The organism is Geobacillus sp. B4113_201601 (genome assembly GCF_001587475.1).
GTDB classification, from domain to species: Bacteria; Bacillota; Bacilli; order Bacillales; family Anoxybacillaceae; genus Geobacillus; species Geobacillus icigianus.
The window spans coordinates 253,207-294,315 of sequence record NZ_LQYX01000121.1; the positions used below are offsets into that span (position 1 = coordinate 253,207).

A 41,109-nucleotide genomic window follows, 5' to 3' on the forward strand; every position below is an offset into this window, starting at 1 on the left:
GCGGTCAACGCTCTCCATGACGCCTTTTGCCTATCTGAGGCGGGGGGAGACGAAGCGATTTGGAGTGAGGAGTGAAAACCGTGATTCAGTTCGGAAACGTCGTAACGGCGATGGTCACGCCGTTTGACCGAAAAGGGAATCTTGATTTGCCGAAAACGACGGAGCTGGTCAACTATTTGCTCGACCATGGCACGGATGCGCTCGTCGTCGCCGGCACGACCGGCGAATCGCCAACATTGACGACCGAAGAAAAACTGGCGCTCTTTCGCCATGTCGTCGCCGTCGTCAACGGCCGCGTGCCGGTCATTGCTGGGACGGGGACGAACAATACGCGCGCTTCGATCGAGCTGACCAAGCGGGCGGAAGAGGCGGGCGTCGACGCCGTCATGCTCGTTTCGCCGTATTACAATAAACCGAACCAAGAAGGGTTGTACCAGCATTTCAAAGCGATTGCCGAAAGCACATCGCTGTCGGTGATGCTCTATAACGTCCCGGGCCGCACAGCGGTCAGCCTCGCTCCGGAAACCGTCATCCGGCTGGCGGAAATCCCAAACATCGTTGCGGTCAAAGAGGCGAGCGGCAATTTGGACGCTATGGCCGAAATCATTGAACGGACCCCGGACGATTTTTTGCTTTATAGCGGCGATGACAGCTTGACGCTTCCGGTGCTCGCCATCGGGGGGGCCGGCGTGGTCTCGGTTGCTTCGCACATCATCGGCGATGAAATGCAGCGAATGATTCGCGCCTTCCAAGCTGGAGATCACCAGCAGGCGGCGGCGCTGCACCGAAGATGGCTGCCGCTCATGAAAGGGCTGTTTGCCGCTCCAAGCCCGGTTCCGGTGAAAACGGCGCTGCAGCTTTGTGGGCTGGATGTCGGCGCCGTTCGTCTTCCGCTCGTCCCGCTCACGGAACAGGAACGGAACGAGCTTCAGCGCCTGCTTTCTGCTCTGTCGTAACCGAGCGCCCTCAACGTCTCCTTGGCGGGCGTTGAGGGCGCTTTTCGCTGGTGAGAAATCCAGCGGTTGGCGCATTAGCCATCTTGTGTTTCTCAACATCGATTCGTTATAATAAAAGCAAGTGACTTTGAGCGGGTTAGCATCATGATTGGGAGGACGCAGCCTTGAAATCAAAAATAAAGCCGGTAGAGAAAATACGCCTTTTTGCCCTAGGGGGAGTAGGGGAAATCGGCAAGAACATGTATGTCGTCGAATTGGACGAGGACATTTTTGTCATCGATGCCGGGGTGATGTTCCCAGAAGATGAAATGCTCGGCATCGACAAGGTGATCCCCGACATCACCTATTTGGTTGAACGGCAGCACCGCATTCAAGCGATTTTCCTCACCCATGGGCATGAGGAGCACATGGGTGCGATCGCCTACGTGCTCAAGCAGCTGTCCGTTCCGGTTTACGGAACGAAGCTGACGATCGGATTGGCAGAGGCGTTGCTGAAGGAACAAGGAGTGTCGGGCGCCAAGCTGAACGAAATCCACCCGGATGTCGAGCTCGTGTTTGACAAAGCCAAGGTCACCTTTTTCCGCACGATTCACAGCATTCCCGATTCGGTCGGCATCAGCTTGCAAACATCGCAAGGCGCGATCGTGTACACGAGCGATTTTAAGTTTGACCAGACGCCCTACGGCAACAGCCGCACCGATTTGGGCAAAATCGCGCAAATCGGCGAACAAGGGGTGCTCTGCTTGCTGTCGGACAGCACAAACGCCGAGCGTCCGGGCTACAGCGGTTCCGACACGGCCGTTGCCTATGAAATCGCCGACGTGATCGGCCATGCGCCAGGGCGGGTATTCGTCGCCTGCTACGCCTCAAACATTACCCGCATCCAACAGGTGCTTTATGCATCGCACGAGTCCGGGCGCAAAGTGGCGGTGATCGGCAAAACGCTGCACAAAGTGATGGACATCGCCGTGCGCCTTGGCTATTTGCACGTTCCAGACAAGGTGACGATCTCGGCCCACGATCTCGATCGCTACCATGACCGCGAGCTCGTCATTTTGACCACCGGAGGGCATGGTGAGCCGATGAGCGCGCTATGGCGGATGGCGCGCCAAACGAACAAGCACGTGAACATCAAGGAAGGCGATACCGTCATCGTCGCCGCGTCCGTCATGCCGGGCTATGAACTCGGGTTTGCGAAAACGATTGACGCCTTGTACCGCGCCGGGGCGAACGTCATTTACCGCGATCGGCAAGTGCACGTATCGGGGCATGGCTGCCAAGAAGAATTAAAGCTGATGCTCAACTTCATGCGCCCGAAGTACTTCATCCCCGTCCACGGGGAATACCGGATGCAAAAGGCGCACGCTCGGCTGGCGAAAGCGGTCGGCATCTCGGAAGAGCGGACGTTTTTGATCGACAAAGGCGAAGTGATCGAGTTTCGCGGCGGCGTCGCCCGTTCCGGCGGCAAAGTGCCGTACGGCAACATTTTAATTGACGGGCTTGGCATCGGCGATGTCGGCAACATCGTCCTGCGCGATCGGCGCTTATTGTCGCAAGACGGCATTTTAATCGCCGTCGTCACGCTGAATAAAGAAGCGAAAACGATCGCGGCGGGACCGGAAATCATTTCGCGCGGATTTGTTTATATGCGCGAGTCGGAGACGTTGCTTGAGGAAGCGGAGAAGATGGTGGCTTCGATCATCGAGCGCTGCCTTGAATCCTACATGCTCGAATGGTCGTCGCTGAAAGCGAACATCCGTGAAGCGCTCAGCCAATTTTTATTTGAAAAAACAAAGCGGAGGCCAATGATTTTACCGATTATTATGGAAGTGTAATTCTTCTTGCCACACTTGAGTCGCAAAACCTTGATATGTCAAGGTTTTCGGCTCTTTTTTTACTTTTTAAATCGTCCTTTGATCACATATTGACCACCTTTACGATGCTAAAGCGATTTGCTTCTAACCTGTTTGACAGCCAAGTCAAAGTTTCTGGCAAAGCTCTTTTGCATCGATGTAACATGAGCGTAGGTATTCAGTGTGATCGTAATATCAGCATATATCCCAGCGATTCGGGAGGCCAGATCCGCACGCAATCTTTTCTTTCCGCGTTCAATTTCACAAAACGTAGGGGTAATGTTTAACATTTTAGCGATGTGCGTCCCGTGTATGCCACGTTCTTTTCGGAGTTTTCGAATGTTATTATTCATTTCACATCTATTCTAATGGCCGAGAAAAAGCTGATGCAAAAGTTGCGAATCTACGGTAATCTGGTATTGAGCCATTTCAAAATCCCCTCTTCCTAGAATGGTGTGGGTAACTTCATTCTTATTGACTTAACTCTATAAATATAGTAAACTTACAATTGAGGAAAAATTTGAAATAAAGGAGTTGTTTGGGGATGACGTCTATTCGCAGCCAACCGGCCACGTTCCAACTGGTTTCCTATCAAGCCAATCAACGTACGCTCCAGACCGAGCGCGTACTTTCCAGCAAAGAAGCGGGACTGGCAACAGGGGGAAGCGCAAAGGATTCGGCCGATGCCGTGCAGATCAGCAGACAGGCGCAAGCGCTCTATCAAGCCTCGCTGCTGGCGAAGCTGGATGCGGCAGAGGCAGTCGCGACTGCGACAGCCAAAGAAAACAAAGGAGATGAACTTCGCGGCAAAATTCTGAGTCAGGCCAAGCGCTGGGTGGGGAAAATCCCGTATGCTCAACCCGGTGCGGGTACAGTCAACCTAAACAAGGTGACACCCAAATCGATGGATTGCTCCGGTTTTACTTCGTCTGTATATTTGACGGAATTGAATATAAACATCGGCCGGACCACATCTGACCAGATCAAACGGGGCAGCGAAGTGACAAAAGGCAAAACACCTGATGAAACCAATTTGAAAATCGGGGATCTGATCTTCTTTGACTGGGATCAGGACAAAAAAGTGGATCATGTGGCGATATACGCAGGAAAAGATACCAACGGCAATCATTTGTACATCCACGAAGGGGGAACCGGGTCATCCGCCAATGTCAGAATTGACAAGCTGGATTATATCTGGAGTAAAAACGTGATGAAAATCAAACGGATCATTCAGGATGATGGCAGCCTGACAAACTAGGGAGGTCAACTCATATGAAACGCAAACAATGGATCGGGGTCATGGCATGGTGCCTAGCGATAGGAGGGAGCAATCTGCTGACATATGTCTGGAGTCACACCCCGTCTCCCGTCGTACATGCGGATGCTCCGACTCCCTATGCGTCCAAGGAAAATATTCTGAAAATGAATGAATACATGGATGAGTCTGAACAGTATTATCGGCGTCTGTACCATTTCTACCAACAAAATGCTCCTGCACCTTTGGCAAAAAATGAAAAAATCCGGGTCGTTTACGAATTTGTCGAAAGCTACTTTCACCGTGACCCGAAGGAACTGCTGAAGTGGATCGAGGGAGACAAGGCAATGCAAAAGTGGAAACAACATCCTCGTCTGCAGAATACAAGCAATGACATCAGGCAAATCGTGTGTTACGATCCGGTACAACCACTGAAGGAATGCAGTCCGACCCAGGTTGAGGTCACCATCATTCGCAACAAGTTGCCCGAATTTGACCGGTTCAACGACTACGCCGACCGGATGGAACGATTTGATACCTATCGGGAGAAGTGGGTTATTCAACTGAAAAAGAAGGGGAACACCTATAAAGTCATCGACTGGTCGATCCAAGCCAAATAGACACAGCGACCGGATGCCGGTGATTTTGTGGCCAGAGGATGAAGACCTATGGCTCGATCGGGAGAAATACGATCCCGACTTGTTCCAATCGCTGCTTATTCCATTTGACCCCGGACGGATGCGAGCGTACCCAGTACCTAAGATTGTTGGAAGCCCGAAAAATGATTTTCCTGAGTGCATTGAGGGGTTGCGTGGCAGTAGCCGCAACCTCCTGTCTTTTTGTCGAAGACCGATTCTCGTACAAGCCTTTTTCAACATCCGAGGGGCGGTTTGATGTTAATGAAAGATAGCTAAAGAATGTATCAAGACGCTTCATATATTTTTCAGAAGGCCGGTACTCATCATATTATCCTCGTGCTCAACCCAAAAATCTCTCCAAATTCTCTTTTGTTATATCCATGATACAGTCGAGCCTTCTTGATCCGCTGGCCTAGTGTATGTTCCGGAAGGTTCTCAAAACAACCAAGGTAAGCGATTGATACCCCCAAAGCTTTAGATCATCTTCTAAGATTAGGCGGGTTTACTGTTGACTTGTTGTGTTCGGCCAGACGAAGAGAACGGACATTGAGACCGGTTGCAGCAGCAGATCGACAAGCAACATGTTTTTCACTAAACGAGCACGTCTTATGCGCCCACTGGGTGTACCATCTTCTGGCAATGCAGGTGACGTTGAAGTTTCCCTGTAAATCGCCAGTTCTAGGTGGTTATCTTCACGCGTGCCTCTGCGGATTTTTCGGCTCGCGGGAACAGCGGCAGTGTGCCTGCATGCCGCCGCAAATCCAGCGATACCGCGCCCGTTTGTCAGAGCCGCTGTTGGATCGGATCGACATCCACCTTGAGGTGCCGGGCGTAACCTTTGCGCTTTTACCACATTGACCACAATTTTTCCCACTAGCTTATTTTATTTCGTTTACCGGCCTTTTGCTAAATTACGTTTTAATACTTATTTTATTTTGTTTTCGTGTGCTATCCCGAGTTACTTACTGAAATAAAAATGGAAGTATAATGCAATCATGCTCAAAGTCCAACGAAAAATGCTGGGAACGGTCGGTTGTTGCCGGCATTTTTCTTTCTTTTTTCGGCCATACTAAACGTATGACCGACAAGAAAGGAGACGAAACAATGGAGAAGGAGCGTTATTTCCAAGCGGAAGCCGAGGGCGAACAGCCGGAGACAAAGACCGAGGAAGCAACCGCCGCCATCACCCAACTCGGGCAGACGAACGTTCCGCAAATGGAACTCGATACGAACATTCATTGCTTGACGATCGTCGGCCAAATTGAAGGCCATATTCAGCTGCCGCCGCAAAACAAAGCGACGAAATACGAGCATGTCATTCCGCAGATCGTCGCCATTGAGCAAAATCCGAAAATCGAAGGGCTGCTTGTCATTTTGAACACTGTTGGCGGCGATGTCGAAGCCGGGCTCGCCATCGCCGAAATGCTTGCGTCGCTGTCGAAACCGACCGTTTCCATCGTGCTTGGCGGCGGCCATTCGATCGGCGTGCCGATTGCCGTTTCGTGCGACCATTCGTTCATCACCGAGACGGCGACGATGACGATCCACCCGATCCGTCTGACCGGGCTTGTGATCGGGGTGCCGCAGACGTTTGAGTATTTGGATAAAATGCAGGAGCGCGTCGTCCGTTTCGTGACGAAACATTCGAAGATCAGTGAGGAAAAATTTAAAGAGCTCATGTTTTCCAAAGGCAATTTGACGCGCGACATCGGCACGAACGTCGTCGGACCCGACGCCGTCCGGTACGGGCTGATCGACGAGGTGGGCGGCGTGTCGCAAGCGATGGCGAAGCTGCGCGAGCTGATTGAGATGAAAAAAAGCGGCGAAGGGAAGATCGTTCAATGATTTTGTATACGATGATGCCCGAGCATTTAGTGTTCCCCACCGATAGGGCGGCGTACGAAAAGCAGAAATTGGTGTATTATGACGGCATCCCGTTTCTTGTGCAAGCCACGGAAACCGGCGAGTATGAAATCGTGCAAAATTTAAGCACCAACCCTTACCACTTTTTAGAGGCGAAATACGCTCCGGGGGCCCGGTTTCCCGCTTCAGCGGCAACATCGTAATGAATTGTTTCGCCATTCATGGTATAATAGTAGACAAACAGAAAAAGCAGCCATTGTTGGCTGCTTTTTTCCGGCTTTGCCACTGAAAAGATGTTGGAGTGAACGAAACATGGCGAAACGAAAGCGACGAAAAAAAGGAAAACGGCCAAAAGGGCAGTCATGGGTGGAAACCGTTCGCTTTGAATTGATCGGCCTTAGCTTGCTCGCCGTGGCCGTGGTGGCGATGGCCCGCCTTGGGCTCGTTGGGGAAACGCTCGTGCTCATCAGCCGCTTTTTTTTCGGCGAATGGTACATGCTATTGTTGATCGGCCTTTTGGCGTTATCAGCGGCGCTTATCTGGCAGCGGCAGTGGCCGTCATGGACGAGCCGCCCGTTTGTCGGCGTGGCGGTCATCGCGGCGGCGCTCCTGCTTTTAAGCCATGACAGGCTGTTTGCGCTGATGTCGCGTCGCGGACAGTGGGATCCGAGCGTCATACGGACGACGTGGGCCTTGTTTTGGAATGAAGCGAGCGGCAAGACGGCCGATGCCGATTTAGGCGGGGGGATGGTAGGCGCTCTGCTGTTTGCCGCCAGTTATCAGCTGTTTGATTCAACTGGGACGAAATGGATTTGTTTCCTCTTGTTTCTCGTTGGCTTGATCATCCTCACCGGAAAGCCGCTGCGTGACACAGCCGGCCGATGGATCGGACTTGCCGCATCGGTTGTTCGTCAAGAATGGCGGGCGTTTCTTGAGGATGTGAAGCAATGGCGAGCGGGAAGGAAGGGTAAAGCGAACCGCAGCCAAAGCCGGCGGACGCGGCGCGCGGCCCGGCCTGAGGAGGAGTCGGCGGAAGCGGCGGAGCTGGAAGAGGAAATGCTGTCTCCGCCCCCGATCATCTCCGATTTTGCCGCTGTCCGTTCGGCGGCTGAGCCGGAAGAGGAGAGCGAACGGGCGGAAGATGGTGGGGACAGAGGGAAGCCGACGCCGCCGTTGGCCTTTTCCGCCCATGAAAATACGAACTACGACTTGCCGCCGCTCGATTTGCTCCGCTTGCCGAAACCGGCCGGGCAGTCGGCCGACCATGCCAACATTTACGCCAACGCCCGCAAACTGGAAAAAACGTTCCAAAGCTTTGGCGTCAAGGCGAAAGTGACGCAAGTGCATCTCGGTCCGGCGGTGACGAAGTACGAAGTGTATCCGGACGTCGGGGTGAAAGTGAGCAAAATCGTCAGCTTAAGCGACGATTTGGCGCTCGCGTTGGCGGCAAAAGACATCCGCATCGAGGCGCCGATTCCCGGCAAATCGGCGATCGGCATTGAAGTGCCGAACGAAGAAATCGCGACCGTCTCGCTGCGCGAGGTGCTGGAAGCCGTTGAGCATACCAAGGCGGAAGCGAAGCTTTTAATTCCGCTTGGCCGCGACATCTCCGGAGAAGTCGTGGCGGCGGAACTGAACAAAATGCCACATTTATTAATCGCCGGCGCGACCGGCAGCGGCAAGAGCGTCTGCATCAACGGCATCATCGTCAGCCTGCTTATGCGCACGAAGCCGCATGAAGTCAAGCTGATGATGATCGACCCGAAAATGGTCGAGCTGAGCGTGTATAACGGCATTCCTCATTTGCTGACGCCGGTCGTCACCGATGCGAAAAAAGCGGCCCAAGCGCTGAAAAAAGTCGTCCAAGAAATGGAGCGCCGCTACGAGCTGTTCTCCCACACCGGCACGCGCAACATTGAAGGGTATAACGAACAGATCCGCCAGCAGAACGAAACGGTGCCGGAACAGCAGCCGCTCTTGCCGTACATCGTCGTGATCATCGACGAGCTAGCGGATTTAATGATGGTGGCGTCATCGGATGTTGAGGAAGCCATCACCCGCTTGGCGCAAATGGCACGGGCGGCCGGCATCCATTTGATTATCGCCACCCAGCGGCCATCGGTTGATGTCATCACCGGTGTCATTAAGGCGAACATCCCGTCGCGCATCGCCTTTAGCGTCTCGTCGCAAATCGATTCGCGCACGATTTTGGACATGGGCGGAGCGGAAAAGCTGCTCGGGCGCGGCGACATGCTGTTTTTGCCGATGGGAGCTTCCAAACCGGTGCGCGTGCAAGGGGCGTTCGTTTCCGATCAAGAGGTCGAAGACGTTGTTCAGTACGTCATCGGCCAGCAGCGAGCGCAATACTATGAAGAAATGATGGTCGAGGACGGCGAGCCATCGGCCGGCGACCTTGATGACGACTTGTACGACGAGGCCGTCCGCTTGGTGGTCGAAATGCAGAGCGCGTCCGTTTCGATGCTGCAGCGCCGCTTCCGCATCGGCTACAACCGCGCCGCCCGCTTGATCGACGCCATGGAAGAGCGCGGCGTCGTCGGGCCGTATGAAGGAAGCAAACCGCGCGCGGTGCTGTGGTCGAAAGAGGACATCAAAAAGACATCCTAAACCGAATAAGGCGGGCAAAAATCAGCGCCGCCCGCCTTATGATGCATCTTATTGGAAGCGTTATCAAACCTGTTTCTTTTTCTTCGACAAAATTTGATATCGCCTATTTATTTGCCCAAGAAAACGTGATATAGTATTTTCGAAAAGGTTATATGTCTAATGTCAGAGGTCTGATCTTTAGCGGAAACGTGGAGGACATTGTCATGTCAATCAAAGCAGACAGCCGCCATCTGTATTTGCAAGTGATCGATCGCTTAAAACGGGATATCGAAACAGGCGTGTACAAAGAAAAGCAAAAACTGCCGTCTGAGTTTGAACTGGCCAAGCAGCTCGGAGTCAGCCGGGCGACGCTGCGCGAGGCGCTTCGGGTGCTCGAAGAAGAAAACGTCATCATTCGCCGCCATGGCGTCGGAACGTTTGTCAATGCTCGTCCGCTGTTTACGTCCGGCATCGAGCAGCTCTCAAGCGTGACCGATATGATCCGCCAAGCCGGACGCAAACCGGGGACGATTTTTTTATCCTCTTCGATTCAGCATCCGACCGAGGACGACATGCGCCGCTTTCAATGCGGGCCGGACGAGGGGTTATTGCTGATCGAGCGGGTGCGTACGGCCGATGGCGAACCGGTCGTTTACTGCATCGACAAAATTCTGTGCAAATATTTGCCAAGGGGCATTTCGTATGAGCAGGAATCGCTGTTTGAAAGCCTGCACAACCAAGCGCACCGCGACATCGCCTATGCGGTCGCGCGCATCGAGCCGCTCGGCTATCACGAAAAAGTGTCGCCGATTTTGCAATGCGATCCGGAAACGGCTTTGCTTGTTTTGAAACAAATGCATTTCGATAAAAACGACGAAGCCATCTTTTATTCGATCAACTATTTTCGCTCCGACAAATTCAGCTTCCATGTCATGCGGAAGCGGTTTGGCTTTTAAGGAGGTGAAAACGGGTACATAGAAGCAGAAAGGCAGTTCCATACTAAGTGAAGAAACCAATTTTTATGTAGGGGGTAAATGGATGATGAAAAAGCGGCTTGGTTTTCTAGTGTCAACGTTGTTTGCCGCCAGCACGATGCTCGCCGCCTGTGGCGGTCAAGGGGGAAATAATGCCGGGGGCAACGGAAAAGATACGTTCAGCGTCGCCATGGTCACCGACGTTGGCGGGATCGACGACAAATCGTTCAACCAGTCGGCTTGGGAAGGATTGCAAAAATTCGGCAAAGACAATGGGCTTGAAAAAGGCCGCGGCGGCTATGACTACTTGCAGTCATCGAGCGATTCCGACTACGCCACGAACTTAAACAAACTCGTGCGCAGCGATTTTGATTTGATTTACGGCATCGGCTACTTGATGGGCGACGCGGTGAAAGAAGTCGCCAAGCAAAACCCGAAAAACCATTTCGCCATCGTCGACACGGTGGTGAACGAGCCGAACGTCGCCAGCATCACGTTCAAAGAACATGAAGGTTCGTTCCTCGTCGGCGTGGTCGCCGGGTTGATGACGAAAACAAACAAAATCGGGTTTGTGGGCGGCATGGAAATTCCGCTGATCGAGAAATTTGAAAGCGGGTTCCGCGCCGGCGTCAAAGCCGTCAACCCGAAAGCGAAGGTGGAAGTGCAATACGCCGGGGGGTTCGACCAAGCGGACAAAGGGAAAGCGATCGCCTCGAGCATGTACGCGTCTGGCATCGATATCATCTACCATGCCTCTGGAGCGACCGGAAACGGCGTCTTCTCAGAAGCGAAAGACTTGAAGAAAAAAGATCCGAACCGTAAAATTTGGGTCATCGGCGTCGACAAAGACCAAGCGCCGGAAGGGGAAGTGAAAGTGGGCGACAAAACGTACAACGTCACGCTCACTTCGATGGTAAAACGCGTCGATGTGGCGGTGTATGACTTGGCGAAACAGGCGAAAGCCGGAAACTTCCCGGGCGGCAAAACGATCGAGTACGGATTGCCCGAAAACGGAATTCGCGTCGCTACGACTGGCGGCAACGTTCCGGAAAACGTTTTGAAAGCTGTTGATGAGTGGAAACAAAAAATAATTAAAGGTGAAGTGAAAGTCCCGACCAACCGGAAAGAGTATGAACAATTCGCTGCGACGATCAAGTGACGAACAACGGTAAAGAAGGCTAGTGCGTGCGCTAGCCTTTTTCAAAATCATGAAATGAAGGGCGGCCGTTCCGCTGCCGCCTCTCATTTTGTGATTTTGACCTTGCCGAAATGGGGAGTGAAGCGTTTGGAATACGTGATTGAAATGCTCAACATCCGCAAAGTGTTTGGCGCGTTTGTCGCCAACGACAACATTACGCTGCAAGTGAAAAAAGGGGAGATCCACGCCCTCCTTGGCGAAAACGGGGCCGGCAAGTCGACGCTCATGAACGTGCTGTTTGGCCTTTATCAGCCCGATGGCGGCGAAATCCGCGTCAAAGGGAAGCCGGTGCGCATCACCGACCCGAACGTCGCCAACGATCTCGGTATCGGCATGGTGCATCAACATTTTATGTTGGTCGATACGTTCACCGTCACCGAAAACATTATTTTAGGCAGCGAGCCGACGCGGGCGGGAACGATCGATATCAAGCGGGCCGAGCAGGAGGTGCGCGAGCTGTCGGAACGATACGGGCTTGCTGTTGATCCGACGGCGAAAGTCGCTGACATTTCGGTCGGCATGCAGCAGCGCGTGGAAATTTTAAAGACGCTCTATCGGGGCGCCGACATTTTGATTTTTGACGAACCGACAGCGGTGTTGACGCCGCAGGAAATTCGCGAGCTGATGGACATTATGCGCACCCTTGTCCGCGAGGGGAAATCGATTATTTTGATCACCCATAAGCTCAAGGAAATTATGGAAGTGTGCGACCGCGTCACCATCATCCGCCGCGGCAAAGGGATTGCGACGCTCAATGTAGCGGAGACGAACCCGAACGAACTGGCGGCGCTCATGGTCGGCCGCGAGGTGCAATTCACGACGGAAAAACGGCCGGCCGAACCGGGAACGCCGGTGCTTGAAATTGAAGGGTTGGTCGTCAAAGACGCCCGCGGGCTCGCCGCGGTCAATGGGTTGAATTTGACGGTGCACGGCGGTGAAATCGTCGGCATTGCCGGAGTCGACGGCAATGGGCAGACCGAGCTGATCGAAGCGATAACCGGCTTGATCAAAGCAGAATCCGGGACGATTCGGCTCAACGGCCGAGACATTACGAACTTGCCGCCGCGCCAAATCATCGAAGCCGGCGTCGGCCATATTCCGCAAGACCGGCATAAGCATGGGCTGGTGCTCGATTTTCCGATCGGCGAGAACATGGTGCTGCAGACGTATTACAAGCCGCCATACTCCAAGCGGGGCTTGTTGAACTTCACGGCGATTTATGAAAAAGCGCGCCAGCTCATCCGCGAGTTTGACGTGCGCACGCCGGATGAGTATACGAAAGCAAGGGCGTTGTCGGGTGGCAACCAGCAAAAAGCGATCATCGGCCGCGAAGTCGACCGCGATCCGGACTTGTTGATCGCCGCCCAGCCGACGAGGGGGCTTGACGTCGGAGCGATCGAGTTTATTCATAAACGGCTCATCGAACAGCGCGACCGCGGGAAAGCGGTGCTGCTCGTTTCGTTTGAGCTCGATGAAGTCATGAACGTCAGCGATCGGATCGCCGTCATTTACGGAGGAAAAATCGTCGCCATCGTCGATCCGAAAGCGACGACGGAGCAAGAGCTTGGGCTGTTGATGGCCGGAAGCAAACGGAAGGAAGCGGGTGTGTCGTCATGAAATCCAATCGCCTTCAACAACTTTTCATTCCCGTGCTGGCGGTCTTGCTTGGCATGATTGCCGGCTCGATCGTGATGCTCGCAAGCGGCTACAATCCGATCGCTGGCTTTTCCGCTCTCGTATACGGAGCGTTTGGCGATACGTACTATATCGGCGAAACGATCCGGCAGACGACGCCGTATATTTTGACCGGCTTGGCGGTCGCGTTCGCGTTTCGCACCGGCTTGTTTAATATCGGGGTCGAAGGGCAGCTGATCGTCGGCTGGCTCGCCGCCGTTTGGGTCGGGGTGTCGTTTGATTTGCCCAAAATCGTCCATTTGCCGCTCGCCATTTTGGCAGCCGCTGCGGCTGGGGCGTTGTGGGGCTTGCTTCCCGGCGTGTTAAAGGCCTATTTGAAAGTCCATGAAGTCATTATTACGATCATGATGAACTATATCGCCTTGCACGTCACGAACGCCATCATCCGCTCGGTGCTGTCGGATGAAGGATTCAAATCGGATCCGGTCAAGCCGAGCGCCTCGCTCCAGTCCGAGTTTTTCGGGGCGATCACGCACCACTCGACGATGCATTACGGCATTTTCATCGCCATCGCCGCGGCGTTCATCATGTGGTTTTTGTTGGAGCGGACAACGAAAGGGTTTGAGCTGCGCGCGGTCGGCTTCAATCAGCACGCGTCACAGTACGCCGGCATGAACGTGCGCGCCAACATCATTTTAGCCATGGTCATCTCCGGTGCTTTTGCCGGTGTCGCCGGGGCGATGGAAGGGCTTGGGACGTTTGGAAACATCTCTACGAAAGCCGGATTCACCGGCCTTGGGTTTGACGGCATTGCCGTCGCCTTAATCGGCGGCAACAACGCGTTTGGCATTTTGCTCTCTGCCTTGTTGTTTGGCGCCTTGAAAGTCGGGGCGCTGGAAATGCCGTCAAGCGCCGGCGTGCCGACTGAGCTCGTCGATATCATTATCGCGCTCATTATTTTCTTTGTCGCATCCAGCTACATGATCCGCTGGCTGTTATCTCGTGGACAAAAGGGGGCGGAGTAAGTGAGCGTGTACGATGTCTTGCAGACGATTATCCCGACGGCCATTTTCTTTGCGGCCCCCCTTATTTTCACCGCGCTTGGCGGCGTGTTCAGCGAACGGTCCGGCGTTGTGAACATCGGGCTGGAAGGGCTTATGACCATCGGCGCGTTTGTCGGGATTGTGTTTAATTTGACGTTTGCCGATCGATTGGGCGCATGGACACCATGGCTCGCCTTAGTGGCGGCCGTGATCGTCGGGGCTGTCTTTTCCTTGCTGCACGCTGTCGCGTCGGTGACGTTTCGCGCCGATCAAGTCGTCAGCGGGGTGGCGATCAACTTTTTGGCTCTCGGCTTGTCGTTGTTTTTGGTGAAAAAAATGTACGGCAAAGGACAAACCGACCAAATTCAAGTCGGATTTGACAAAATGGATGTGCCGGTATTAAGCGATATCCCGATCATTGGGCCGCTGTTGTTTTCCAACGCCTATGTGCCGTCGTACATTGCCATTGCTTTGGCGTTTGTATCATGGTATGTCATTTATAAAACGCCGTTTGGCCTGCGGCTGCGCGCGGTCGGCGAACATCCGATGGCGGCCGATACGATGGGGATTAACGTCGCCAAAATGCGCTATATCGCCGTCATGATCAGCGGGGCGCTCGGCGGGCTGGGCGGCGCGGTGTACGCGACGATCATCTCCCGCGACTTCAGCCATGCGACGATCTCGGGGCAAGGGTTTATGGCGCTCGCGGCGATGATTTTTGGCAAATGGCATCCGGTCGGGGCGATGGGGGCGGCGCTCTTTTTCGGCTTGGCGCAAAGTTTGAGCATCGTCGGCCAAACGATTCCGCTGTTGAAAAACGTGCCGACCGTTTACTTGCTTATCGCCCCTTACGTGCTTACCATTTTGGCGTTGGCCGGTTTCATCGGCCGGGCGGAAGCGCCCAAAGCGGCCGGCACGCCATACATTAAAGGAAAACGGTGACGAAAACGGCTGTCCGAACAACGGACGGCCGTTTTTGACTGGATGGAATGATTTGCATTTTTCGCTGGCCAAAAGGTATATTGTTGCTAAGGAGTTTTACAATAAAAAAGGTAGCGCACTTTGGGCAACAGTAAGGAGGAGTTGGATTGGTCGACGAAAAAGTCACAGCGGTCGGACCGGTACGCGTTCATACGATTCCGACCGATAAGTACAAAACGAACACGATCGTTTGGAAAATGAAGGCCCCTCTTGCCAAGGAGACGGTGACGATGCGCGCGCTGCTGCCGCATGTGCTGCAAAGCGGCACCGCTGACTATCCAAGCGTAAAGGCGCTGCGCACCCATCTCGATGAGCTGTACGGAGCGACGCTTCAGGTCGATTTGAGCAAAAAAGGCGAACAGCATGTGGTGACGATTCGCATCGATGTCGCCAACGAACAGTTTTTGCCGGAACGGCCGGCGCTTTTCGATAAAGCGCTCCAGCTTCTCGCCGATCTGCTGCTTCGCCCGGCGCTCGATGGCGGCCGGTTTGTCCCTGAGATCGTCGAACAAGAGAAACGGGCGCTCCGCCAGCGCATTCAGGCGGTGTACGACGACAAAATGCGTTATGCGAACATGCGCCTTGTGCAGGAAATGTGCAAAGGCGAGCCGTACGCCCTCTCGCCGAACGGCGAGCTCGAAGATGTCGATGCCATTACCGCCGAGGGGCTGTATCGCTATTATGAGCAGGCGTTGGCGGACGATGAGCTCGATTTGTATGTCATCGGCGACGTCGAAGAAGAAAAGGTGCTCGCTGCGGTCACGAACCGCTTCGCTTTGCCAACACGCTCGCCATCCGCACAGGCGCCGCTCGCTCCGACCAAAGCGCGAGGGGAAGTGAACGAAGTGATCGAGCGGCAAGATGTCAAGCAAGGGAAACTGAACATGGGCTATCGGACTGACGTGACGTACGAGGACGACGATTACTACGCCTTGCAGCTGTTTAACGGCATTTTCGGCGGGTTTTCTCACTCGAAGCTGTTCATCAACGTCCGCGAAAAAGCGAGCCTCGCCTACTATGCCGCCTCTCGGCTGGAAAGCCATAAAGGGCTGTTGATGGTGATGTCGGGCATTGAGCCGGCCCATTACGAGAAGGCGCGCCGCATCATTGATGAACAGATGCAGGCGATGAAAAACGGCGATTTCACCGATGAAGAAATGGTGCAGACGAAAGCGGTCATCCGCAATCAGCTGCTTGAGACGCTCGATACGCCGCGCGGACTCGTCGAAGTGCTGTACCATAACGTCGTTTCCACGCGGCAGCGCTCGATCGAGGAATGGCTGACCGGCACCGATCAAGTGACGCGCGAAGACGTGGTGCGCGTCGCAGGCAAAGTGGCGCTCGATACCGTCTACTTTTTGACCGGAATGGAAGGGGGGGCGGACGATGGAAAAACAGGTGTATGAAACGCTAGGCGAGACGCTGTTTTACGAAAAAATGGAAAACGGCTTGGACGTCTATATATTGCCGAAAAAAGGATTCCATAAAACGTATGCGACGTTTACGACGAATTACGGTTCGGTTGACAATCAGTTTGTGCCGCTCGGAAAAACGGAAATGAAACGCGTCCCGGATGGCATCGCCCATTTTTTGGAGCATAAGCTGTTTGAAAAAGAGGATGGCGATGTGTTTCAGCAGTTCAGCAAACAAGGCGCGTCGGCGAACGCCTTTACGACGTTCACCCGCACCGCCTATTTGTTCTCAAGCACCGATAACGTTGAGAAAAACTTGGAGACATTGATCGATTTTGTGCAAACGCCGTATTTTTCCGACAAAACGGTCGAAAAAGAAAAAGGCATCATCGGCCAAGAAATCCGCATGTACGATGACAACCCGGACTGGCGCGTTTACTTCGGCGCCATTGAAAGCATGTATCACAACCATCCGGTCAAAATCGACATCGCCGGTACGGTCGAATCGATCGCCAAGATTACAAAAGAGCTGCTGTATGAGTGCTACGAAACGTTTTATCACCCAAGCAACATGCTGTTGTTTGTCGTCGGGCCGGTCGATGAGCAAAAAATGATGCAGCAAATCCGCGACAATCAGGCGAAAAAGTCGTTTCCGCCGGCGCCGGAAGTGAAGCGGTTTGCGTACGAAGAGCCAAGCGCCGTGGCGGAAAAGAAAAAAATCATTCCGATGCACGTGCAGACGAATAAATGTTTTGTCGGCATCAAAGCGCCGTCCGTGCCGAATACCGGCGGGCAAAAGCTGCGCCATGAGCTCGCGTTTCACGTGCTGCTCGATTACTTGTTCGGCAAAAGCTCACCGCATTACGAACGGCTGTACCGCGAAGGGCTGATCGATGATACGTTCATGTACGATTATACCGAAGAGCGAGAATTCGGCTTTGCCCTCGTCGGCGGCGATACGCGCGATGCTGAGCGCCTCGCTTCAGAAATTCAAACGGTGCTGTTGTCGTTGGATGTCGACGCCATAAAGAAAGAAGAAATCGAGCGGGTGAAAAAGAAAAAGATCGGCGCTTTTTTGCGCGCGCTCAACTCGCCGGAATACATCGCCAACCAGTTTACGCGCTACGCGTTTTACGGCGCCAGCTTGTTTGACATTTTGCCGGTGCTCTCCGCGCTGACGATCGATGAGATAGCGGACGTCGCTTCGGCTTGCTTCCGCGATTCGCAGCTCGCGGTTTGCGAAGTCGTGCCCAAAGAGTCATAAAGAGGTTTGCGCTCCGGTTCGTCTGCGACATGGACGCATGTCCAAGACGATGCGGATGCGCGCCGTTGATCGGGAAGAGGGCGTTTCCTCGCTGTTTGGCGGGCCCTCTTTTTTCGTGAGCATTCCCCAAAACGGCGATGCTCACCTTGGGGCGGAGGGCGCACCACTGTTCGCGAGTCTGACGCAAGACGCTCCCGCCGGCCGTGAAAGATTTTGTGGAGGGCGCACCGCTGTTCGCGAGTCTTGGCAATATCGGCGGTCGCCGGCTTGCCGATCGCGCGGAAGTTGCGATTTGCGGGTCTTTTCAGCGAACAAGGCTCGGTCTATGGTGTTTATACGAAGCGGTGAACGCGGCTCGCTCATCAATCATTAATGGGGTGGATGGAAAAGGAGGGGAAACGTTATGCGCTACGCTTTGATTACCGGCGCTTCCGGGGGGATTGGACAAAGCATCGCCCGCGAATTGGCTAAAAGCGGCTATGGGCTGTTTCTTCATTACTATCGGCGGCGGGCTCCGGTCGCTGCGCTGCAGCGAGAATTGGCCGGCACGCATGTCGTTCCGGTGGAAGCCGACTTGTCGATGCCTTCCGAAGTCGATCGGCTGCTCGCGCAAATCGACCGGCCGATCGACGCCATCGTTTACAATAGCGGGGCCAGTTATTACGGGCTGCTGACGGATATGAATGACGAACTGATAGAGCGCATGGTGCATCTTCATGTCACGAGCCCCGCTTTGTTGATCAAACGGTTGCTCCCGCCGATGATTGCGAACAAGCGCGGTCATATTGTGTTCATTTCCTCCATTTGGGGGGTGTGCGGCGCTTCCTGTGAAGCCGTCTATTCGATGACCAAAGGCGGGCAGAACGCGTTTGCCAAAGCGCTCGCCAAAGAACTGGCCCCAAGCGGCATTCGCGTGAACGCGGTCGCCCCTGGAGCGATCGAGACCGACATGCTGCGGCCGTTAGGCGCCGAAGATCTTCAAGCGCTGGTCGATGAAATTCCCGCCGGCCGGCTCGGCACCCCGGAGGAGGTGGCGAAAACGGTGGCGTTTCTCTTATCAGACGCCGCTTCCTACATTACGGGCCAAGTCATTTCCGTCAACGGCGGCTGGCATTGCTAAATGCCTATGGGGCTGGTGTTTCGTGCAAAATACTGCTGATTCCATCCATTTCTCAATTCGAGAAACCTTGCACAATCAGCGTGAAAATGCCGCACTGGCGCAGGATTTTCATCCCCTGGGTGGAGGGCGAATCCACTGTCCATGGATCTTTTCCGTGAAAATGCCGCACTGGCGCAGGATTTTCATCCCCTGGGTGGAGGGCGAATCCACTGTCCATGGATCTTTTCTGTGAAAATGCAGGACTGACGCGGATTTTCATCCCTAGGTGGAGGGCAAACGTTGCCTATGGAACTTTTCTGAATGAAAAGGCTGCCGAGCGGTGTGTGACATCGATGTTTCACCTTCGATGTTGGTGCCCGTTTTGTTCTTGCCCAATCGGGACCGCTAAGGCGGCGAAACGTATATTTTGGCTTCGGACAGGCAAACTATCCTTGAAACGTTCATCAAGGAGGGAATAGACATGTCGGTATTGGACAACTTTGAACAATGGAAAGAATTCTTAGCTGAACGTCTGCAGCAGGCGCAGCAACAAGGGTTGAACCAGCAAGTCATCTCCGATGTCGCTTATCAAATCGGGGACTATTTGGCCAAACACGTCGATCCGAAAAACCCGGAAGAGCGGGTGCTTGCTGACCTTTGGAGCGTAGCCGATGAAAGAGAACAGCATGCGCTCGCCAATATGATGGTGAAGCTCGTTCAACATCGCCAACACTGAACAAACAAACGGGGTGTCCCAAACGAAAGAGCGGGGCACCTTTTCTGCTGGAAGCCGGCTGCGGCTTTCGCCCCGAACATGCGGCCAAGGCCGCCGCTGGAGACGATCCGGCCGGGCAGATCCCCTTGCTGTTCCCCTCGCATGGAAATGGCGTTTTTCCTCCTCCTTTTCGGTTGCTTTTCCATTTGCGGTTATAGTAGTATGAATTTAGCATAAGGCGTTTGTGCGGACACCGGCAAGGAGGAGACGGAATGGGCAAGCAGGAATGGTATTTGGAATACGAAATTCATGTCAACCGCCCAGGGCTGCTCGGCGATGTCGCTTCGCTGCTCGGCATGTTGTCCATCAACATCGTGACGATCAACGGTGTCCGGGACTCGCGCCGCGGCATGCTGCTCCTTTGCGACAGCAATGAGCAAATCGAGCGGCTGGCGACGATTTTGCGGACGATGGACAACATTACGGTGACGAAACTGCGCCAGCCGAAGCTGCTTGACCGTCTCGCCGTTCGCCACGGCCGTTATATCCAGCGCGATGCCGATGACAAAAAAACGTTCCGTTTTGTCCGCGATGAGCTCGGTTTGCTTGTCGATTTTATGGCGGAAATTTTTAAAGAAAAAGGGCACAAGCTGATCGGTATTCGCGGCATGCCGCGCGTCGGCAAGACGGAGTCGATCGTTGCCGCCAGCGTGTGCGCCAACAAGCGGTGGATGTTTGTCTCATCGACGCTCATCAAGCAAACGGTGCGCACGCAGCTCATGGAAGACGAATATAGCGTCGACAATATTTTTATCATTGACGGCATCGTCTCAGCGCGCCGCGGAAATGAGCAGCATTGGCAGCTGGTCCGCGAGCTGATGCGCCTTGAGGCGACGAAGGTCGTCGAACATCCGGATTTGTTTGTCCGCCATACGGAATACACGCTCGACGATTTTAACTACATTATTGAGCTGCGCCATGAACCGGATGAAGAGATTTCGTATGAAGCGATTGAGCGCCCGACGTTGTTAGGCGGCGACGGGTTTTCCGAGTTCGGATTGTAATAGGGCGCCCCCTATAAGGCTGGTGAACAACGGCTCATTCCCTTTATCAATGAGAGAATGAGCGAAAAGCAGGACCGATGTAACGAGATTTTAACATCGTAAAGCCGTAGCCGCGAGTAAATCACCAGCCTCCTACGCGTTTGGCAAAGGTCATCAGTGAATCGCTTTTCTTTGCTTCAAGTCTAAAAAACGGAAGGTGTTGTCCGTTGACAGAACTAGGGAAACGTTTGCGAGAAGCGCGGGAAGAAAAGAAGATGAGTTTGGATGAGCTGCAGGAGTTGACGAAAATTCAAAAGCGGTATTTGCTCGGTATTGAGGAAGGAAATTACGCCATTATGCCGGGAAATTTTTACGTGCGCGCTTTCATCCGGCAGTATGCCGAGGCGGTCGGCCTCGATCCGGACGAGCTGTTTGAGCAATACAAGCAGGATATTCCCCAATCGTATCAAGAGGACATTCCACAACCGCTCTCGCGCGTGAAAACGCGCCAACAATTGTCCGCGGAGGGAGCGAAATGGCTCGATTGGCTGCCGAAACTGCTCGGCGTTGCCGCGGTGATCGGCGCCGCGGTTCTCGTCTGGCTGCTCCTTCAGCGCAACACGGCGGAAGTGCCGCCGGCGAAGACAAGCACGAAAACGGCGGAAGTGGAAAAGTCGAACCATTCGCCGCTTGAGCAGTCGAAAAAGCCGAAAGAAGAGGAGCAAACGACCCGTGAAGGCGGTGAAGAAAACGAGCAGTCTGCTCCGGCTAAAAGCGAAGAAAAGCCGGCCGCGACGCTCAGTGTAAAGGAGAAAAGCGGCAATACGGCGACGATTGAAGTGCAACATGCCGATACCTTCACCATCGAGCTGTCATCGCGCGGGAAATCTTGGGTCGACGTGTACAACACGAAAGGCCATTCGTTTTTCCGCAACAATTTAATGAAAGGCCAGACGAAAACGTTCGATTTGTCCGCGGAAAGCGAAGTCTGGGTGAAAATCGGCAACGCGCTTGACGTTGATGTAAAAGTAAACGGGGAGCCGTTTGCCTATCCGTTTGATCCAAACGATGAAGTGTTTCAAAAACTGCGATTCATCTTGAAAAAGTGACGGCAAGAGGCGGCCTTTCGCAGCGAAAGCCGCTTCTTTGCCCGCATCGATGTTGAGTAGCGGAGGTATTCGTTGTGAACTTGCCGAATAAAATTACGGTAGCGCGCATCATGTTGATCCCGTTTTTTTTGATTGTGATGCTCGTCCCGTTCGGTTGGGGCAGCATTCGCATCGGCGGCGAGGTGCTCCCGATCGCCCATCTTGTCGGCGCTCTCATTTTCATCGTGGCGTCAACGACGGATTGGATTGACGGCTATTATGCTCGCAAGTATGGGCTTGTCACCAATTTGGGCAAGTTTTTGGACCCGCTTGCCGATAAGCTGCTCGTATCGGCGGCGCTCATTGTGCTCGTTGAACTCGGGTTCGCGCCGGCTTGGATGGTGATCATCATCATCAGCCGCGAGTTTGCCGTCACTGGCTTGCGGCTCGTGCTTGCCGGTGAGGGGGAAGTCGTGGCAGCCAATATGCTCGGCAAAATTAAAACGTGGACGCAAATTATCGCGATTGCCGCCTTGTTGCTTCATAATCTACCGTTTTCGCTCATCCCGTTCCCGTTTGCCGACTTGGCGCTTTGGGTGGCGGTCATTTTCACCGTTTGGTCGGGATGGGATTATTTTGCGAAAAACAAACATGCGTTCGCTCGCTCTAAATAATAGGGTAGCCGCGAAGGAGGAGGCTGTTCATTGAACGCGGAGATCATCGCCGTCGGCTCGGAACTGCTGCTTGGCCAAATTGTCAACACGAACGCCCAGTTTTTGTCGCAGCAGCTTGCCGCCTTGGGCATCAATGTTTATTTCCAGACGGTTGTCGGCGACAACGCCGGCCGCCTTGAGCAGGCGGTGAAAACGGCGCAAACGAGGGCGAATCTCATCATCTTCACCGGCGGTCTCGGCCCGACGAAGGATGATGTCACGAAGGAGACGATCGCCCGTTTGCTTGGCCGCCGGCTCGTCATCGATGAAGAGGCGTTGCGGGCAATCGAAGCGTACTTTGCCCGCGCCCATCGGCCGATGACAGACAACAACAAAAAGCAAGCGCTCGTTTTGGAAGGGGCGACCGTCCTGAAAAACGAAAACGGCATGGCGCCGGGGATGGCGCTCACCGTCGCGGGCATCACGTACATGTTGCTGCCCGGGCCGCCGAAAGAAATGCGCCCGATGTTTACCCGTTACGGGATCCCCTTTTTGCGCGCTGCGTTCCCGCTGTCCGGACGCATTGAGTCGCGTGTGCTCCGCTTTTTTGGCATCGGCGAAGCGGCGCTGGAGACGGCGCTCGCCGATTTGATTGACGCGCAATCGAATCCGACGATCGCGCCGCTGGCCGGTGACGGCGAGGTGACGCTCCGCTTGACGGCGAAGCACCGGGACGCGGCGGAAGCGCAGCGGCTGCTTGATGAAGCAGAAGCGGCGATTTTGGCGCGCGTTGGCCGCTACTGTTACGGCTATGACGACGAAACGCTGTTTACGAAGACAAGCGAACGGTTAAAAGAAAGAGGATGGACGATCGCGGCGGCCGAGAGCCTGACCGGCGGGCTGTTTCTCGAACAGCTCACCGCCGTTCCCGGGGCGTCGCGGATCGTTCAAGGCGGCGTCGTTTGCTACACGAACGGCGTCAAACAACAGGTGCTTGGCGTGCCGCGGCCGCTTCTCGAAACGGACGGGGCGGTGAGCGAATCGTGCGCGCGTGTGTTGGCGGAAAACGTCCGTTCGCTATGCGGCGCCGATGTCGGCATCAGCTTCACCGGCGTCGCCGGCCCCGACCCGCTTGAAGGCCATCCGCCCGGCACCGTCTATATCGGCATTGCCATGCGCGAGCGCGGCACCGCTGTCCGCCGTTTGACGTTGTCCGGCACGCGCGGCGACATCCGCATCCGCGCCGCCAAATACGGTTGTTTTCTGCTGCTGGAGCTGCTTGCGGCCGACCGCTAATCTCGGCCGCTCCCTCCTTTCACACCCTCCACCGCCCATCGTTTGTTTCCGCCGGATCAGCATGGCGATTGTTGCTAGTTTCCCCACCAAAAAAAACGAATGAACGTTCGATTTTTTGCTTGGCAATGGTCAGAAAACGGTGTATAGTATAAGTAGCCTTACAAAAGGAGGAGGAAATGAGTGAATCAAGATCGTCAAGCCGCGTTGGAGCAGGCGTTAAAACAAATTGAACGACAGTTTGGCAAGGGGGCCATCATGAAGCTCGGTGAGCAAGTGGAACGAAAAGTTTCCGTTGTGCCGAGCGGTTCGCTGGCGCTCGATATCGCGTTAGGCGTCGGCGGCTATCCGCGCGGGCGGATTGTGGAAATTTACGGCCCGGAATCATCAGGGAAGACGACCGTTGCCCTTCACGCGATCGCTGAGGTGCAAAAGCGGGGCGGGCAAGCAGCTTTCATCGATGCCGAGCACGCGCTCGATCCAATCTATGCGCAAAAATTAGGAGTCAATATCGATGAACTGTTGCTTTCCCAGCCCGACACCGGCGAACAGGCGCTCGAAATCGCCGAAGCGCTCGTACGAAGCGGCGCGGTCGATATTATCGTCATCGACTCGGTGGCGGCGCTCGTGCCGAAAGCGGAAATTGAAGGAGAGATGGGCGATGCCCACGTCGGCTTGCAAGCCCGCCTCATGTCGCAGGCGCTCCGCAAGCTGTCTGGCGCCATCAACAAATCGAAAACGATCGCCATTTTCATCAACCAAATCCGCGAGAAAGTCGGCGTCATGTTTGGCAATCCAGAAACAACGCCGGGGGGGCGGGCGCTGAAGTTTTACGCTTCCGTCCGCCTAGAAGTGCGCCGCGCCGAACAAATCAAGCAAGGCAACGACATGGTCGGCAACAAGACGAAAATCAAAGTCGTCAAAAACAAAGTCGCGCCGCCGTTTAAAACAGCTGATGTCGACATCATGTACGGCGAAGGCATTTCCCGCGAAGGGGAAATCATCGATATGGCGTCCGAACTCGACATCGTGCAAAAGAGCGGTTCGTGGTATTCGTACAAAGACGAACGGCTTGGCCAAGGCCGGGAAAACGCAAAGCAATTTTTGAAAGAAAATCCGCATATTGCCGATGAAATCGCCCGTGCCATCCGTCAACATTACGGCATTGACGGCAGCGAGGCGGGCGGTGAACCGCAGCAAGACGAGTTCGCGTTGCTTGAGGAATAAGCGCCCCGGAGGGTGTCCCGAAAGGATCGGGACACCCTCTTTCGTTGCTCGATATACGTACGGACTGCTTCTGCCGCACCATCGGTTGTGCTGATCTTGAAGGCGGACAACCTTTTGCGTCAGCCCCTTTCCGAGTTCGCTTTCCCAAACGTGACGGCGCGTCTATACGATGCGAAAGATAAGCGTCAGCTCCTTTCCATGTTCGCTTTCCCCTAGGCGGCGGGCGTGGGCCTGTGTAATATCTTGACAATTGCTACGGGCGCCTTTACAATGAACATGTATATTTGTCCATACGCATGGCGGGGTCAAACGATCGTCCGCCGCGGCGGGACGGGAAGATGCCGAAAGCCGCGCGGGCGATCGCTGTGCAAAATGGGTCGAGCCAATACGTTGAAAATGGGAACATCCATCCGCGCCAACGATGGCGGCGCGCGAAAAATGCAGGGGAACATTGAACAGCAAGAGGAGGTGAAACGATGGGTCCAATCATCATCTCCGCTTTGCTTGCCTTAGTCATTGGTGCCGTTGTTGGCTTTTTTGTTCGCAAATCGATTGCCGAAGCGAAAATTGGCGGGGCGAAAGCAGCTGCCGAGCAGCTGATCGAGGAGGCGAAACGCGAGGCGGACGCCTTGAAAAAAGAAGCGCTTCTTGAAGCCAAAGATGAGATTCATAAACTGCGCACGGAAGCGGAGCGCGACATCCGCGACCGGAGAAGCGAGCTTCAAAAACAAGAAAACCGTCTCATGCAAAAAGAGGAAAATCTCGACCGCAAAGACGAAGCGCTCAATAAGCGCGAGGCGCTGCTCGAAGCGAAGGAAGAAGCGCTAAACGAAAGGCAACAGCATATTGAACAAATGGAAAGCAAAGTGGAAATGCTCGTCCAACAGCAACAAGCCGAACTGGAACGTATTTCCGGATTGACACGCGACGACGCGCGCCAGCTTGTTTTAGAGCGTGTCGAAAAAGAGCTGTCGCATGAAGTCGCCATGATGATCAAAGAGGCGGAAACGCGGGCGAAAGAGGAAGCGGATAAGCGAGCTAAGGCGATTTTGTCGCTCGCCATTCAGCGCTGCGCCGCTGACCATGTCGCCGAAACGACGGTTTCGGTCGTCAATTTGCCTAACGATGAAATGAAAGGGCGCATTATCGGGCGCGAAGGGCGGAACATTCGTACGCTCGAGACGCTGACCGGCATCGATTTGATCATCGACGATACGCCGGAGGCCGTTATTTTGTCGGGATTTGACCCAATTCGCCGCGAAACGGCGCGCATCGCCTTGGATAAGCTCGTCCAAGACGGCCGCATTCATCCGGCCCGCATCGAAGAGATGGTCGAAAAGGCGCGCCGCGAAGTGGACGAACATATTCGCGAAGTCGGCGAACAAACGACGTTTGAAGTCGGGGTTCATGGGCTGCATCCGGATTTGATTAAGATTTTGGGACGGCTCAAATTCCGGACGAGCTACGGGCAAAACGTTTTGAAACACTCGGTTGAAGTGGCGTTTTTAGCCGGGTTGATGGCGGCTGAGCTCGGAGAGGACGAAATGCTGGCGCGCCGGGCCGGCTTGCTTCATGATATCGGCAAGGCGATTGACCATGAAGTGGAAGGAAGCCATGTGGAAATCGGCGTCGAGCTGGCGACAAAATATAAAGAGCATCCGGTCGTCATCAACAGCATCGCTTCGCACCACGGCGACACCGAACCGACGTCGGTCATCGCCGTGCTCGTTGCCGCAGCCGATGCGCTGTCGGCAGCGCGGCCGGGAGCGCGCAGCGAAACGCTGGAAAACTACATTCGCCGCTTAGAGAAGCTGGAAGAAATTGCCGAGTCTTACGAAGGCGTGGAAAAATCATACGCCATCCAAGCGGGCCGCGAAGTGCGGATCATGGTCAAACCGGATATGATCGACGACTTGGAAGCGCATCGGTTGGCGCGCGATATCCGCAAACGGATCGAGGAAGAGCTCGATTATCCGGGCCATATTAAAGTCACGGTCATCCGCGAAACGCGGGCGGTAGAGTACGCGAAGTAAAAAGTGGCAGGCTGTTGCCACTTTCTTTTTTTGCCCGTACAATAAACATAAACGGCGATCGCTGACGGTGATCGTGTTGAGGTAGAAAGGGATCTGGGATGAGAATATTATTTATTGGTGATGTGGTCGGCGCGCCGGGACAAAAAATGGTCGAGCACTATGTGCCGAAGCTGAAGGAAAAATACCGTCCCGATGTCGTCATCATCAACGGTGAAAACGCGGCCGGCGGAAAAGGGATCACCGAATCGATTTACCGATCGTTGCTTGCCTGCGGCGCTCATGCCATCACCTTAGGAAACCATGCGTGGGACCAGCGCGAGATTTTTGAGTTTATCGATCAGGCGAAGGCGCTCATTCGCCCAGCGAACTACCCGTCCGGCACGCCGGGGACGGGGATCGTCTATGTGGCGACGGAACAAGGGGAAGCGGCGATCATCAATTTGCAAGGGCGGGCGTTTTTGCCGGCGATTGACTGCCCGTTTCAAAAGGCGGACGAGCTAATTGCCGTTGCTTCCGCGCGCACGTCTGTCATCATCGTTGATTTTCACGCCGAAGCGACGAGCGAAAAACAGGCGATGGGCTGGTATTTGGACGGCCGCGTGTCCGCCGTCATCGGCACGCACACGCACGTTCAGACGGCTGATAACCGCATTTTGCCAAAAGGGACGGCGTATATTACCGATGTCGGTATGACCGGGCCGTACGACGGCATTTTAGGCGTCGATCGCGACGCGGTGTTGCGCAAATTTTTAACCGGCTTGCCGGTCCGTTTTGGCGTTAAGGAAGGAAGAAGCCAGCTGAACGCCGTGCTTGTCGATGTGGACGCCAAAAGCGGGCGGGCGCTTCAAATCGAGCGGCTGATCATTAATGACGATCATCCTTATTTTGAATAGCTCATCTTTTGAAAATTTTAAAAAATGTGTCCCTCCCTAGCAGGAATAGTTGTTGAAACCGTGAATATAGTTACTAATGAAGACCTTTTCACGAAATCATTTTTCCAAGGGGACGAGGGAGGAACTAGGGATGGAAATATTAAAAGTGTCAGCCAAATCGAATCCGAACTCTGTAGCCGGCGCCTTGGCTGGTGTGCTGCGCGAGCGCGGCGCGGCGGAGATTCAGGCGATCGGCGCCGGCGCGTTGAATCAAGCCGTTAAGGCAGTAGCGATCGCACGAGGGTTTGTGGCACCGAGCGGCATGGACTTGATCTGCATTCCGGCGTTTACCGATATTATTATCGATGGCGAAGAGCGGACCGCGATCAAATTGATCGTTGAACCTCGTTAACTCGATGATTGGCGAATGGTAAAATATAACCTGTTGGCGCCTTCCACCTTGAAGGCAGGCAGGTTATTTTGCTTTTTAAGGGGGAGTATACATGATTTTTGACGCCCATTGCGATGCGCTCATGAAACTGTGGCAAGATCGGTCCTTATCGTTCCGTGACGGACGATCGCTTCATGTGACGTTTTCGGGAATGGCGGAAGCCGGGGTGAAGGTGCAATGCTTTGCCATCTACATACCGGAAACGGTGCCGGAAGAGGCCCGGTTCACGGCGGCGCTTGAGATGGCCGATCTTTTTTTCACCCGCCTCATCGATGCCTTTCCAGCGATGAAGGTGGTGCGCACGAAGCGGGACATTGCCTCTCTCAAAGAGGGGGAGATCGGCGCGATGCTGACGCTCGAAGGCTGCGATGCTATCGGCTCAAACCTTATCAAACTGAAAACGCTTCTTCGTCTCGGTGTTGCGTCTGTCGGCTTGACGTGGAACTTTCCGAACGCCGTCGCCGACGGGGCGTGGGAAACGCGCGGCGCCGGGCTGACCGCGTTTGGCCGGCAAGTCATCGAGCTGCTCAATGAAACGAAACGGTGGGTCGATGTGTCGCACTTGTCGGAGCGAGCGTTTTGGGATGTCATCGAGGCGGCCTGCTTTCCGATCGCCTCTCATTCAAACGCGCATCGCCTTTGTCCGCATCGGCGCAACTTGACCGATGAGCAGATTGGCGCGCTGATCGAAAAAGACGGAATCATCGGCATTACCTTTGTGCCGTATTTTTTGACCGATGATAAACGAGGGGCGACGGTGGCCGATGTGCTTCGCCATCTCGATCATATTTGTGCGCTCGGGGGAGAGCGCCATGTTGGCTTTGGCTCCGATTTTGACGGCATCACGCAGACGGTCGCCGGTCTTGCCTCGGTGAGAGACTACGCCCGGCTTGTTGACGAGCTGCATCGGCATTATTCCGCCGATCAAGTGAAACGGTTTTTGTTCGACAATTTTTATGCACATTTGCCGGAGTGATGAATGTCATTGAACAGCGGCTTGGCGTATCCTAAAATGAAAGGGAAATCATTGACCGCGCCGGCCGCTCGTTTTCAAGAGGGAAGGGAGTGGTTGGCTTGTCAGAAAAGTGGTACAATAGCAGTGAAGGTTGGAGCGAACATAAAGGGGTGTAACGCATGATCGAACAGTTGTCATGGAAGGTGGGCGGCCAACAAGGGGAAGGGATTGAGAGCACCGGGGAAATTTTTTCCACAGCCTTGAACCGCCTCGGGTACTATTTATACGGGTACCGTCATTTTTCTTCGCGCATTAAGGGGGGGCATACGAACAACAAAATCCGCGTCAGCACGAAGCCGGTGCGGGCGGTCGCGGACGATTTGGACATCCTCGTGGCGTTCGACCAAGAGACGATTGATTTCAATTTTCACGAGCTTCATAGCGGCGGCATCGTCATCGCCGACGCCAAATTCGATCCGGCGATTCCAGAAGGGACGGGAGTGGCGCTTTACGCCGTTCCGTTCACTGACATCGCGACGGAACTTGGCAACCCGCTGATGAAAAACATGGTCGCCATCGGCGCGACGAGCGCTGTGCTCGGTTTAGACGCCGCCGTGTTCGAAAGCGTGGTGGCGGACACGTTTGCCCGCAAAGGGGCGCAAGTGGTCGCCAAAAACATGGAAGCGATTCGCGCTGGGGCGCGGTATATGGAAAAGCAGCTGGACGGCCGCGGCGAGCCGATGAAACTCGCTCAAGCTGATGGAAAACAGCGACTGTTTATGATCGGCAATGACGCGATCGCCTTGGGGGCCCTTGCCGGCGGCGCCCGTTTGATGGCCGCGTACCCGATCACCCCAGCTTCCGAAATCATGGAATATTTAATCAAAGCATTGCCTCGTTTCGGGGGGACGGTCATTCAGACAGAAGACGAAATCGCTGCTTGCACGATGGCGATCGGTGCCAATTACGCGGGCGTGCGGGCGTTTACCGCTTCCGCCGGACCGGGGTTGTCGCTGATGGCCGAAGCGATCGGACTGGCCGGGATGACGGAAACGCCGCTTGTGGTTGTCGATACCCAGCGGGGCGGTCCGAGCACGGGCTTGCCGACGAAGCAAGAACAGTCGGACTTGCTGGCGATGATTTACGGAACGCACGGGGAAATCCCGAAAATCGTCATGGCGCCAAGCACGGTCGAAGAAGCGTTTTACGACATGGCGGAAGCGTTCAACTTAGCTGAGGAATACCAATGCCCGGTCATCTTCTTGTCGGATTTGCAGCTGTCGCTTGGCAAACAAACGGTCGAACCGCTCGATTACGACCGCGTTGAAATTCGCCGCGGCAAGCTTGTCACCGGGGAATTGCCGCCGCTTTCCGGCAAGGACAATTTCAAACGGTATGAACTGACGCCGGACGGCATTTCGCCGCGCGTGCTGCCGGGGACGAAAAACGGCATCCACCACGTCACCGGGGTGGAGCACGCGGAGACAGGACGGCCGTCGGAAACAGCCGCGAACCGCCAAGCGCAAATGGAAAAGCGGCTGCGCAAGCTCGCGCATCTCCATTTTCCGACACCGGTGCATAAACAGCTCCGCCATGAGGAGCCGGATTTGCTGCTTGTCGGCTTCTTGTCAACGCGAGGCGCGATTGAAGAAGCGATGGAGCGGCTCGAACAAGACGGCGTCAACGTCAACCATGCCCATATCCGCCTCCTTCACCCGTTCCCGGCGGATGACATGCGCCCGCTTGTCGAAAAAGCCAAGCGAGTCGTCGTCATCGAGCAAAACGCGACCGGGCAATTGGCGAGCTTGTTGAAAATGAACGTCGGGCATGCCGATAAAATCGCCAGCGTCTTGAAATTCGACGGCAATCCGTTCCTGCCGGGCGATGTCTATACTAAATGCAAGGAGTTGTTCATGCAATGGCCACCTTTAAAGATTTCCGCAATGATGTGAAGCCAAACTGGTGTCCCGGCTGCGGCGACTTTTCCGTGCAAGCGGCCATCCAACGGGCGGCCGCCAATCTTGGGCTCGAACCGCATGAGCTTGCCGTCATCTCCGGGATTGGCTGTTCGGGCCGCATTTCTGGGTACATTCACTCCTACGGTTTCCACGGCACGCACGGCCGCGTGTTGCCGCTCGCCCAAGGAGTGAAAATGGCCAATCGCGATTTGACCGTCATCGCCGCCGGCGGCGACGGCGATGGGTTTGCGATCGGCATGGGGCACACGGTTCACGCCATTCGCCGCAACATCGACATCACATACATCGTCATGGACAACCAAATTTACGGGCTGACGAAAGGACAAACTTCGCCGCGCAGCGCTGCCGGCTTTCAAACGAAAAGCACGCCGCACGGATCGATCGAGCCGGCGCTGTCGCCGCTCGAGATCGCGTTAAGCGCCGGAGCGACGTTTGTCGCGCAAGGGTTCTCAAGCGACTTGAAAGAGCTGACAAGCTTGATCGAAGAAGGCGTCAAGCATAAAGGATTTGCGTTCATCAACGTCTTCAGCCCGTGCGTCACATACAACAAAGTGAACACGTACGAATGGTTCAAAGAACGGCTCGTCAAGGTGAGCGACATCGAAGGGTACGACCCGGCCAATCGCGAGATGGCGATGCAGACGGTCATGAAATACGATGGGCTCGTCACCGGAGTGATTTATCAAAACGAAGAGCAAAAGTCGTATCAAGAGCTTGTGCCGGGCTACAGCGCAGCGCCGCTTGCTGAGGCGGACTTGAAACTAGACAAAGAACAGTTCGAACAGCTTGTATCGGAATTTATGTAAAAAAGGAAACAACTGACACCCCGTAGGGCTTGTCCCATCGGGGGTTTTTTGTTATCATGATATGTTCCGGGCTTCCGGAACAATTCCCGTTGTGTTTCTTGGCAGTTGACGATATACTATGATAATGTGTAGTTTGGAAGAATTTTGCGAGAATCATGCAATGATGTTGGACAGAAAGGAGATCGCGATTGCGATGAACGAAAAACAACGTTTGGAGCAAACGGGACAAATCAAAACGGAAAGCCATCCAGCGGACAGAAAATCCGCCTTGGACCGGCTGAAAGCGAAAACGTCGAAAGACTATGAGAAATACTTCTCGAGCGTCTTTCTCCCGCCGAATTTAAAAGAAGCGAAAAAACGCGGCAAGGAAGAAGTGCAATATGTGAAAGACTTTGCGATTCCCGATGAATTCCGCGGCATGGGGCGCGGGCGGAAATTTTACATCCGCACGTACGGCTGCCAGATGAACGAGCATGACACGGAAGTGATGGCCGGCATTTTCATGGCGCTCGGCTATGAGCCGACCGACCGGCCGGAAGACGCAAACGTCATTTTGCTCAACACGTGTGCGATCCGCGAAAACGCGGAAAACAAAGTGTTCGGCGAGCTCGGCTACTTAAAGCCGCTTAAAACGACGAACCCGGACTTATTGCTTGGCGTGTGCGGCTGTATGTCGCAAGAAGAAGCGGTCGTCAACAAAATTTTAAAGCAATACCAATACGTCGACATGATTTTCGGCACGCACAACATCCATCGCTTGCCGTACATTTTGCATGAGGCGTACATGTCGAAAGAAATGGTCGTCGAAGTATGGTCAAAAGAAGGGGACGTCGTCGAAAACTTGCCGAAAGCGCGCAAAGGAAACATTAAAGCGTGGGTCAACATCATGTACGGCTGCGACAAGTTTTGCACGTACTGCATCGTCCCGTATACGCGCGGCAAAGAGCGGAGCCGCCGCCCGGAAGACATCATCCAAGAAGTGCGCCAGCTCGCCGCCCAAGGCTACAAAGAAATTACGCTGCTCGGGCAAAACGTCAACGCTTACGGGAAAGATTTCACCGACATCCAGTACGGCCTTGGCGATTTAATGGATGAACTGCGCAAAATCGATATTGCACGCATTCGTTTCACGACGAGCCATCCGCGCGACTTTGACGACCGGCTCATCGAAGTGCTCGCCAAACGCGGCAACTTGGTTGAGCATATTCATCTGCCAGTGCAATCAGGCAGCACGGAAATTTTGAAAATGATGGGTCGCAAGTATACGCGCGAGGAATATTTGGAGCTCGTCCGCAAAATCAAAGCCGCCATTCCGGATGTCGCGTTGACGACCGATATTATCGTCGGCTTCCCGAACGAGACAGACGAGCAGTTTGAAGAAACGCTGTCGCTTTACCGTGAAGTCGAGTTTGACTCGGCGTACACGTTCATTTACTCGCCGCGCGAAGGCACGCCGGCGGCGAACATGAAAGACAACGTGCCGATGAAAGTGAAAAAAGAGCGGCTCAAGCGGCTGAACGACCTTGTACAAGAAATCGCAGCCAAGAAAATGAAGCAATACGAAGGGCAAGTCGTCGAAGTGCTCGTAGAAGGCGAAAGCAAAACGAACCCGGATGTATTGGCGGGTTATACGCGCAAAAACAAGCTCGTCCACTTCGTCGGCCCGAAATCGCTCATCGGCCGATTGGTCAACGTGCGCATTACGCAGGCGAAGACGTGGACGCTGACAGGCGAGCTGGTGAACGAAGCGATGGAGGTGAAAAAGGATGGCAAAGTATACGCGGGATGATGTATTGGCGCAGGCGAAGCAGCTCGCCAAAATGATCGCCGAAACGGAAGAAGTCGACTTTTTCAAACGGGCCGAAGAAAAAATCCATCAAAACGAAAAAGTGCGCGCGCTGATCAACGAGTTGAAATCGCTGCAAAAGCAGGCGGTCAACCTCCAGCATTACGGCAAACGCGAGGCGTTGAAAAAAGTCGAGCAGCAAATTGACGCCATTTACGAACAGTTGTCGCAAATCCCGATCGTCAGCGAATTCCAGCAATCGCAAGCCGATGTGAACGATTTGCTTCAGCTCGTCGCCTCGACGATTTCCAATACGGTCACCGACGAAATTCTCGCTTCGACCGGCGGTGACGTGCTGCGTGGTGAAACGGGTGCCGCGCTTCGTCACAGCAAGCCCGGCGGCTGCCATTAAAACGCTGGCGGAGCGGAAGAGACGGGTCAAAAGCGTCCCTTAAGCGGGGGCGCTTTTTTTTCATCGGCCGATGGAAAAAGGAACATCGATCTTCTCCGGCCTCCTAGCGCTAACCGAAAGGATTGGGTCGGCGCTTCCGCCGCCAGCGGCAAAAAAGAAGGCACATCGAACGGAGCGGGCGCATACAATGAACTATACGGAATAATGATTCATTTGCTGTGCACATTAGCGGAGATGGCGCATAGGATGAAATGAAGATTCATTTGAGGAGGGTTCCGTTCGATGTCTGAATACAGGGAAATTATTACAAAAGCCGTTGTCGGCAAAGGCCGCAAGTTTACGCAATCGACCCATACGGTGACGGCGCCGAACCGCCCGTCAAGCATTCTTGGCTGCTGGATCATCAACCACCGCTATGAAGCGAAAAAATGCGATAAAACGGTCGAAATTCACGGCCACTACGACATTAACGTCTGGTATTCGTACAACAACAATACAAAAACGGAAGTCGTTACGGAAACGGTCTCGTACACTGATGTGGTCAAGTTAAAATACCGTGATAAAGACCATTTAATTAGCGACGACACTGATATTATCGTCCGCGTCATCCAGCAGCCGAACTGCCTCGAATGCACGATTTCGCCGAACGGCAACAAAATCGTCGTCGACGTTGAGAGGGAATTTGTCGCCGAAGTGATCGGCGAAACGAAAGTATGCGTTGCCATCAACCCAGAAGGCTGCGGCCAAGACGATGATTTCTGCGACGATGATGACCTTGACGAGGAATTGGAAGATTTAAGCCCTGAACTGCTGCTTGGTGAGGAAGAGTAAAACTAGGAAATTTCTTTCCTAGTTTTTTCTTTTGCCGCTTGTTATAATAGTAGCGCAATCAATCAGCCTTCGGGTAAAAAAGGTTGGGAGAAGCGATGCCGTCGTATACACCGATGATCCAGCAATATTTGCATATTAAAGCACAATATCCGGACGCGTTTTTGTTCTTTCGGCTTGGCGACTTTTACGAACTGTTTTTTGACGACGCCATCAAGGCGGCGCAGGAGCTGGAAATCACATTAACAAGCCGCGACGGAGGCGGCGATGAACGGGTGCCGATGTGCGGGGTGCCGTACCATTCGGCGCAAGGATACATTGAACAGCTGATCGAAAAGGGATACAAAGTCGCGATTTGCGAGCAAGTCGAAGATCCGAAAGCGGCCAAAGGGGTTGTGCGCCGCGAAGTGGTGCAGCTCATCACCCCGGGTACGCTCATGGAAGGAAAGGGGCTTTCCGACAAGGAAAACTGCTACTTGGCGGCGCTTACGCCGTTTGCGGATGGTACATACGGATTGGCTTACGCGGATTTGTCGACCGGGGAAGTGCGGTTGACGCTGCTTTCATCTTGGGAGGAGACGGCCAATGAGCTCCATGCTATTCGGGCACGGGAGCTCGTCGTTTCTTCAGACAGCGATGACGGATGGGTGCGCGAGTTGAAAGAACGGTTCGCAGCGACCGTTTCTTATGAAGATGAAGCGGCGTGGCGGGACGAATGGGATCGCGTCGCCGGGCACGTCGGGCAAGAAAAGCTCCGTTCAACGCTTGCCCGTCTGCTTCATTATCTTGTCCGCACGCAGAAGCGCCGGCTTGATCATTTGCAGCCGGCCGAACTGTATCAAGTCGACCAGTATATGAAAATGGACCGGCATTCGAAACAGCATTTGGAACTGGTCGAAACCGTCCGCTTGAAAGGGCGGAAAGGCTCGCTGTTATGGCTGTTGGATGAAACGGTGACGGCGATGGGCGGCCGTCTGCTGAAACAATGGCTCGACCGCCCGCTTGTGAACCGCGAGGAGATCGAACGGCGCCTCGATTTCGTCGAAACATTGAAAGCAGCGTATTTCGAACGTCAAGAGCTGCGCAGCGGACTTCACAGCGTCTACGACATCGAACGCTTGGCCGGCCGCATTTCCTACGGGAACGCCAACGCCCGCGACCTCGTACAGTTGAAAAAATCGCTCCTTGAAGTGCCGGCGCTCCGCCGGACGGTCGGCGCGCTGCCGCTTTCGGAAGCCGGGCGGCTCGCCGAGCGGCTCGACCCGTGCGAAGAGCTCGTCGAGTTGCTCGAGCGTTCGATTCAAGAACAGCCGCCGCTTTCCGTCAAGGAAGGGAATATCATCAAAGACGGATATGACCAACGCCTTGATCGCTGCCGTGACGCGAGCCGCAACGGCAAGGCGTGGATCGCCGAACTGGAGGCGAAGGAGCGGGAAGCGACCGGCATCAAGTCGCTGAAAGTGGGCTACAACCGCGTGTTTGGCTATTACATTGAGGTGACAAAGCCGAACCTTCCGCTCGTGCCAGAGGGGCGCTATGAGCGGAAGCAGACGCTCGCCAACGCGGAACGTTTCATCACTCCCGAGTTAAAAGAAAAAGAAGCGCTGATTTTAGAGGCCGAAGAAAAAAGCATCGAGCTCGAATATGAGCTGTTTGTCGCCATTCGCGAGCAAACGAAGCAATACATCCCACGCCTGCAGACGCTGGCGAAAGCCATTGCCGAGCTCGATGTGCTGCAATCGTTCGCCGCGGTGAGCGACGAGCGCCGCTACGTGCGCCCGCAATTTTCCACGGAGCGCGTCTTGGCCATTCAAGGGGGGCGCCATCCGGTTGTCGAAAAAGTGCTCGGCACGCAAACGTATGTGCCGAATGACTGCTATATGGACCGCGAGCGGGAAATGCTGCTCATCACCGGGCCGAACATGGCCGGGAAAAGCACGTACATGCGGCAAGTGGCGCTCACCGCCATCATGGCGCAAATCGGCTGCTTCGTTCCGGCGGAACGGGCAGTGTTGCCGATCTTTGACCAAGTGTTCACCCGCATCGGGGCGGCCGATGATTTAGCGGCCGGGCAGAGCACGTTTATGGTCGAAATGCTTGAGGCGCGCCACGCCATCGCCCATGCGACGCAAAACAGTCTCATTTTATTCGATGAGATCGGACGCGGCACATCGACGTACGACGGCATGGCGCTCGCTCAGGCGATCATTGAATATATTCACGACCGAATCGGTGCGAAAACGCTGTTTAGCACGCATTATCATGAGCTGACCGCACTGGAAGAGACGCTGCCTCGGCTTGTGAACGTCCATGCCCGCGCGGTTGAAGAAAACGGAAAGGTCGTTTTCCTCCATCAAATCGCCGCTGGTGCCGCCGACAAGAGCTACGGCATCCATGTCGCCGAACTGGCTGGGCTGCCCTCCTCGCTCATTGAGCGGGCCCGCTGTCTTTTGGCCGAATGGGAACAATCCACACCGAAACGGGAAGCGGCGGAATCGTCTGCGCGCAGTCCGCAGGCCGATGAAGAGGACGCGCCTGCCAAAACAGCAGGACAAGCGAGCGGACGGCCGCCGAGCCGGGCGGCGGGCGAAAGGAAAGCGCGGGAGCGAGAAACGGTGGTCGAGCAGCTCACCATGTTTCCCGATCTTGCCCCCGCGCCTGTGGGAGCCTCCCTTTCCCAAAAAGAAAAAAAGGTTCTCGCGGCGCTGAAAGACCTCCATTTGCTCGAGATGACCCCGCTGGAGGCGCTGAACAAGCTATATGAGCTGCAAAAGCTCCTGAAGTAAGGGGGGAGAAGCGATGGGACGCATCCGCAAACTCGATGATTTGCTGGCGAATAAAATCGCCGCCGGCGAAGTGGTTGAGCGGCCGGCTTCGGTCGTCAAGGAGCTCGTTGAAAACGCCATTGACGCCCATAGCACAGCGATTGAAATTGAATTGGAAGAGGCCGGGATGACGAAAATTCGCGTCATCGACAACGGCGACGGAATGGAGGAAGACGATAGCCTTCTTGCTTTTGAGCGGCATGCGACCAGCAAAATCGAAGATGAGCATGATTTGTTTCGCATCCGCACGCTCGGTTTTCGCGGCGAGGCGCTGCCAAGCATCGCCGCGGTATCGGAAGTCGAGCTGGTGACAAGCACGGGAAGCGGCCCGGGCACGAAGCTGGTGCTTCAAGGCGGCCGGTTGTTGTCGCGCGAGCGGGCGGCAGCGCGCAAAGGGACCGATTTGACCGTATCGAACTTATTTTTCAATACGCCGGCGCGCTTGAAATATATGAAAACGATTCACACCGAGCTCGGCCATGCCGTCGATGTTGTTCAACGGCTTGCGCTCGCCCATCCCGACGTGTCGTTCCGGCTTCGCCATCACGGCAAAACGCTCCTTCTGACGAACGGCAGCGGCGATGTCCGGCACGTGCTCGCTGCCATTTACGGCGCCGAGACGGCGAAACAGATGATTCCGATGGAAGCGGAATCGCTTGATTTTCTCGTCCGCGGCTACCTGTCGCCGCCTGAGGTGACGCGCGCCTCGCGCCATGCCATGTCGCTCGTTGTCAACGGCCGCTACGTGCGCAGCGCGCCGCTGGTGAAGGCGATTGAAGCCGGCTACCATACCCTTTTGCCGGTCGGCCGCTATCCGATCGTAGTTCTCGCCATCGAAATGGATCCGGTGCTTGTTGATGTCAACGTCCATCCGGCCAAACTCGAAGTTCGCTTCAGCAAAGAAGCGGAGCTGCAAGAGCTCGTCGCATCTGCCATCCGCGAGGCGTTCCGGCGGCGAACGCTCATTCCGTCCGTATCAGCGGCCAACAAGACGGTCAAACCGAAAACGGAGCAAGCTTCGTTTACGTTCGCCCATCATGTTCATGAACCGTCCGCGGAGTTGGACAGCCAGAGGGAGAACCGCGAACGGGCAGGGACGATGCCGGTGCTTGGCAGCGAGGAGGCGAACGCGCACATCGGCGAGGAAAGCGGACAGACGGGAACGATGCCCCCGTCCGCTGGGCGGCCGTTTTCCTCGCCGCCATCCGCTGACGTTGGAAACGGAGAAAAGGAAGGCGCTGCCTCTGCTTCGCCCGTTGCTCGACCGCATGCGGATGGCGGGGACAAACCGGAGGCGCCGCCGCTGCCTGCTGAGGGACAAACGGAGACAAAGCAAACTGATCGCCTTCCCCCGCTTTATCCGATCGGCCAGCTGCACGGAACGTACATCTTGGCCGAAAATGAACAAGGGCTGTATATGATCGATCAACACGCAGCTCAAGAACGGATCTATTACGAATATTTCCGCGAAAAACTAGCTCAAGTGTCTAACGAGGTGCAAGAGCTGCTCGTCCCGCTGACATTGGAATATCCGGCCGATGAATACGAGCGCCTCGTCGCCTGCCGCGACGAACTCGCCCGCTGCGGTGTGTTTCTTGAGCCGTTCGGTCCACGGGCGTTTGTTGTTCGCTCCCATCCCGTATGGTTTCCGAAAGGGAAAGAAAAAGAAATCATCGAGGAGATGATCGCGGGCGCGCTGGCAACCAAAACGGTCGATATCAAGAAGCTGCGCGAGCAAGCCGCCATTATGATGAGTTGCAAGCAGGCGATTAAAGCCAACCGTCATTTGCGCGACGATGAAATCTTTGCGTTGCTCGAGGCGCTGCGGAAGACGACCGACCCGTTCACCTGTCCGCACGGCCGGCCGATCATCGTTCATTTTTCAACTTATGAAATTGAAAAGTTATTTAAACGGGTAATGTAAATGGAGGGTGTCCCAAAAGGATCGGGACACCCTCTTTCGTTGCTCGATATACGTGCTGACTGCTTCTGCCGCACGATCGGTTGTGCCGATCTTGAAGGCAGACAACCTTTTAGGTCAGCCTTTTTGTAATCGTTTTGTAATCTACTTTTCTTCGTTTTGTTACAGACGAGTTGTTTGGATTTTACTATAATGGCTCATGTGCAGGAATACATGCCGAATTTTGTAGAGTCATAGCGAATGTTGTCAAAAACGGATAAGAATATAGACAGCTAGGGGGATGCAGCGTGAAAAAGACGTTTGTGTGGACAAGCACGTTGATCGGTTCGCTGCTGGCCGGCCATTCCGCTTTTGCGGCCAGCTATACGGTGCAAAAAGGCGACACGCTTTGGGAGATTGCGAGGCACTATGATACGACCGTTGAGCGGTTAAAGCAGCAAAACCAGGTACCGTCCGATCTCATTTTTCCAGGCCAAGTGTTGCAAATCGATGAACAAAGCGGGAGTAAACAAGCTGTTACCAATACATACACCGTTCAGTCCGGCGACACGTTAAGCGGCATTGCCCAAAAGTTTGGCACGACCGTGGAGGCGTTGCTCCAGCTGAATCCAAGCATTGCCGATCCGAACTTTATCCGCGCCGGACAAGCGCTGCAACTAGCAGGGCGGGCAAGCGCAAATACATACACTGTCAAGCCGGCGGCCGCGGCTGTGAACGGCCAATACATCGTTCAAAAAGGGGATACATTGTCGGGGATTGCCAACCAGTTTCAAACGACCGTGGACCGCTTGTTGGCGCTGAACCCGCAAATTACGAACCCGAACGTGATTCGCGTCGGCCAAGCCATTAAAGTGGCCGGGGGGACGACGGCTGTCCGCGCCGAACAAAACGTATCGGCCGTCAAACCGGTTTCGGCTGAATCGTCCGTTTCACTGGCTGACCAAATCATCGAAATCGGCGAAAAATATTTAGGAGCGAGATATTTGTACGGGGCGAGCCCGTCGCGCACCGATGTGTTTGACTGCTCGTCGTTTACGATGCGCGTCTTTAGCGAGGCGGGCATTTCGCTGCCGCGCTCGTCATCCGCTCAAGCGCAAGCCGGAAGAACGGTGTCGTTTAGCCAGTTGCAAAAAGGCGATCTCGTCTTTTTTGACACCGATTCAAACGGCACGATCAACCACGTTGGCATTTACGCCGGCAACGGGCAAATGATCAACGCGACTGTTTCGCTGGGGGTCACGTATTCATCGCTGACGTCTTCTTATTGGAAAACGCGGTTTGTCAAAGCGGTTCGGGTGCTTAACTAATGGAATAGAGAAGGGGCGTTTGACCTGTCGCCGAAAAGGCTGGTGAAAAAACGCTGTCACACATCAATCATCGCATTTTCATTCAGAAAAGAAGGCTGTTTCTACGAGGTTTCTCTAATTGAGAAATAGGTGGAAGCAGT

37 protein-coding genes (1 of these 37 only partly in view) are annotated in these 41,109 nt (G+C 54.6%); all 37 read left to right on the forward strand.

The features are described 5' to 3' along the window. Nucleotides 1–75, forward strand: partial view of an aspartate kinase gene (gene dapG, locus B4113_RS17765; protein WP_061912723.1) — the final stretch only. Its footprint begins 1,173 nt before the window's first position; the window shows 75 of its 1,248 coding nt (coding positions 1,174–1,248); its start codon lies beyond the left edge, outside the window; its stop codon occupies nt 73–75. A 5-nt stretch (nt 76–80) separates the two neighbouring features. Next, complete coding sequence (gene dapA, locus B4113_RS17770) at nt 81–956, forward strand: 4-hydroxy-tetrahydrodipicolinate synthase (RefSeq protein WP_033023121.1); 876 nt, start codon at nt 81–83, stop codon at nt 954–956. A gap of 164 nt (nt 957–1,120) precedes the next feature. After that, nucleotides 1,121–2,791 carry a ribonuclease J gene (locus B4113_RS17775; protein ID WP_033023125.1) on the forward strand — a complete coding sequence of 557 codons (1,671 nt, stop codon included), beginning with the start codon at nt 1,121–1,123 and terminating at the stop codon, nt 2,789–2,791. Between the two features lie 562 nt (nt 2,792–3,353). Further along, a complete protein-coding gene (locus tag B4113_RS17780; RefSeq protein ID WP_033843540.1) occupies nt 3,354–4,067 on the forward strand; it encodes a C40 family peptidase in 714 nt (237 codons plus the stop codon). A gap of 14 nt (nt 4,068–4,081) precedes the next feature. Next, a complete protein-coding gene (locus B4113_RS17785; protein WP_033843541.1) occupies nt 4,082–4,684 on the forward strand; it encodes a hypothetical protein in 603 nt (200 codons plus the stop codon). A gap of 13 nt (nt 4,685–4,697) precedes the next feature. Beyond that, the gene (locus B4113_RS19245) at nt 4,698–4,958 is read left to right on the forward strand and encodes an SOS response-associated peptidase family protein (RefSeq protein ID WP_081897198.1); all 261 of its coding nucleotides are present in this window, start codon (nt 4,698–4,700) and stop codon (nt 4,956–4,958) included. 383 nt (nt 4,959–5,341) lie between these two features. Next, complete coding sequence (locus tag B4113_RS21320) at nt 5,342–5,560, forward strand: ATP-binding protein (protein ID WP_369802302.1); 219 nt, start codon at nt 5,342–5,344, stop codon at nt 5,558–5,560. Nucleotides 5,561–5,806: 246 nt separating this feature from the next. Continuing rightward, the gene (locus tag B4113_RS17790; RefSeq protein ID WP_033023128.1) at nt 5,807–6,547 is read left to right on the forward strand and encodes a ClpP family protease; all 741 of its coding nucleotides are present in this window, start codon (nt 5,807–5,809) and stop codon (nt 6,545–6,547) included. Next, nucleotides 6,544–6,768 (forward strand): YlzJ-like family protein, encoded by a 225-nt coding sequence (locus B4113_RS17795; protein WP_033843542.1) that lies wholly within the window; start codon nt 6,544–6,546, stop codon nt 6,766–6,768. The genes B4113_RS17790 and B4113_RS17795 overlap by 4 nt, the downstream gene beginning before the upstream one ends. 109 nt (nt 6,769–6,877) lie before the next feature. Then, nucleotides 6,878–9,190 carry a DNA translocase FtsK gene (locus tag B4113_RS17800; protein WP_033843543.1) on the forward strand — a complete coding sequence of 771 codons (2,313 nt, stop codon included), beginning with the start codon at nt 6,878–6,880 and terminating at the stop codon, nt 9,188–9,190. A 203-nt stretch (nt 9,191–9,393) separates the two neighbouring features. After that, on the forward strand, nt 9,394–10,125 hold the full coding sequence (locus B4113_RS17805; protein WP_033023133.1) for a GntR family transcriptional regulator: 732 nt from the start codon (nt 9,394–9,396) through the stop codon (nt 10,123–10,125). Between the two features lie 85 nt (nt 10,126–10,210). Next, entirely contained in the window at nt 10,211–11,302 is a 1,092-nt protein-coding gene (locus tag B4113_RS17810; protein WP_033023266.1) for a BMP family protein, read from the forward strand. Nucleotides 11,303–11,428: 126 nt separating this feature from the next. Further along, on the forward strand, nt 11,429–12,958 hold the full coding sequence (locus B4113_RS17815) for an ABC transporter ATP-binding protein (RefSeq protein WP_061912747.1): 1,530 nt from the start codon (nt 11,429–11,431) through the stop codon (nt 12,956–12,958). Next, nucleotides 12,955–14,001: an ABC transporter permease gene (locus B4113_RS17820; protein ID WP_033023135.1), complete on the forward strand. Its 1,047-nt coding sequence runs from the start codon at nt 12,955–12,957 to the stop codon at nt 13,999–14,001. The genes B4113_RS17815 and B4113_RS17820 overlap by 4 nt, the downstream gene beginning before the upstream one ends. After that, nucleotides 14,002–14,961 (forward strand): ABC transporter permease, encoded by a 960-nt coding sequence (locus tag B4113_RS17825; RefSeq protein WP_033023137.1) that lies wholly within the window; start codon nt 14,002–14,004, stop codon nt 14,959–14,961. A 146-nt stretch (nt 14,962–15,107) separates the two neighbouring features. Then, on the forward strand, nt 15,108–16,406 hold the full coding sequence (yfmF, locus tag B4113_RS17830; protein WP_033023139.1) for an EF-P 5-aminopentanol modification-associated protein YfmF: 1,299 nt from the start codon (nt 15,108–15,110) through the stop codon (nt 16,404–16,406). Continuing rightward, nucleotides 16,387–17,676 (forward strand): EF-P 5-aminopentanol modification-associated protein YfmH, encoded by a 1,290-nt coding sequence (yfmH, locus tag B4113_RS17835; RefSeq protein WP_033023140.1) that lies wholly within the window; start codon nt 16,387–16,389, stop codon nt 17,674–17,676. The genes yfmF and yfmH overlap by 20 nt, the downstream gene beginning before the upstream one ends. Nucleotides 17,677–18,079: 403 nt before the next feature. Further along, nucleotides 18,080–18,796: an elongation factor P 5-aminopentanone reductase gene (gene ymfI, locus B4113_RS17840; protein ID WP_033023141.1), complete on the forward strand. Its 717-nt coding sequence runs from the start codon at nt 18,080–18,082 to the stop codon at nt 18,794–18,796. Between the two features lie 460 nt (nt 18,797–19,256). Continuing rightward, the gene (locus tag B4113_RS17845; RefSeq protein ID WP_033023142.1) at nt 19,257–19,511 is read left to right on the forward strand and encodes a DUF3243 domain-containing protein; all 255 of its coding nucleotides are present in this window, start codon (nt 19,257–19,259) and stop codon (nt 19,509–19,511) included. Between the two features lie 251 nt (nt 19,512–19,762). Continuing rightward, nucleotides 19,763–20,554, forward strand: a complete 792-nt coding sequence (locus B4113_RS17850; RefSeq protein ID WP_033023144.1) for a DUF3388 domain-containing protein — start codon at nt 19,763–19,765, stop codon at nt 20,552–20,554. A gap of 206 nt (nt 20,555–20,760) precedes the next feature. Then, complete coding sequence (locus B4113_RS17855) at nt 20,761–21,642, forward strand: helix-turn-helix domain-containing protein (protein WP_033023146.1); 882 nt, start codon at nt 20,761–20,763, stop codon at nt 21,640–21,642. 74 nt (nt 21,643–21,716) lie between these two features. Continuing rightward, nucleotides 21,717–22,295, forward strand: a complete 579-nt coding sequence (pgsA, locus tag B4113_RS17860; RefSeq protein WP_033023148.1) for a CDP-diacylglycerol--glycerol-3-phosphate 3-phosphatidyltransferase — start codon at nt 21,717–21,719, stop codon at nt 22,293–22,295. A gap of 30 nt (nt 22,296–22,325) precedes the next feature. Further along, on the forward strand, nt 22,326–23,570 hold the full coding sequence (locus B4113_RS17865; protein ID WP_033023150.1) for a competence/damage-inducible protein A: 1,245 nt from the start codon (nt 22,326–22,328) through the stop codon (nt 23,568–23,570). A 180-nt stretch (nt 23,571–23,750) separates the two neighbouring features. Further along, a complete protein-coding gene (gene recA / locus B4113_RS17870) occupies nt 23,751–24,794 on the forward strand; it encodes a recombinase RecA (protein ID WP_033023151.1) in 1,044 nt (347 codons plus the stop codon). A gap of 270 nt (nt 24,795–25,064) precedes the next feature. Continuing rightward, nucleotides 25,065–25,307, forward strand: a complete 243-nt coding sequence (locus B4113_RS19770) for a hypothetical protein (RefSeq protein WP_153017180.1) — start codon at nt 25,065–25,067, stop codon at nt 25,305–25,307. Continuing rightward, on the forward strand, nt 25,271–26,827 hold the full coding sequence (gene rny, locus B4113_RS17875) for a ribonuclease Y (protein ID WP_033023152.1): 1,557 nt from the start codon (nt 25,271–25,273) through the stop codon (nt 26,825–26,827). Before B4113_RS19770 ends, rny begins: the two co-directional genes overlap by 37 nt. A 98-nt stretch (nt 26,828–26,925) precedes the next feature. After that, a complete protein-coding gene (locus B4113_RS17880; RefSeq protein WP_033023154.1) occupies nt 26,926–27,720 on the forward strand; it encodes a TIGR00282 family metallophosphoesterase in 795 nt (264 codons plus the stop codon). A 130-nt stretch (nt 27,721–27,850) separates the two neighbouring features. Further along, nucleotides 27,851–28,111, forward strand: coding sequence for a stage V sporulation protein SpoVS (gene spoVS, locus B4113_RS17885; protein WP_003251598.1), 261 nt, complete (start codon nt 27,851–27,853; stop codon nt 28,109–28,111). A gap of 91 nt (nt 28,112–28,202) precedes the next feature. Then, nucleotides 28,203–29,126 (forward strand): dipeptidase, encoded by a 924-nt coding sequence (locus tag B4113_RS17890; RefSeq protein ID WP_033023156.1) that lies wholly within the window; start codon nt 28,203–28,205, stop codon nt 29,124–29,126. Nucleotides 29,127–29,284: 158 nt separating this feature from the next. Further along, entirely contained in the window at nt 29,285–31,057 is a 1,773-nt protein-coding gene (locus B4113_RS17895) for a 2-oxoacid:acceptor oxidoreductase subunit alpha (RefSeq protein ID WP_033023157.1), read from the forward strand. Further along, a complete protein-coding gene (locus B4113_RS17900; protein WP_033023159.1) occupies nt 31,024–31,890 on the forward strand; it encodes a 2-oxoacid:ferredoxin oxidoreductase subunit beta in 867 nt (288 codons plus the stop codon). The genes B4113_RS17895 and B4113_RS17900 overlap by 34 nt, the downstream gene beginning before the upstream one ends. Nucleotides 31,891–32,083: 193 nt before the next feature. After that, nucleotides 32,084–33,679, forward strand: coding sequence for a tRNA (N6-isopentenyl adenosine(37)-C2)-methylthiotransferase MiaB (gene miaB / locus B4113_RS17905; RefSeq protein WP_033023160.1), 1,596 nt, complete (start codon nt 32,084–32,086; stop codon nt 33,677–33,679). After that, entirely contained in the window at nt 33,657–34,088 is a 432-nt protein-coding gene (locus B4113_RS17910) for a RicAFT regulatory complex protein RicA family protein (RefSeq protein WP_033023162.1), read from the forward strand. The genes miaB and B4113_RS17910 overlap by 23 nt, the downstream gene beginning before the upstream one ends. A gap of 282 nt (nt 34,089–34,370) precedes the next feature. Beyond that, nucleotides 34,371–34,919 (forward strand): outer spore coat protein CotE, encoded by a 549-nt coding sequence (locus B4113_RS17915; RefSeq protein WP_033023165.1) that lies wholly within the window; start codon nt 34,371–34,373, stop codon nt 34,917–34,919. Nucleotides 34,920–35,014: 95 nt separating this feature from the next. Further along, complete coding sequence (gene mutS / locus B4113_RS17920) at nt 35,015–37,702, forward strand: DNA mismatch repair protein MutS (RefSeq protein ID WP_033843552.1); 2,688 nt, start codon at nt 35,015–35,017, stop codon at nt 37,700–37,702. A 13-nt stretch (nt 37,703–37,715) separates the two neighbouring features. After that, on the forward strand, nt 37,716–39,665 hold the full coding sequence (mutL, locus tag B4113_RS17925; RefSeq protein WP_033843553.1) for a DNA mismatch repair endonuclease MutL: 1,950 nt from the start codon (nt 37,716–37,718) through the stop codon (nt 39,663–39,665). A gap of 284 nt (nt 39,666–39,949) precedes the next feature. Next, nucleotides 39,950–40,969 (forward strand): LysM peptidoglycan-binding domain-containing protein, encoded by a 1,020-nt coding sequence (locus B4113_RS17930; RefSeq protein WP_033843554.1) that lies wholly within the window; start codon nt 39,950–39,952, stop codon nt 40,967–40,969. Nucleotides 40,970–41,109 lie beyond the last annotated feature (140 nt).

Excerpts from the sequence above, each read along its gene's own strand:
- B4113_RS17780 (WP_033843540.1), top strand. The coding sequence starts at position 3,354 with ATGACGTCTATTCGCAGCCAACCGGCCACGTTCCAACTGGTTTCCTAT.
- B4113_RS17785 (WP_033843541.1), top strand. The coding sequence starts at position 4,082 with ATGAAACGCAAACAATGGATCGGGGTCATGGCATGGTGCCTAGCGATA.
- B4113_RS19245 (WP_081897198.1), top strand. The coding sequence starts at position 4,698 with ATGCCGGTGATTTTGTGGCCAGAGGATGAAGACCTATGGCTCGATCGG.
- B4113_RS21320 (WP_369802302.1), top strand. The coding sequence starts at position 5,342 with ATGCAGGTGACGTTGAAGTTTCCCTGTAAATCGCCAGTTCTAGGTGGT.
- B4113_RS17790 (WP_033023128.1), top strand. The coding sequence starts at position 5,807 with ATGGAGAAGGAGCGTTATTTCCAAGCGGAAGCCGAGGGCGAACAGCCG.
- B4113_RS17795 (WP_033843542.1), top strand. The coding sequence starts at position 6,544 with ATGATTTTGTATACGATGATGCCCGAGCATTTAGTGTTCCCCACCGAT.
- B4113_RS17800 (WP_033843543.1), top strand. The coding sequence starts at position 6,878 with ATGGCGAAACGAAAGCGACGAAAAAAAGGAAAACGGCCAAAAGGGCAG.
- B4113_RS17805 (WP_033023133.1), top strand. The coding sequence starts at position 9,394 with ATGTCAATCAAAGCAGACAGCCGCCATCTGTATTTGCAAGTGATCGAT.
- B4113_RS17810 (WP_033023266.1), top strand. The coding sequence starts at position 10,211 with ATGAAAAAGCGGCTTGGTTTTCTAGTGTCAACGTTGTTTGCCGCCAGC.
- B4113_RS17820 (WP_033023135.1), top strand. The coding sequence starts at position 12,955 with ATGAAATCCAATCGCCTTCAACAACTTTTCATTCCCGTGCTGGCGGTC.
- yfmH (WP_033023140.1), top strand. The coding sequence starts at position 16,387 with ATGGAAAAACAGGTGTATGAAACGCTAGGCGAGACGCTGTTTTACGAA.
- ymfI (WP_033023141.1), top strand. The coding sequence starts at position 18,080 with ATGCGCTACGCTTTGATTACCGGCGCTTCCGGGGGGATTGGACAAAGC.
- B4113_RS17845 (WP_033023142.1), top strand. The coding sequence starts at position 19,257 with ATGTCGGTATTGGACAACTTTGAACAATGGAAAGAATTCTTAGCTGAA.
- B4113_RS17850 (WP_033023144.1), top strand. The coding sequence starts at position 19,763 with ATGGGCAAGCAGGAATGGTATTTGGAATACGAAATTCATGTCAACCGC.
- B4113_RS19770 (WP_153017180.1), top strand. The coding sequence starts at position 25,065 with ATGAACATGTATATTTGTCCATACGCATGGCGGGGTCAAACGATCGTC.
- rny (WP_033023152.1), top strand. The coding sequence starts at position 25,271 with ATGGGTCCAATCATCATCTCCGCTTTGCTTGCCTTAGTCATTGGTGCC.
- B4113_RS17880 (WP_033023154.1), top strand. The coding sequence starts at position 26,926 with ATGAGAATATTATTTATTGGTGATGTGGTCGGCGCGCCGGGACAAAAA.
- spoVS (WP_003251598.1), top strand. The coding sequence starts at position 27,851 with ATGGAAATATTAAAAGTGTCAGCCAAATCGAATCCGAACTCTGTAGCC.
- B4113_RS17890 (WP_033023156.1), top strand. The coding sequence starts at position 28,203 with ATGATTTTTGACGCCCATTGCGATGCGCTCATGAAACTGTGGCAAGAT.
- B4113_RS17895 (WP_033023157.1), top strand. The coding sequence starts at position 29,285 with ATGATCGAACAGTTGTCATGGAAGGTGGGCGGCCAACAAGGGGAAGGG.
- B4113_RS17900 (WP_033023159.1), top strand. The coding sequence starts at position 31,024 with ATGGCCACCTTTAAAGATTTCCGCAATGATGTGAAGCCAAACTGGTGT.
- miaB (WP_033023160.1), top strand. The coding sequence starts at position 32,084 with ATGAACGAAAAACAACGTTTGGAGCAAACGGGACAAATCAAAACGGAA.
- B4113_RS17910 (WP_033023162.1), top strand. The coding sequence starts at position 33,657 with ATGGCAAAGTATACGCGGGATGATGTATTGGCGCAGGCGAAGCAGCTC.
- B4113_RS17915 (WP_033023165.1), top strand. The coding sequence starts at position 34,371 with ATGTCTGAATACAGGGAAATTATTACAAAAGCCGTTGTCGGCAAAGGC.
- mutS (WP_033843552.1), top strand. The coding sequence starts at position 35,015 with ATGCCGTCGTATACACCGATGATCCAGCAATATTTGCATATTAAAGCA.
- mutL (WP_033843553.1), top strand. The coding sequence starts at position 37,716 with ATGGGACGCATCCGCAAACTCGATGATTTGCTGGCGAATAAAATCGCC.